Source organism: Streptomyces kanamyceticus, assembly GCF_008704495.1.
GTDB classification, from domain to species: Bacteria; Actinomycetota; Actinomycetes; order Streptomycetales; family Streptomycetaceae; genus Streptomyces; species Streptomyces kanamyceticus.
In genome coordinates this window covers 2,178,578-2,235,569 of sequence record NZ_CP023699.1, presented here as the reverse complement: position 1 = coordinate 2,235,569, position 56,992 = coordinate 2,178,578, and the positions used below count along the sequence as shown (strand labels likewise).

Sequence of the window (56,992 nt, the reverse complement as noted above, 5' to 3'; positions counted from 1 at the left end):
TGGGCGAATCTCAGCATGGAAGGCGGGCCCGGGCCAAGGGGCTGGGTGAAAGAATTCACAAAGGGCGGGCAAGGAAACGGGTTTGGGAGCCGATCATGAAGGCCGGGGACGGCGCCCACGCGCGGGCGCCGTCCCCGGCCTCCGTACGGCCCACGGGCCACCCCACCTGCTCAACTCATGCGCAGCGCGAGGAAGAAGTCCAGCTTGTCCTCAAGGCGCGAGAGGTCACGACTCGTCAACTGCTCGATACGGCCCACCCGGTAGCGCAGCGTGTTGACGTGCAGGTGCAGCCGGGCCGCGCAGCGCGTCCAGGAGCCGTCGCAGTCCAGGAACGCCTCCAGGGTCGGGATCAGCTCCGCGCGGTGGCGCTGGTCGTACTCGCGCAGCGGGTCCAGGAGCCGGGCGGTGAAGGCCCTGCGGACGTCGTCGGGCACGAAGGGCAGCAGCAGGACGTGCGAGGCGAGCTCCTGGTGCCCGGCCGCGCAGACCCGCCCCGGCCGGGCCGCGGCGACCCGGCGGGCGTGCCGCGCCTCCTCCAGGGCGCCGCGCAGGCCCTCCGCCGAGTGCACGGACGCGCTGACGCCAAGCGTGAGGCGGCCGTCGTCGGCGAGGCCCGGGGTGAGCGGATCGCGCACCGCCGCCAGGAGGGAGTCCGCGAGCAGTCCCGTCTCCGAGCCGTCGTGCTCGCTGGAGACCGAGGGCAGCGGCACCAGGGCGATGGCCTCGTCGCCGGTGTGGGCGACCGCGATCCGGTCGGAGGGCTCGGGCCCGGACGACAGCGGGTCGACGAGGATCTCCTCCAGGAGCGCCTGGGCGACCGGACCGCCGTCGACCTCGCCGCCCTCCCACTCCACGCGGGCCACGACGACCTGCCAGTGCGGGGCCGCGCCGAGACCCGGCAGGAGCACCGGGGCCGCGACGCGCAGGCGGGCGGCGATCTCGGCGGGCGCCGCGCCCGTCTGCACCAGTTCGAGGACCTCCTGGGCGAGCCTGCGCCGCACCGTGCGGGCCGCGTCGCGGCGGTCCCGCTCGACCGCGATCAGCTGGGTCACGCCCTGCAGCAGGTCGAGGCGCTCCTCGGGCCAGTCGCCCGCGTCGGCCTCGACGGCGAGCAGCCAGTCCGAGAGGACCGTCTCGCGCACGTCGCGGGACGCGCCGGCCGATCCCCTGCCACTGGTCCGAATGGGGAACAGCGAGTACGTCGCACCGTCCACCGTCACCCGGTGCGGCCCACGCCGCCCGGTGCGCGTGGCGGCCAGGTGTTCCCCCGCGAGGCGCGCGCAGACGGCCGCGGGCAGCGCCGCGCCGCCCGCGCTGGACCCCGCGATGGCCCGCCCGGCGGGGGAGAGCACCCAGGCCCGCAGGTCCAGGTCGGTGCCGAGCAGGTCGAGGACGACGTCGGGGCCGCCGCCCGCGGGACCCGAGGTCATCAGGCGGCGGTGCCGGTCGACCACGGCCGCCAGGTCCCCGGCGCGCTCGCCGGAGACCTGACGTACGACGTGCTCGGTGATGGTCGCGAAGGCGACCCGTTCGTTGACCGCGAAGAGCGGCAGGCGGTGCCTGGCGCAGGCTTCGACGATGTCGTCGGGGATGGCCCCGAGCTCGGCCTCACCGGCGGCCAGGGCCGCCACCCCGGCGCCCGCGAGGAGGCGTACGAAGGGTTCGGTGTCCGAGGCGTCGCGGCGCCAGGCGAGGCCGGTGAGCACCAGCTCGCCGCCCGCCAGGTAGCGGCTGGGGTCCCGCAGGTCCGTGGTCATCACACCGCGCACGGTGCGGTCCAGCTCGTCCTCGCCGCCGAGCAGCCGCAGGCCCAGCGCGTCGGTGTCAAGGAGTGCGCGCAGCCGCATGGGGTCGTCGCCGCCGATCTGTCTCGAATGGTGTGTACAAACATGTGCGCTCTGTAGCGCGGGGGCCCTGTGCCGCGGTGCGGCTCCGGTTTCCGGGGGGAATCCGCGAGGTTACTGGGACCCGTTCTTCATACGAATCTACAAGACGCGCGCCTTGGCCAGCCAACTCCTTCATGGTTTCGGTGACTGACCCCATCGGAGGAGCGAGCGGTGTACTTGGCCCACTCCGCGTTAACAGCACATGAAGAAGCAGTCGAGGGACCAACGGCCCGAGTGGCCGGAACGGAATCCCCTGATCCCTCGAAGCGAACGACCCTCGATACGAAGAAGAGAGCCTCATGGACTTCCTTCGCCCCGCCAGCTGGGAGGAGGCGCTCGCCGCCAAGGCCGAGCACCCCACGGCTGTGCCGATTGCGGGTGGCACCGACGTCATGGTCGAGATCAACTTCGATCACCGTCGTCCCGAGTACCTGCTCGACCTCAACCGCGTCGCCGAGCTGCGCGAGTGGTCGGTGGGCGAGGAGACGGTCCAGCTGGGCGCCTCCGTCCCGTACACCCAGATCATGGAGGAGCTGCGCACGGAGCTCCCCGGTCTCGCGCTCGCCTCGCACACGGTCGCGTCCCCGCAGATCCGCAACCGCGGCGGCGTGGGCGGCAACCTCGGCACGGCGTCCCCCGCCGGTGACGCCCACCCGGCGCTGCTCGCCGCCGACTGCGAGGTCGAGGTGGAGTCCGTGCGGGGCTCGCGCCTCATCCCGATCGACGACTTCTACACCGGCGTGAAGCGCAATGCCCTCGCCGCGGACGAGCTGATCAAGTCCGTGCACATCAAGAAGGCGGACGGACCGCAGCAGTACTCGAAGGTCGGCACCCGCAACGCGATGGTCATCGCGGTCTGCGCCTTCGGCATCGCGCTGCACCCCGAGACCCGGACCGTGCGGACCGGCATCGGCTCCGCCGCCCCGACCCCCATCCGGGCGAAGGCGGCCGAGGAATTCCTGAACGCGGCGCTCGAAGAGGGCGGCTTCTGGGACAGCAAGAAGATCATCACCCCCTCGATCGCCAAGCAGTTCGCGGCGCTGGCCTCCGGTGCCGCCAACCCGATCGACGACGTGCGCGGCACGGCCAGCTACCGCCGCCACGCCGTCGGGATCATGGCCCGCCGCACGCTCGGCTGGACCTGGGAGTCGTACCGCGGCAACGGCCGCAGCACTGAGGGAGTCGCATGATGCGCGTGAACTTCACGGTCAACGGCCGTCAGCAGGAAGCGGACGACGTGTGGGAGGGCGAGTCCCTCCTGTACGTGCTGCGCGAGCGGATGGGCCTGCCCGGCTCCAAGAACGCCTGCGAGCAGGGCGAGTGCGGCTCCTGCACCGTCCGGCTCGACGGGGTGCCGGTGTGTTCGTGTCTGGTGGCCGCCGGACAGGTCGAGGGTCGCGAAGTCGTGACCGTCGAGGGCCTGGCCGACTTCGCCAAGCAGCGTGAGGAACACGGCGGTTGCGCGTCCGGCGCCTGCGGTACGTCGCTGCAGGACGCTCAGCAGTGGGCGGCCAAGGGAACGGACTCGCAGACCGGCGAGGGCGGCGACCTCTCCCCGATCCAGCAGGCGTTCATCGACGCGGGCGCCGTCCAGTGCGGCTTCTGCACCCCCGGCCTGCTCGTCGCGGCCGACGAGATGCTGGAGCGCAACCCGCAGCCCTCCGACGCGGACATCCGCGAGGCGCTCTCCGGCAACCTCTGCCGCTGCACCGGTTACGAGAAGATCCTGGACGCGGTGCGTCTCGCCGCCGCCCGCCAGGACCGTCAAGGACTCCAGGAAGGGGCGGTCTGACCATGGGATCCACCCGTACGACCGGCGCACCCACCAAGATCACCCAGGGCTCGCAGACCAAGGGCGGCATCGGTGAGTCGACGCTGCGCCCGGACGGCACCCTGAAGGTCACCGGCGAATTCGCGTACTCCTCGGACATGTGGCACGAGGACATGCTGTGGGGCCAGACGCTGCGCTCCACCGTCGCGCACGCCGAGATCGTGTCCATCGACACCTCCGAGGCCCTGGCCATGGACGGCGTCTACGCGATCCTGACCTACGACGACCTCCCCGCCGCGGTGAAGAACTACGGCCTGGAGATCCAGGACACCCCGGTCCTCGCGCACAAGAAGGTCCGCCACCACGGCGAGCCGGTGGCCATCGTGGCCGCCGACCACCCGGAGACCGCGCGCCGCGCCGCCGCCAAGATCCAGATCGAGTACAAGGAGCTGCCCCTCATCACCGATGAGGCCTCGGCGACCGCTCCCGACGCCGTGCTCGTGCACGAGGGCCGCGACGACCACCACATCGGTCACGTCCCGCACCCGAACATCGTGCACCGCCAGCCGATCGTCCGCGGCAACGCCGAAGAGGCCGCCAAGAAGGCCGACTTCATCGTCAAGGGCGAGTACACCTTCGGCATGCAGGACCAGGCCTTCCTCGGCCCGGAGTCCGGCCTCGCGGTGCCCTCCGAGGACGGCGGCGTGGAGCTGTACGTCGCCACCCAGTGGCTGCACTCGGACCTCGGTCAGATCGCCCCCGTCCTCGGCCTGCCCGAGGAGAAGGTGCGCATGACGCTCTCCGGCGTCGGCGGCGCGTTCGGCGGCCGCGAGGACATCTCGATGCAGATCCACGCCTGCCTCCTGGCGCTGCGCACCGGCAAGCCGGTCAAGATCGTCTACAACCGGTTCGAGTCCTTCTTCGGCCACGTCCACCGCCACCCGGCGAAGCTCTACTACGAGCACGGCGCCACCAAGGACGGCAAGCTCACGCACATGAAGTGCAAGATCGTCCTGGACGGCGGCGCCTACGCGTCCGCCTCCCCGGCGGTCGTGGGCAACGCCTCGTCCCTCTCGGTCGGCCCGTACGTGATCGACGACGTCGACATCGAGGCGATCGCCCTCTACTCGAACAACCCGCCCTGCGGCGCGATGCGCGGCTTCGGCGCCGTCCAGGCCTGCTTCGCCTACGAGGCCCAGATGGACAAGCTCGCCGACAAGGTGGGCATGGACCGGGTCGAGTTCCGCCAGCTCAACGCCATGGAGCAGGGCACGCTCCTGCCGACCGGGCAGCCGGTCGACTCGCCCGCCCCGGTCGCCGAGATCCTGCGCCGCGTCAAGGCCCGCCCGCTGCCGCCCGAGCGCCAGTGGGAGTCCAGCGAGGGCGCCGACGTGCGCCAGCTGCCGGGCGGCCTGTCCAACACCACGCACGGCGAAGGCGTCGTACGCGGGGTCGGCTACGCGGTCGGCATCAAGAACGTCGGCTTCTCCGAGGGCTTCGACGACTACTCCACCGCCAAGGTGCGCATGGAGGTCATCAACGGCGAGCCGGTCGCGACCGTGCACACCGCGATGGCCGAGGTCGGCCAGGGCGGCGTCACCGTCCACGCGCAGATCGCGCGGACCGAGCTGGGCGTCACGCAGGTGACGATCCACCCCGCCGACACCCAGGTGGGCAGCGCCGGATCGACGTCCGCGTCCCGTCAGACGTACGTCACCGGCGGCGCCGTCAAGAACTCCTGCGAGCTCGTGCGCGAGAAGGTCCTGGAGATCGGCCGCCGCAAGTTCGGTACGTACCACCCAGCCTGGGCCACCGCCGAGCTCCTGCTCGAAGGCGGCAAGGTCGTCACCGACGGCGGCGAGGTCCTCCGCGACCTGGTCGACGTCCTCGAAGGCGAGACCGTCGAGATCGAGGCCGAGTGGCGCCACCGCCCCACCGTGGCCTTCGACCTGGTCACCGGGCAGGGCAACGGCCACGTCCAGTACTCCTTCGCCGCGCACCGCGCGGTCGTGGAGGTCGACACCGAGCTCGGCCTGGTCAAGGTCATCGAACTGGCCTGCGCCCAGGACGTCGGCAAGGCGCTCAACCCGCTGTCCGTGATCGGCCAGATCCAGGGTGGCACCACCCAGGGCCTCGGCGTCGCGGTCATGGAGGAGATCATCGTCGACCCGAAGACCGCGAAGGTCAGGAACCCGTCCTTCACGGACTACCTGATCCCCACCATCCTCGACACCCCGACCATCCCGGTCGACGTGCTCGAACTCGCCGACGAGCACGCGCCCTACGGGCTCCGTGGCATCGGCGAGGCCCCGACCCTGTCGTCCACCCCCGCGGTCCTCGCGGCCATCAGGAACGCGACGGGCCTGGAGCTCAACAAGACGCCGGTACGCCCCGAGCACCTCACCGGTACGTGATCCCTCGCTGAGGGACCGGTCCTCCGCTCGGGGACCGGCGCAAGGTTCTCCGAGCGGTGTGTGCCTCCCAGGAACGTCACACTTCCGCCGCCCGCACCGCTCGGAGCTCAACTCCCCTTCTCCTTGAGGGAGATGTCGTTCGTCTCGGGCCGTCCCCCGGGTCGTGCAGCCAACGCACCATCCCAAATCCCGCAGTCAGCGGGTGCCCCTGTGAACCTTGGGAGTAGGCACCATGACCCAGTCTGTGGAGCCGAAGACCACCGCAGAGGACGCGGGCCCCGGCTCGCGCGTCCCCGCCGGAAGGTCTTGGCTCGATCGGTACTTCCACATATCCGGGCGAGGATCCACGGTCGCGCGTGAGATACGCGGCGGCGTCACCACCTTCATGGCGATGGCGTACATCCTCCTGCTCAACCCCCTGATCCTGTCCGGCAAGGACGCGGCGGGGGACACCATGGCCACCAAGGCCGTGATCACCGCGACGGCGTTCGCCGCGGCGTTCACCACGCTCCTCATGGGCTTCGTCGGCAAGGTGCCGCTGGCCCTGGCCGCCGGACTCTCCGTGTCCGGAGTGATCTCCTCGCAGGTCGCACCCGAGATGACCTGGCCGCAGGCCATGGGCATGTGTGTGATGTACGGCGTGGTGATCATGCTGCTCGTGATCACCGGGCTACGCGAGATGATCATGAACGCGATCCCGCTCGCCCTCAAGCACGGCATCACCATGGGCATCGGGCTCTTCATCGCCATCATCGGCCTGGTCAAGGGCGGCTTCGTCCACCAGGGCAAGGCCACCCCGCTCACGCTCGGCCCCGCGGGAGAGCTCCAGGGCTGGCCCGTCCTGATCTTCGCGGGCACCCTGCTCCTCATCTTCATGCTGCAGGCGCGCAACATCCCCGGCGCGATCCTGATCGGCATCGTCACCGGCACCATCGTCGCCGTCGTCCTCAACGCCCTGGACGTCGTCGACCCCAAGCAGTGGGCCAACGGCACGCCGGAACTGCACGGCAGCGCCGTATCGTCCCCCGACTTCTCGCTCTTCGGCGACGTCGAGTTCGGCGGCTGGGGCGAGGTCGGCGCGATGACCGTCGGCATGATCGTCTTCACCCTCGTGCTCGCCGGGTTCTTCGACGCGATGGCCACCATCATCGGCGTCGGCACCGAGGCCAACCTCGCCGACGACAAGGGCCGCATGCCGGGCCTGTCCAAGGCGCTGTTCATCGACGGCGCGGGCGGTGCCATCGGCGGCGTCGCGGGCGGCTCCGGCCAGACCGTCTTCGTCGAGTCCGCGACCGGCGTCGGCGAAGGCGCCCGTACCGGGCTCGCCTCGGTCGTCACCGGCCTGTTCTTCGCGGCCTGCCTCTTCTTCACGCCGCTCACCGCGATCGTGCCGCAGGAGGTCGCCTCCGCGGCGCTCGTCGTCATCGGAGCGATGATGATGATGAACGCCCGGCACGTCGACTGGGCCGACCGCGCCACCGCCATCCCGGTCTTCCTGACCGTGGTGCTCATGCCCTTCACGTACACCATCACCACCGGTGTCGCGGCGGGCGTCATCTCCTGGGTCGCCATCAAGATCGCGCAGGGCAAGGCGCGCGAGATCGGCGCCTTCATGTGGGGCCTGACGGTGATCTTCATCGTCTACTTCGCCCTCAACCCCATCGAAGGATGGCTGGGCGTCCACTGAGGCGCCGCGCCCTCCGCACATCCCGAGACATAGCAGGAGGCCGACATGCTGGACATCGCCGACGAGCTGAACCGGTGGGTCGGGCAGGGACGTGAGTTCGCCGTCGCCACCGTGGTGGCCGTCGGCGGGAGCGCGCCCCGGCAACCGGGTGCCGCGCTCGCCGTCGACAGCGAGGGCACGGCGATCGGCTCGGTCTCCGGCGGATGTGTGGAGGGTGCCGTCTACGAACTGTGCCAGCAGGCGCTTGAGGACGGCGAGACCGTCCTCGAACGCTTCGGCTACAGCGACGACGACGCCTTCGCCGTGGGTCTTACCTGCGGCGGCATCATCGACATCCTGATCACCCCGGTCCGCGCGGACTCCCCGGCGCGGACCGTGTTCGCGGCCGCTCTCGCCGCCGCCTCCTCGGGGGAGGCGGCGGCGGTCGCCCGCATCACGTCCGGGCCCGCCGAACTGGTGGGCCGCGCCCTTCTCGTACGTTCCTCAGGGGAGTCCTCAGCGGAGTACGAGGGAGGGCTCGGCGGACACCCGGAGCTGGACCGCACGGCGGCGGGGGAGGCCCGCGCCATGCTGGACGCGGGGCAGACCGGCGTCGTCGAGATTGGCGCGGACGGCTCGCGCTGCGGTCAGCCGCTCTCGCTGCTCGTCGAGTCGAGCGTGCCGCCGCCCCGCATGATCGTGTTCGGCGCGATCGACTTCGCGTCGGCGCTCGTACGCATCGGCAAGTTCCTCGGCTACCGCGTCACCGTCTGCGACGCCAGGCCCGTCTTCGCCACCGCCGTCCGCTTCCCGGACGCCGACGAGATCGTCGTTGACTGGCCGCATCGTTACCTGGAGCGGACGGAGACCGACGGCCGCACGGTGCTGTGCGTGCTGACGCACGACGCCAAGTTCGACGTGCCGTTGTTGCGGCACGCGCTGCGGCTGCCCGTCGCCTACGTCGGCGCGATGGGCTCGCGCCGTACGCACGAGGACCGCAACGCGCGGTTGCGGGACGTGGGTGTGACCGAGCTTGAGCTTGCGCGGCTGCGGTCGCCCATCGGGCTCGACCTCGGTGCGCGTACGCCCGAGGAGACCGCGCTGTCCATCGCCTCGGAGATCGTCGCCAATCGGCGGGGTGGCAGTGGGGTGTCCTTGACCGGGGCGCACACGCCCATCCATCCGGATGGAGCGCGGGGGGCTTCGGGGCGGATCGGGTCCGTGGCCTGAGGGCTCGTTGCCGGGGGCGGGGTGTCGGGTGCGGGTTGGTCGTGGCTGGGCGCGCAGTTCCCCGCGCCCCTTGCGGAGTTCCCCGCGCTCCTTCGCGCAGTTCCCCGCGCCCCTTATCGCGTCAGGTGGGTTACCGCTCGGGTGAACATGCGCGTCGCGATCGTGGCCAGTACACCGTCGAACACGGCTGGTAGCGCGCGTACCCGCAGGTCCTCGCGCCAGATCACCCTGGAACCCGTGTCGTACGGGTAGACCTCGATCTCCGCCCAGCCCGTCACGAACGTGCCCCGTTTCTCCAGGCGGCAGCGGCCCGGCGCCGTGCCCAGCGGTGGGTGCCACGCGACGACCTCCATCACGTCGTCGAAGCCGAGGGGACCGAGGCCGCTGCGGGCGACGAAGACCGTGCCGACGCGCGTGGGCCCCGGCGTCCGCACGCGCACCCGGGTCAGCGGGACCGCGTCGGCGTGCCGCTCCCACGCCGTCAGCCGGGACCAGGTCTCGGACGCGGGCAGGGGCACGTCCCTGGTGAACTGGAAGTGAGCCACGCCCCGAGCCTGCCAGGTCGGTGCCCCGATGCGCTCTTCCGCCCCGCCGGGGGGCTCCGCCACGATGGGCGGCACGTGCTGCACAATCGGCGCCCGGAGGGCCTCATGGACCGTCAACGACACGACAGGCTCGATGAGTTGACGCGCGATCCCTACCCGCTCTACGCCCGCGCCCGCGCGGCCGACGGGCTCACCTTCGTCCCCGAGTTCGACGCCTGGCTGGTGGCCCGCGACGCCGATGTCAGGGAGGTCCTGCGCCGCCCCGACGACTTCTCGTCCGCCCGTGTGCTGCGCGGCGACGTGTACCCGTCGGCCGAGGCGTTCGCCGTCCTCGGAGAGGGCTTCGGGGGCCGCCCCTTCGTGGTGAGCTCGGACGGCGCCGCGCACCGGAGGCTGCGCGCGCCGCTGGTCCGAGGGCTCTCGGGGGCGCGGGTCGCGGCGCTGGTGCCGTACGTGAAGGAGCGGGCCGAGGCGCTCGTCGACTCCTTCGCGGGGCAGGGGCAGGGCCGCGTCGAGCTGATGGAGGCGTACGCGCGGCGGCTGCCCGGCGACGTCATCGGGCGGCTCGTCGGGCTCGACCCCGCCGACGTACCGAGGGTCGTGCACGGCGGGCACCAGACCGAGCGGCTGCTCTTCCGGCCGATGGGCGAGGCAGCTCAAGTGGCCCTCGCCCAGGACATCGTGACGATGCAACAGATCCTGGACGGCTATGCGCGCGACCGCCGGGCGGCGCCGCGCGACGACCTGTGCACGGAGCTCGTCACCTCACTCGCGCCCGGCCCCGCCGACGAGCCCCTCACCCTCGAACAGCGTCACGAACTCGTCGCGCAGCTGCAGAACTTCCTGCTCGCGGGGCACCTCACCACCACGGCCCTGATCGGCACCACGGTGTTCCATCTGCTGCGCCACCGGGACCAGTGGGAGCGGCTCACGGCGGAGCCCGCACGGATCCCGGCGGCGATCGAGGAGGCGGCCCGCTACGACACGGCGCTGCAGGCCTTCCGCCGCGTCACCACCCGGGCCGTGACCCTGGCGGGCACCGAACTGCCCGAGGGCAGCGAGGTGTTGGTGGCGTTCGGGGCGGCGGGTCGGGACGCCGCCCGGCATCCGTGCCCGGACGTCTTCGACATCGAGCGGCGGCAGGGCGGCCGCCACCTCGCCTTCGGCCTCGGCCCGCACGCGTGCGTGGGCGCCCAGCTCGCCCGCGAGCAGCTGAGGATCACCCTGGAGCTGCTGACCCGGCGCCTGCCCGGCCTCCGGCTCGCCGACGACCGGCCGGACGTCACGATGCGGCCGACCCTGATCCACCGGGCTCCCGAGGCGCTGCACCTGACGTGGTGACGCGCGCCCCGGGGGCGGCGCCTAGCGGTAGATCTTGCCCGGCTCGGCCTTGCCCGGCGCGAGCAGCTGCGGCACGGTCACGAAGACGAAGCCGCGCTTCTTCAGCCCGTCGATGACACCGGGCACGGCGGGGACGGTGCCCTTGTAGATGTCGTGCAGCAGGATGATGCCGTCGCGCTTGGTCTGGTCTAGGACCCGCTTCTCGATCAGCTTGGAGTCATTGGTCGTGTAGTCCTTGGCGGTCACGGACCACAGGATCTCCGAGAGGCCGAGCTCCTTGGAGAGCTTGTTGATGTCGTCGTTGGTGCGGCCCTGCGGCGGGCGCATCAGCGTCGGCTTCTTGCTGATGAGCTTCTCGATCGCCTCGTTGGGGCGCTCGAGCTCCTTGCGCGCCTCCTTGGCGTCGATCTTCGTGAGGATCTTGTGCGACCAGGTGTGGCTCGCGACCTCGTGCCCCTCGGCGTCCATCTGCTTCACGAGCTCGGGGTACTTCTCTATGTGGTTCTTGCCGAGCGTGAAGAAGGTCGCGGGCACCTTCTTCTCCTTGAGGATCTTCAGCAGCCTGGGCGTGTTCTCGCTCGGCCCCGCGTCGAAGGTGAGGGCCACGCACTTGGCCTTGCGGCAGTCGACCGTGCCGAATTTGCCCTGGTCGGCGGCCTTCGCGTCCGCCGCATCCGTACGGACCGTGGCGGGGGACGTGGTGTCGAGCTTGGTGCACCCGGTCATCGCGAGGGCGAGGGCGGCCCCCGCGGCGAGAGCGGACGCGGTACGGCGCACCCTCTTCGTCGATCGGGTGGTCTTGTGGGGGGAAGTCATGTTCACGGCAGGCATGCGAGCACTATACATGTGGGGTATACACCCCATTCATAGTGCCCCTGGTGCCGACGGGAGGAGCGGCCCGGCACCGGGCCGCTCCTCCCGTCGGTCAGGTTGGATCAGGTCGGTCAGGTCGGTCAGGTCGGGATGATCCTGATCGAGGGGTGGATCGAGGTGTTCAGGTAGAGCCTCTCCTTCTTGCCCTCCTGCTCCAGCTCCAGCACGACGCGGTACCGGTACAGGCCGGGCTTCGCGGTGCTCATGACCGTGCCCGCCCAGTAGTAGTAGACCGGCGTGTACTTGTCCCGCACGCGGTCGGGCATCCCGTAGATCTTCAGTTCGTTGAAGATCCGGCGCTCCGCCACGTCCTCCTCGTCACCCAGCTCGGTGTCGAGGAAGACGATGTTGTTGATCTTCGGCATGGGGGGCCAGGTGCCGTCCAGGCGCTTCTCCATGTCGATCGGGCGCACGATCCAGTTGATGACCTGCCCCTGCTTGCACACCGTTTCGAGGGAGGGCGTGCCCTGGCCCTTGCCGCCGATGCTGTTGTCCATCATGTACATCGCGTCGCTCAGCGAGCCCGTGTCCGTCGCCCGCTCCATGTTGATGAGCGTCACGATGTTGAGCTGGACCGAGTTCAGCTGACCGGGATTCTGCTTCTCCACGCCACTGCGCGTAGTGGTGCTCACCGTGCCTCCTTCGCGTACGCCGCCATGACTGCCTGGTCCCTAGCCGACGAGGGACGACGACAGGGTGGTGCTGATCGGCTGGTCCCGCGTGCCCAGCTTGAACTTGAGCTGGTACGTGATCGGCCCGGCGTCGGCCTTCTTCACCGTGCCGATCCAGTACGCGACATCGGTGCCCGGGTACACCTTCCGCTCCGGCTCGCACACCTCGCGGTCGATCACGATGTCCTCGATGGCGACGTACGCCTCACACTCCAGGGCGAGGCAGTTCCACAGGATCTGATCCCCGCGAACCGCCTTGGTCTGCAGCTCCTCGCTGCCGAACCCGGTGGAGCCGCCGGCCTTGTTCGTGTCGTACATGTACAGGTGGCCCCGGAGATCGCCGGCCGCCAGGGCGCCCACGCAGTCCACGACGGCGGTGATGGAGATCGGCCGCTTCGCGGCGGTCTCCCGCCTCGGCTTGGTGGTCATCTGTTCCTCCTCGTCCGATGGGGATACTCAGCCGCGCTGGGCGGGCGGGGTGGTCGGGATCGGCAGCTGGCCGACACCCGCCTTGGTGAAGGCGTTGCGCCGCGGCTCCGAGGTGATCTTCAGGGACGAGGAGCAGGTCAGGTTCACCGCATCCCACCGGAGCTCGCCGTTCGTCTGCGCGAGCCGGTGCAGCTGGATGCGCATCGTGTACGAGTACGTCCCGGGCCGGGAGGTATCGACCGAGGCCGACCAGTACCAGCCGTCCGTGACCATGTCGGGGGAGCCGTACTCCGCCGGGTACATGATCTTCGCGTCCACGGCCTCGCCGTAGATGTCGGTGATCACCGGGGCGGGGTAGCTGGCCGCTGCCGTGGCGTCGTCGGTGACGACCTGGCCGGTGACGTCCACGATCTTCTGCCCGGACATCCGGCCGCGGGTGCGCCGGGTGGTCTTGACCCGGGTGCCCACGTTCTTGCGGATGCGGTTGAGCTCGGCCGCCGCGTCGGCGCTCGGCACCGTGGACTTGGCGGCGAGGTCCTGGAGTTCGGCGAGCGCCTGCTCGTCGCTCTGTCGGGCCCGCTCGACCTCGTAGCCGCGCGGCACGGTGGGCGGGATGGAACCCAGGCTGTACGGCAGCCAGTTGAGCACCTGCTCGCTGGCCTGCGAACCGTCCCGCCAGTACGAGCCGTGGATCGCGGTCACGAGACCGTCGCTGCCCTGGTTCTCGGAGCCGTGCAGCTTCATGTTGTCGAACAGGTAGGTGTTGCCGTCGAGGGTGTTGGACGTGAGCGCGTTGCCGACGTCCACGAGCACGATGATCGCCAACTGTTGGGGCATGATTCCGCCTTTGTCGTCGTTCCCGGCTTTGCCGTCGTCGCCGTTGTCGGGCCGGCCGCTACTGACACATCAACGCGGGGGAGTCGACGTGCATGACGCTGTCGACGCCGTCGTACATCTGGAGTTCCAGGCGGTACGTGTACGCCACGCCCCGCGCCATCCAGGACGGCACCACGCCGGTCCACACGTCGAGGTCGAGCTTGGCGCTCGCCGGGTCGCCGCCCTCCTGGGCGTGGGCGGTCGAGCCGCGGCCCGCGGTGCTCTGGCCGTAGGAGTTCTGGTCGTAGGAGCTCTGGCCGGACTGACCGGGGGAGCCCTGCCCGTAGGCGCTCTGGCCGGGCTGACCGAACTGGCCGGACTGGCCGGACTGGCCGTACGCACCCTGCCCGTAGGTGCCCTGTCCGTACGCACCGGGCTGCCCCTGCTGTCCTTGCTGGCTCTGCTGCCCCTGCTGTCCTTGCAGGCCGCTCTGGTCGTGCTGGCCGCGCTGGCCGTTCGCCGGGACGAACGAGATGTTCTTGATCTCCACGGGTGTCTGCAGATCCACGGCGAGCGCGGTCCACGAGACGGTCTGGCCGGGCTTGACGACGGTCACGAGGTTCGGCGTCCCCTGATGGGAGCTGTTGGACGAACCGTCGTCCACCATGCAGAGGTTGCCGTCCTGCAGTGACTTGGTGGACAGCGCCCCGATGACGTCGACGACGGCGATGATGTTCACTTGCGACTTGGTTCCACTCACGGTCATTCCACTCCTGTCCTCGCACCTGGTGGTTGCGCGCGGTGCCCCGCGCCTAGCCGCGGTCCCGCACCAGCGGGACCTTTCCGACTGCTGTCCGCTCGATCTCCGCGGAGAGCCTGGGCACGAACTTGAGCTGGAAGGTGTAGCCGGTCCGCTCGATCGACGCGGCGTTCGCCTCGCCGTGGTTGAACAGCGAGAGCGCGCGCGGCAGGGCGTTCACGAACAGCTGTTGCGCCCCGTAGGGGCCGAGGACGGCGTCCGCCCGGTAGGTCAGGCCGAGCACGTCGTCCACCGCCGCGAAGAGCGTGATCGTCTTGGCCTCGCGGTAGTTGACGAACTGCACGTCGTGCGCGACCTCGGCCAGGTCGACGACGTCGGCCGCCTTCAGTTCGTCGCACACCGCGGTGTAGGCGCGCGCCGCCGAGTACTGGCTGTCGTTGATGTGCAGCACGTCGCCGGTGCGGCCCGCGAACTCGAACTGCTGGGTCTTCAGGCCGGGCCCTTCCGTGCGCGGCCTGCGGATCATCCGGTCGCCCAGCTTGAGCCGGAGCAGCGGCGCCTCGTGTGCGTGCAGGCGCGTGACGACGAGTTCGCCCTCCTCGCCCTCGGGGACAGGACGCCCCTCCTCGTCGACGATCTCGATGTAGTGCAGTCCGGGCACCGAGGACAGATAGGGCGACGCGGCGTCGAGCTGGAGGCCGATCGTCTCCGCCTGGGTGGCGGCGAAGTAGCTGAGGATCGCCAGGTTCGGGTAGAGCGCCTGGAGTTCGACCCGCTTGCGGTGGGGCAGTACGCCGCTGCCGTACAGGGCGACGCGGAAGCTGTCCCGGTACTCCTGGCGCATGCCCGCGCCGAGCTCGGCGAGGATCGCGATGCCCGCGGAGATCCCCATCAGCGCCTTGGGGCCCCGGTAGGAGAACATGTGCTCCAGGACGGGGGCGGTGACGGGCCCCGCGCCGACGTAGTTGACGCCGGGCACCTGTTGCAGCACTCCGCCGACCATGGTGCCGCTGCTCCACATCTGGTAGTCGGCCAGCGTGGTGAACAGCCATTTGGGGTCGGTGCCCGCGAGGTGCCCGGCCAGCTGATAGGCGCCCATGAAACGACCGGCGATCTCATAGGTGTCGCGCAACTCCCGCAGGGCGTAGACGACTTCGAGCGGTCGCCCCCCGCTGGTGCCGCCGCTCGCCACGACCTCGAAGTCGCCGCGCGTGAGGGGGACCACCAGACCGGGCCGGGTGTCCATGAAGAAGTCGCGCTGGACGTCCTTGTCCGACAAAGGGACGCGCTGCCACTCCTCGAACGTCGTGGGGGCGCTGGTGACACCCGCGCCGCGCAGCCGTTCGCGCCACAGCGGATTGAGCATCGCGGTGTTGACCAGCTGCTGGAGACGGCGCTGTACGACGGCGTCCTGGATCTCGTGCGAGACCTCGCTGTAGAGCGTCTGGCAGACCCGCTCGCATTCGCGCATCTTGCTCGCGAACGAGGGAAGTACGGTGACGGCTTCAACCGATTCCGGGTGTAACTCCCAGTCCGGTATGAGCCAGTTGGCAAGTTCCCGGGCGCCGCCCGGAGCCGGTGCGGCCGGTGGAACACGCGTTACCTGTGGAGCGTGAGATGTACTCAACATCCGTCCCCTCTAAGCTTTTGCTGTTCCCTCTTCGCGGTTGAGCAGGTCCTGCCCGGTTCTCCGGATTTCGGTGAGCAGCATCCGGAAGTGTTCGCCGGTGATCTGATGGTTCATCATGACCACGCGCAGTGCGGCCACGCCGTCGACATCGACTTTCGAGATGAAGAAATTCCCCTCGAGTTTGATGCGATTCCTGATGGCGACCTGAAGGCGGTGCACGTCTTTCCTTTCGAGCCCCGCCGGATGGTAACGGAAGCACAGGATATTGGCTTCCGGACGGTGCAGGGTCTCGAAATCTGGGTCGGTCCGCACGACGTCATGGGCCTCTTGTGTCAGTCGGCAGAGATATTCGATCTTCTCCGCGAACAGCGCCCTTCCGTAGAGTGCCCACAGGGCCCAGAGCGTCATGATCATAGGACGCTTGGTGCACTCGAAGTTCTTGCCTCCGCTGTCGAAGGCGGTGTAGATGTCCTGCTCCTCCTCGAACACATAGCTGGCCTTCTGCCGGAATGCCGCCAGGCTCGATTCCTTGTTCCGGTAGAAGAGCATCGTGCAGGGGGCGGGGACGAACATCATCTTGTGCGCGTCCCACGTCAGGGAGTCCGCCCTCTCGATGCCCCTGAGCTTGTCGCGGAGCGTGTCGGAGACCAGCAGGCTCGCACCGTGCGCGCCGTCCACGTGCAGCCACAGGCCCCGCTCGCGGGCGATGTCCGCGAGGTCGTCGATCGGGTCGAACGCGCCCACCGGCGTGCTGCCCGCGGAGACGACGAGGCAGAACACCTTCAGGTTCTGCCGTTCGGCCGCGTCCAGGGTCGCGCGCGCCTCGCTCACGTCGATCTGCTGGCGGCTGTTGAGCGGCAGGCGGACGAGCTGCGCGTCGCCGATGCCCATGACGCCGGCCGCCCGCGCGATGCTGTAGTGCACGTCGGCGCCCACCGCGATCGCGGGGCGGGGCTGGCCGCGCAGTGCCGAACCCCCCTCTGACCAGTAGCCGGGCAGCTTCTCGTTGCGTGCGGCGAGCAGCGCGGTGAGGTTGGCGAGCGAGCCGCCCGAGGTGGTCACCATGGTGAAGCGCTCCGGGTCCCAGCCGATGAACCGGTTGAGCTCGGTGGCCATGATGCGCTCGACCGCGTTGGGCAGCTGACCCGCCTCGTAGAACGAGGCGGGCTGGCTGAGCATGGAACTCACGAAGTCCATGACGCCCGCGACCGGCACGGGGGCGGAGAACTGCCGCCCCATGTATCCGGGCGACTGCACCTGGATCCCGGTCCTGATGTACAGGTCGATGATCCCCGCCAGCCTCTCCTCGTCGAAGGCGGCGACGCTCTCGTGGTCGGTCGTCATCAAGGCCCTCGCGGCCTCGGACAACCTCGCGGGATCGATCAGCTCGAGGCCCCTGATGGAGATGTCCGACAGGTGCTTCTCCAGCTTGGAGAGAGCGGTTTCTGAGTTCTCCCGGAACAGCTGCGGATCGAATGCCTGGAGCAGTAAACCACTCTGTTCGGATCCGGGATCACTCGACCGAGATTCCGTCACTAGGGTCCCCCCCTTGGAAATCCCCCGTAGTAGCCCGACATGGATGTGTAGCCCGACATGCGTGCGCAGGGCGCACGGCACCCGGGTGTGGTGCGGAGTTCGTCCGGCGTTCTTCTTCGCGGAGATCGTCGACGCAAGGCTCACGGTCCGGCTGGTCTAACCGGACCGCAAATGACCTTTCCGGCAGCCCGCGGTCGGCGACGGCTGCACGGCATTCCCCCTCGAACCCCTTGCGCAGCGTATCCCCACGGGTGCGTTCTGTGCCCCCACAGCGACCACCGTAGGCGCTGTCGATTCAACGAGAAATCGAAACTCCGGGGACTGTCCGAAAAAAGGCGCGGACCATCTGATGGTTCGTCAATCAACAGCAGCCACACATGTAACCGCAGATATACGAGGTTCCAGATGCGCTCCATCGTTTTCGGACACCGTGCCTCCGGCATGTGCGCGGCAGAATGGTGAAAGGGCAGGACAGCGGCCGCACTTGGTCACATGCAACCCGTTTCCTGCCATTGTCGCGATCGAATCGGAAGGTTCTTGACCGGTCTCGAGCGGTGTCGACTACCGGCCGGTTGATTCCCCCTCCGCTGCGGCGATCCGGCCAGCGCGCGTGCCGCGACCCGGCACGGGCCGTCGAACGCCGCGGCCCGAACGGAGCGGGCCGGTGACGCGCGGCGTCGCGCGTCACCGGCCCGGTGGCCCGTCCGTCGTTCAGTGCGGGATCAGCCCCCGGACGGAATCAGGAACACGTGGATCGACTGGTCCTTCGCGCGGTAGTGGTCGTTCTCCTGGCCCTTCTTCGCCCGGTCCGACACCACCACGACGTGGTCCCGCGAGATCCAGGACACGCCCTCCGCCGTGCCGTAGACAGCGCGGCCCTTGTCGTCCGTCGGCAACGAGTAGACCGTTCCCTCGTCCACCTGCCACTTCTTGGGCGACAGGCGGCCCACCCACAGCGCGGACGACGCCTGGGAGAGCACGGCGATCCTGCCGTCGCGCACCGACACGCTGCTGTAGTCCTCGAAGGGCAGGGAGGCGGGCAGCCGGATGGTGTCCGTGCGGTCCCACCGGCCGGTGCCGCGCCGGAAGACCTGGATGCGGCCGCCGCCCGGCTTGCGTCCCTCCTTGCCGCCCGTGCAGCGATTGCCCTCGCAGAGCCCGAGCAGGTACCCGGTGCCGCCCCGCTCCACCCACTCCAGGCCCTCCAGGCCCTTGTTGGCGTCGGACAGCGCGAAGTCGAGCACCGCGGTACCGCGCGGGCGCAGCCGGGCGTCGTACTCCTGGACCCGGGCGCGGAACCCCTTGGGTTTGACGGGGACGGCCTCGCTCAGCGTGAAGTGACGCTCGCCGGACGGGTCGTAGGCCAGATCCTCGTACCCCTCGGCCTGAGCCGTGGCGTCCTCCTTGCTCTCCTTCCCCTTGCTCTCCTTTCCCTTCTGCCCCTTTGCCTTAGGGCTCTCCTTTGTCTTGGGACTCGCCTTCTTTGAAGTCGCCTTTGCGGGGCGGTTGGTGCCGAGTGCGCCGTTCTCCGGTGCTTTGGGCGACAGCTCGCCGCTGATCCGGATGAAGAAGGGCAGGTTGTCGCAGACGACGAGGAAGACGCCGTCGCGGTAGAGCACGCCGCTCGCCTCCAGGCGGTCGCCCGCGGCGTCGCCGATCAGGTCCCGGATCTTCGCCTCCTTCATGAGGCGCAGCTCGGCCGACGCCTTGGCCGAACCGGCCTTCGTCTGCTGCTTCTTGGCCGCGGTCATGACGGCAGCACCTCCAGGGCACCGGGGAAGACGGCGCCGCTCGCGCCGTTGGGGTAGGTCTTGCGCAGCTCGGCGAGCTGCTGTCGCGCGCTGTCGTAGCGCATCCGCGTGTAGTGGAAGATCCCGTACGTGAACTGCGAGCCCCGGCTCAGCTCCCACTGCCGGTACGCGGCCCTGTACACCTCGTCGTTGGTGAACTGCCGCCCGGTGAAGGGCTTTCCGTGCGGGCTGTCGGACTCTCCGTACGCCGCGCCCGAGATGAGCTGCCACAGGCCGTCGGAGCGGCCCGAGCCTTCCGCGCCGATCAGCTCGGCGACCCGCTCGGGGCCGAACTCGGTGTCGAGCAGGAACTCCAGGTGGTCCAGGTAGTACTGGCAGAAGTCGTGGTGCCGCAGCAGGTTGGTGAAGAGCGGCAGGTGCGACGTCTCGTGCGGGGCGTGCGTGATCCGGCAGTAGTTGCGGCTCATCGCGGGCCAGTCGAGCAGGTCCGTGTACTGCCACTGGGTGGCGAAGAAGTCGATGCCCGAGCTGTTGTCGTAGTCCCAGGGGACGAAGGTGAAGTACGGGCGGTCGACGAAGCCCGAAGGGTCCCCGAGCCGCCCCGAGTTGTAGAGGTAGTAGTTCGCCGGGGTGGCGAAGTAGTTGTCCCAGCTGCCCAGCAGCACGTTGGCCCCGGCCCAGCGCAGGAACGCCCGGACGTTCATGACGCCCTCGACCGACGACCGGAAGGCGTCGGAGGCGAACCGGCTCTCGGCGCCCGGCAGGCCGACCCCGTTGACGGCCCTGACGAGGACGGCCAGGTCGTCGTAGGTGTTGGCGGTCGGGTCGTCCTCGTTCGTCTTGAGCCGGTAGGTGCGGTCGTCCTCCAGACTGCCCGCGGTGAAGTACTGACGGCCGCCGTCCGTGCCGTCCGTGCCGGTGCGGTGTTCCAGGGTCGCCGCGCCGACGTCTCCGTAGTACGCCTTGTAGAGGTTGCCGTCGGCGTTCTTGCCGAAGTGGTCCTTGAGGAACTTCTTGTCGACCTGCTCGATCACCGAGAACAGGCCCATGTAGCGGTCGTTGAGGGAGAGCGTCGCGTACGTGTGCTGCGCCGCCGGGACGCCCGCCCGCTCCAGGAGCCGCCAGGCCACGGCCTCCCGCATCTGCGACGGGTCGTTGTACATCGCCTTGAGGTTGACCCGCTCCATGCCGTGCAGCCGGTCCTCGCTGGCCCTGACCTCCAGGTCGATCTTCCACGACCGCTTGGGCGCGTGGGCCGTCATGTTGCCGCTGTTGACGAGCGAGAACGCGGGCGTCGACAGGAGTTCCGCGTCCGGCGCCTCGCTCGTGGCGATCGTCAGCCGGGCCCCCGGCGGCGCCACGATCACCTCGTCGGCGGTCAGCAGGCCGGGCGGCCACCCGGTGACCGCGACCCGGTACAGGCCGTGCGCGAAGAACTCCGTCTTGTCCTGCGCGGCGTCGAGATACGCCTGGACGATCTGCCCGATCACGGTGGGCTGCCCCTGCGCGTCCTGGAGCACGAGCCTGCCCTCGGTGCTCGCCGCGTCCCCCTGCTGGGCGAGCAACAGGTCGAACAGCACACCGAACTCGGCCTTCGTGCGCAGCGCGGCGTCGCCGGGCCCCGCCGTCGCGTTGGCCTGCTCGGCGAGCCTGCGGCCGGTGCCCCGCGGCAGCCCGGAGAGCACCACTGCCTGATTCTTGAACCTGTCCCGGAACGTTCCTTTGTCCATGATCCTGTCCGTGGTCCTGTCCATGCGGCCTCCCGAGGGGTGGACTCCTTTCTCTACGCCCGGCTCCACATGACCGCCAGGCCGATTACCGGCCCTACCTCCGGTCGGAACCCGCGCCCACAGGGCCGCACCCGAAATGCGCGACACGCCGTGGACATGCGGAATCCGCCATGTGCGTGCGTCCGCTGCCGGTGATCGTTAGGGTGTCCACATGGGGATGTCTTCCGCCGAGCGCCTGCGGACCGCGGTGGCCGCGCTCATGCACGTCACCGGCGACACACAGGCCGGAATCGCCGAGGTTCTCGGCGTCGACCCGACCCAGGTGTCACGCCGTCAGTCCGGCGCGGCCGCCTGGTCCCTGGACGACTGCGACGCGATCGCGGGGCACTTCGGCATCGGCGTACTCGACCTGCTCGCGGGCCCCACGCGCGCGTGCGAGTCCCTGCCCGCAGGGCGCAGGCGGACCGTGCCCCGTCGGCGCGGCGCGGAGACGGCGGCGAAGGGAGCGGCCCGGTGAGCGACTTCGACGCCATCGACGCGCTGCTCGCGGCCAGCGGTCCCGAGGCCGAACTCCCGCCCGTCGCGGAGCGCCGCGCGCTGCGCGAGGCCCTGCACCTGTCGCAGGCGCAGGTCGCCAGGGCCATCGGTGTCAGCCCGACCACGGTCGGCGGCTGGGAGTCGGGCCGCGAACCGACCGGGGAGATCCGGGACAAGTACGCGTACTTCCTGGGGGCGGCGCGGGAGAGGACGGAGCCCGAGGCCGAGCCCGAGCGCGAGTCCTCCGACGGGTCCGCGACGGACGTGGCGGACGCCGATGCGCACTCCTCGGCCGACAGCGAAGCCGTCCCGCTCGCCAGGCCCGAGCCGTGCGTCCTGTGCGGGCGGCCCGCCACGGAGCAGGTGGAGGGCTTCCCGCAGCACCTCGACCCGGCGCAGTGCGCACCCGCGACACCCGCACCCGAGCCGACGCGCCCCACGCCCGCACCCGAGCCGACGCGGCCCGCACCCGCCCCGGCCACCCGCACCGTCCGCACCCCCGGCCGCGGCGAGCGGATCGTGCCCGTCGGACGGCGCGTGCAGGCGGCCTCCGACGTACCGGACCTGATCGGCGACGCGGTGTCGGCCGCGCTCGCCCGGGCGGACGGCGACGTCGACGCGGCCGCGGCGGCGCTCCTGAAGCGGGCCATCCCGGACGCCATGGCCCTCCTCGACGAGACCCGCAAGGGCGGCCGCTACGACATCGTGGCCCACCCCTGGATCCCCGACGTCCTGCGCAAGCAGAGCGCGAAGGGCGCCGACCAGGTCTGGGAGGGCCGCCCCAAATGGGCCAGACCCGAACTCCCCGAGGGCGCCCACGAGGTGATCGCCCTCGACATCAACGGCGCCTACCTCTCCGCGCTCAAGACCCATCTGCCGATCGGTCAGCTGGAGCACTCCGCGGGCTTCGACCACGACCGCCGCCGCGCGGGCGTACACCTCGTCACGCCGCCCGAATGGCACCACGACGCGGTCCTGCCCAACCCCCTCGGCAACCGCGACGAGCCGGGCCCGCTGTGGGTGACCGAGCCGACGCTGCGGCTCCTGCTGCGCCTCTCCGGGCCCAAGTACGGTCTGTGCGACCCGCCGGAGATCCACGAGTCGTACACGTCGGGCGCCACCGAGGGGCTCCTGGAGAAGTTCCGCGTGGCGCTCAAGGACGCGCGCGACCGGGCGATCTCCGAGGGCGACGAGGTGACCCTCGAGTACGTGAAGGCGATGTACTCCAAGTTCGTCTCCACGATGGGGGAGTCGAACTACAACCGCGAGCTGTACCGCCCCGACTGGATGCACCTGATCAGGTCGCAGGCGTTCACCAACCTCTGGATGAAGGCGTTCAAGGCGTACGACGAGGGGCTGACGGTGGTGCGCGCGATGGGCACCGACGAACTGCACGTCATCGGCGACTGGCAGAGCGTCTTCCCCGAGGGCCGCGGGGTCGCCGAGGTGAAGGTCAAGGACCGCTACACCGTCGGCCGTGACGGGGCCGCGCAAGCCGAGCAAGGAGCGTCAAGTGCCTGAACAGACACAGGAGTTCGGCAAGTTCGGGGCCCGCGGCATCAAGGGCCACGAGGTCGTGGCGCGCCGCCTCGACGATCTCGCGGGGGGCATCGCGACGCCCGTCACCGCGCGGCGCGGCCTCATGGCGCGACTGCGCTACCTGACCCGCTCCGAGCACGCCCGCGCCGCCGCGCGGGAAGCCGGGCTCACCGTCACCGACCGTACGCTCAAGGCCTGGCTCGAGGGCAGGCGCGGCCCGTCGCGGAAGAACCTCGAACGCGTCGACGCCGCCTACCGCGCGGTGCGCCGCAAGAACGTGGCGCGCCATCTGCTCGGCCGCCTCAACGCCCGCGGCGGCACCCGCGTCGAGCTGCACCCCCTGAACCAGTCCCAGGTGCCGCGCCCCCACCAGCGCGTCCTGGAGTTCCGCACCCTGAACATCCGCCGCTGGGACCGCATCGTGGACGCCTGGGCCCAGGGCGACGACAGCGCCCTGGACGCGGCGTGGGTGGACCAGATCGTCGATCTCGGCTCGCAGTGGGGCCAGTACGAGTACGTCTCGAATGTGGGCTTCGCCGCCTGACGTTCCCGTGTCCGTGTCCGGCTCCGGCTATGTCCGGCTCCGTCTATCACGATATTTATGCACCGCTATGGGTACTTTGTGCCGCAGTGATCGACCCACGACCTCCGAGTGAAGGTGGGCACGGCTGTGCGAAGAATCTTGTCGTCGTCCTGGTGGTACAGACGCGACGGCTCCGGTGCCGAGCCGCCGGGGCGAGGCAGGCCCCGGCGCTGGGCCAGGAGCGCGGTGGCCGCGGCCGTCGCCGTGGCGGCCCTGATCGGGTTCCCCGCGCCCGCCAGTGCGGCGAACCTGGAGGACCACCGCCCGCTCACCTACAACCTGCAGGGCGAGACGTCGTACAACGAGAGCAAGTGGACCTCGGACGTCGTGAGGCTGCTCGCACACCACGACGTCGTCGCGCTGCAGGAAGCGGGACCGCGCCCGCCTGGCACGTTCCAGAACTCGTGGACCGAAGGGCAACTGACCGTCGACCACTACACCTGGCAGCCCGGTAGCAGCACCCGCGGCCAGATCTACCACATCTACTTCATGGAGACCGACCCCACGGGACACCGGGTCAACCTGGCCATCGTCACGGAGCAACAGGCCGACGGAGTGTGGATGTTCCCGGCGGCGTTCGACAACAGCCGGGCCGCGTTCGGCGTGCGCCTCGGCCACACGGTGTTCGTCACCCTGCACGGCCTTTCGCGGCGCCGCCCGTACGAACTGGGCGGCAACGACGATGCCACGATGCTCAGAACGATCGACCAGGCAGTACGCCCCTGGGGCCACGACTGGGCCGCCCTCGGCGACTACAACCGCGACCCCGACAACCTCACGGTGCCGGCCAACAGCTACATCTACCGCAGCCACCAGGCCACTCAGCAGAGCGGCGGCGAACTGGACTACATGGTGGCCAGTCGCGCCGTCAACGGGTACTCGGGGCGGCGGCAGTACGGCATGTCCCCCGACCACTACGCGGTCGACTTCGCCACGTTGCGGGCCTCCGCCGAGTTCTCCCTCGGCAGCTACAGCAACGACGGCCGAGTGCTCGACGTCCAGGGCGGCGGCACCAAGAACGGCACCCATGTCATCACTTACACCGACCGGGGCGGCGCGAACCAGAAGTGGAAGTTCCGCGGCACCGTCAACGGCACCTACGCCTTGGTCAGTTCCTCGTCCGGCAAGTGCCTCGACGTGAACGGCGGCACCAGGGCGAGCAACGGCGCCTACGTCCACGAATGGGACTGCGGGACGCAAGCGCACCCGGCCCAGTCCTGGCTCCTGAAATACGCGGCCGACAGCCCCGGCCAGATCATCATCAAGAACTCGTACTCCGGCCGGTGCCTCGAAGTGCTCGGCAACAAGACCGGCGACAGCGCCCTGGCCGGCGCCTCGACCTGTACCGACGAGCCCAACCAACGCTGGGCCTGGGAAGACCGCGACCCCTCGGACCTGTCCCTTTAAGCAAGGGTGCCGTGGGTCCTGGTGAAGGCCAGCACGAGCGCGGCGGTCCGCTCGGGATCCTCCAGGACGGGGGTGTGTCCGGCCCCGGGGAGCATGGTCACCCGGGCGCCGGGCACCACGCGGTAGTCGTCGGCGGACGAGGGTCGCCACCTGCGGTCCTGGTCGCCGAAGATCACCTGCAGCGGCTTGCCGACGGCCGTCAGGCGGGCCGGGAGCGTCCGCTCCCGCACATAGGCGGTGGACGCCCGCATCGAGGCGGTGAACGCGTCGTAGGTCATCGCGCGCAGCTCGTCGACGAGTTCTGGCGGGACGGGGAAGCCCGCACGGAAAGCGGTGCTCGCGAACCCGCGGATCTGCTCGTCGGTCGGTGGCCACAGCGTCGGGTCGATCGGGGCGGGCTCAGGTCCCGCGAAGGCGTCCATGGAGGGGCCGGTGTTGATGAGCACCAGTGCGGTCACCAGGCTGGGCCGCAGCTCGGCGAGGGCGGTGGCGGCGTAGCCGCCGCTGGAGTGGCCGACGGCGACGACGTGCTCGACGCCGATCCGGTCGAGCGCGGTGCCGAGCGCGGCCGCCTGGGCCGGGGTCTCGTAGCCGCGGCCGACCGGTTCGGCCGAGCGGCCGTGTCCCGGCAGGTCGATCCGGATGACGTGATGGGACGTGGTCAGGAGCGGAACGAGCCTGTCCCACGAGCGACTTGAGGTGGCGGTGCCGTGGACGAGCAGGAGGGCGGGGGCGTCGCGCGGGCCGTCGCGCAGGATGTGGAGGATGGCGTCCTCGGAGGGCGCGGAAGAAGTCATGGGCCCACGGTGGCTCCCGCCGGGCGTCCGAGGCTTGGACGAATGTTCCTTCCCCGGCCCGCGTGGCACCGCCTAGCATTCGACGATGGGGTCCATCACCGGTGCGTGGGACGTCGCACGTCCGCTGCGGCCCGGCCGGGTCGCCGGTGTCGACATGGCGGGGTTCCGGGTGCCGGGGCCGCTCGCCGGTGAGCTGCGGGTGGTTCCGCACCCGGCCGTGATGCTGGTCCTGGAGTTCGGCGCGGGCGAGGCCGCCATGGAGGACGCCGCGGGGCGACTGCACCGGGGAAGTCTCGTCGCCGGGCCCGGATTCGGCTCCGGGGGCGGGGTGCGGGCGCGGGGCGAACAGGCCGAGTGCGTACAGGTACGCCTGTCGCCCGTGGTCGCGGGCACGCTCCTCGGCGTCGGCCCTGCCGAACTGACCGGTGGAGCGGTCTCCCTCGACGACCTGTGGGGCAGGGAGGCGGCCCGGACGCGCGAGCGGCTGCACGAACTGCCCTCGTGGCAGGACCGCTTCGCACTCATGGACGCGCTGCTCGCCCGCCGGTGCGCGGCGCGCTCGCCGGTGGACCCGGCGGTGGCCTGGGCCTGGAAACGGATCGTGGCCAGCGGGGGCCTCGTCCGCATCGACCACTTGGCGACGGAGCTCGGCTGGAGCCGCAAACGCCTGTGGTCCCGCTTCCACGCGGCCGTCGGCTTGCCCCCGAAGAGCGCCGCGAAACTGGTCCGCTTCGACCGCGCGGTGCACCGGATGCTCGGGGGCGGGGGAGCGGCCCAAGTCGCGGCGGACAGCGGCTACTTCGACCAGTCGCATCTGCACAGGGACGTCATGACGTTCACGGGCTCGACCCCGTCGGCAGTGGTGGACGAGCCTTTCTTGACGGTGGACGACCGGGCGTGGCCTACGGGGGTGCCTCGGTAGGGCTGAGGGGGGCGTCTCGGTCGGGCGAGGGCGATGAGAGCAGGGCCCAGCCCCTGTCGCGGCGGACCGTCGCTTCGTCGGCGCGGGCGTACTCGGTGAAGAAGTGGGCGGCGCCGCCCTCGGGGAGGAGCTGCCACGCCGCCGCGAGGTCCGTCGCCGGATCGCCCGCGCGTCTCGGTCGGGTCGAGGGTGGTGGCCGCCTCAGTCGGGTCGAGGGTGGTGAGTGCCCCCGTCGGGTCGAGGGTGGTGAGTGCCCCCGTCGGGTCGAGGGTGGTGGGCGCCCCCGTCGGGTCGAGGGGGGTGAGTGCCCCCGTCGGGTCGAGGGTGGTGGGCGCCCCCGTCGGGCCGAGGGTGGTGGGCGCCCCCGTCGGGCCGAGGACGGTCGCCGTCCCCGTCAGGTCGAAGCCAGCAGCCGCTTCAGCGTCCCCCGCCCCGCCGTCCCCCACGTCGTCTTGCCACCGGGCAGGCCCTGTTCGCCCGCCCGGCCGACGCTGAGCAGGCCGAGGGAGGTGCGCAGGGCCCAGCCCCTGGCGCGGCGGACCGTCGCTTCGTCGGCGCGGGCGTACTCGGTGAAGAAGTGGGCCGCGCCGCCCTCGGGGAGGAGCTGCCACGCCGCCGCGAGGTCCGTCGCCGGGTCGCCCGCGCAGACCTCGCCGAAGTCGATCACTCCGGTGAGGGTGCCGTCGGCGACGACCACGTTCGCGGGGTGCAGGTCGCCGTGCAGCCACTGCGGCGGCCCGTCCCAGTCGGGCGCGGCGAGGGCGTCGTCCCAGATGCCCCGGAGCGTGTCGGCTTCCTGGGAGGAGAAGGACTCGGCGGTGGCCGTCTCCTCGAACGCCGCGTCGAATCCGGCGGCGTGGGTCTTGAGCGGAACACCGCGGTCGGAGCTGCCCGGCGCCTCGGCGGGCGCGTCCTCGTGGAGCGCGCGGAGGAACCCGGCGAGGGCCCCCGCCGCATGGGCGGTGCGGCTGATCACGCTCTTGTCGGCAGGTTCGCCCGGCACCCAGGCCGCGACGATCCACGGCTTCGGGAAGCGCGCGGAGGGCTCGTTCAACCGTACGGGGACCGGCACCGGGAGCGGCAGCCGCGGCGCGAGGGCGGGCAGCCACTCGTACTCCTTGCGCAGCAGGTCGGGCGCCCGCGGCGTACGCGGCAGACGGACGGCCAACTCATCGCCCAGGCGCCACAGTTGGTTGTCCCAGCCGCCGTCGACGAGCCGCAGACTCAGCTCCGCCAGGTCCGGGTGCCGCTCGCGCAGCAGGGTCCGCACCAGTTCCAGGTCCACCTCTGTCATGCCCGAGCCCCAGCCCCTCCGAAGACAATGGGCCACAGGCTATACGCGGCGCGCGCCCCTCGAACAACGAGGAGCGCGCGCCGGGGCAGGGGGCCAGGACCGGAAGATCAGACCGCCGGTGCCGGGTACGTCGGGTACTCCACGCCGGAGACGTGCTGCACGACCCGGATGACCTGGCACGAGTAGCCGAACTCGTTGTCGTACCAGAGGTAGAGGATCGCGTTGTCGCCGTCGACCTTGGTGGCGCCCGCGTCGACGATCGAGGCGTGCCGCGAGCCGATGAAGTCGTTCGAGACCGCGTCCGGCGCGCTGGTGAAGTCGATCTGACGCTTGAGCGGCGAGGTCAGGGAGACGTCGCGCAGGTAGTCGAGGACCTCGTCACGGGTGGTCTCGCGGCCGAGCCGCAGGCTGAGGATCGCGATCGAGACGTCGGGCACGGGCACGCGGATCGAGCTGCCCGTGATCGGCGCCTTGAGGTCGGGCAGCGCCTTGGCGACGGCGGACGCGGCACCGGTCTCGGTGATGACCATGTTGAGCGGCGCGGAACGGCCGCGGCGGTCGGCCTTGTGGTAATTGTCCAGCAGGTTCTGGTCGTTGGTGAACGAGTGGACGGTCTCCACGTGCCCGCGGAGCACCCCGTACTCGTCCGCCATCGCCTTCAGCGGCGGCACGATCGCGTTGGTCGTGCAGGAGGCGCAGGACAGGATCTGCTCGTCCGGCTTGATCGTGTCGTGGTTGACGCCGTGCACGATGTTCGGGACGTCGCCCTTGCCGGGCGCGGTGAGGACGACCTTGTCGATGCCGGGGCGCAGGTGCCCCGAGAGGCCCTCGCGGTCACGCCACTTGCCGGTGTTGTCGATGAGGATGGCGTCCTTGATGCCGTACGCCGTGTAGTCGATCTCCGACGGGTCGCCCGCGTAGATCACCTTGATCTCGTTGCCATTGGCGATGATCTTGCTGTTCGCCTCGTCGACGGTGATCGTGCCCTGGAACTGGCCGTGGATCGAGTCGCGGCGCAGCAGCGAGGCGCGCTTGACGAGATCCTGCTCGCCGCCCCTGCGGACGACGACGGCGCGCAGCCGCAGGCCGTTGCCGGAACCGGCCTTCTCGATGAGCAGCCGGGCGACGAGACGGCCGATGCGGCCGAAGCCGTAGAGGACGACGTCGCGCGGCGCGCAGCGCTCGATCTTGTTCTCGCCGGTGGCGCCGACGACGGCGCCCGCGGTGAACTCCGCGACCGACAGGCCGCGGTCGTCGGCCTTGTACGTCGCGGCGAGCATGCCGAGGTCGATCTGGGACGGGCCGAGGTCGAGGTCGGCGAGCGCCTGGAGGAACGGCATCGTCTCGGTGACCGAGAGCTCGGCACCGGCGATCTGCCGGGCGAAGCGGTGGGTCTTCAAAATGCTGACCACCGACTTGTTCACCAGGGAGCGGCTGTGCAGCAGGATCGTCACGTCCCGCTCCCGGTGCAGCTTCCCGATGAGCGGGATCATCGACTCCGCGATCTCCTCGCGGGTCTTCCAGTTGGTGAACGAGTCGTCATTGACAGTCACGAGTTTATCTTTCGAGCTAGGCGGCGCTCATATGCTAACCCGACGCCTTTTTGATCTTGCGGACGGCTCCCGGCCACACGATCCCGGCCATCGGACCGAGCCCGTACCGCGCCCTAGACTTGGGCGGAACAGCGAAACAGCCGAGCAGCCGAACAGCGGAACGATCAGGAGCGGACAGTGACGGCACGGGCCGGGGGAGCCGAGCGGCAGGAGGACCCGTCGAGCGAGGTGCTCGGCCGGGCGGCCGAGGCGTTCGGACTGCTCGCCGCCCCCGCCAGGCTGCACATCGTGTGGCTCCTAGCCGAGGGTGAGAGCGATGTGACGGGCCTCGCGGAGCGGGTCGGCGGCGCGCTGCCCGCCGTCAGCCAGCACCTGTCGAAGCTGAAGCTCGCGGGCCTCGTGCGGGCCCGCAGGGAGGGCCGCCGCCAGGTGTACTACGTCGACGACCCGGACATCGTGACCGTGGTCAGGCTGATGGTCGGCCAGCTCACCGAGCGCGCGGGGCAGGACGCCGCGCCGGTGCGGCGGCTGCGCGGGACCGGTGCCTGAGCGCCTGGCACCGCGAGCGGCACGGAAGAACCGGCTGCCCGGCGCGGGCCCCGGCGACCTCACCCCCCTGCACGTCCTGCGGTCCCTCGACGCCACCCCGCGCGGCCTGACCGAACAGGACGCCACCGAGCGCCTCGCCCTGTACGGGCCGAACACGCTGCCCGCCCACCGCACGGTCTCCTGGCCGGTCCGGCTCGTCCGCAGCCTGCGCGACCCGTTCACCGCGGTCCTGCTCGTCCTCGGCCTGGTCTCCGCCGCCGTCGCCTCCTGGGGCACCGCCTGTGTGATCCTCACGCTCGTCGCGGTCAGCTGCGCGCTGCGCTCGCACGGCGAGCACCGCGCCGAGAACGCCGTGCGGCACCTGCGGGAACTCGTCGCGAGCACCGCCACCGTGCGGCGCAGGGACACGGCCGAGGCCGCGCCCCGCACCCGTGAGACCCCCGTCGACGAACTGGTGCCGGGAGACGTGATCAGGCTCGGCCCCGGCGACCTGGTGCCCGCCGACGTACGGCTGCTGCGCGCGCACGGACTCACCGTCGACCAGTCGGCGCTCACCGGTGAATCCGCCCCGGTCGCCAAGGAGGCGACCGAGCCGCCCGGCCCCGGAGGGGGCACGGCCGACGGGGCGTTCACCCCGCCGCACCTCTGCTTCCAGGGCAGCAGCGTCGCCTCGGGCAGCGCCTCCGCCGTGGTCGTCGCCACCGGCGCCGGCACCCGCTTCGCCGCCGCCCACACCGGCCGGGGGCCACGGGCCTCGACCGCCTTCGACCGCTCCGTGCACGGCATCTCCTGGGTCCTGATCCGCTTCATGCTGATCACCCCGCCGCTGGTCCTGATGGCGAACGCGGCGCTGCGCGGCCGGGGCCTAGAGACGCTGCCGTTCGCCGTGGCGGTCGCCGTCGGCCTGACACCGGAGATGCTCCCGGTCATCGTCACCACCTGCCTGGCGCGGGGCGCCGCGCTGCTCGCCCGTACCCATGGAGTGATCGTCAGGAGGCTGCCCGCCCTGCACGACCTCGGGGCGGTCGACGTGCTGTGCGTGGACAAGACCGGCACGCTCACCCAGGACAGACCCGAGGTCGCGGGGGCCTACGACGCCGCGGGACAGGACGCGCCCGACGTCCTTGGCTGGGCCGCGGCGAACGCCTGGTGGACCCTGCAACTCGCCGACCTGCCCGCACCCGACGCCCTCGACGAGGCGCTCCTCGACGCCGTCGACCCCGAAGAGGCGATGGCCCACGACGGCGTGGCCGCGCTGCCCTTCACCCCCGAACGCCGCGTGTCCACCGCCGTGGTCCGCATGCCGGGCGCGCTCGGCGAGCGCACCTTGATCGTCAAGGGTGCCGTGGAGTCGGTCGTGGAACGCTGCGCGCTGACCGACGCCGAACGCGAGGAGGTGCTCGCGCACGCCGGGCGCAGGGCCGCGGCCGGGCTGCGCGTGCTCGCCGTCGCCACCGCGGAGCGCCCGGCCCGCACGGGCGAGTACACCCCGGCTGTCGAGCGCGGCCTCACCCTGCGCGGCCTCGTCGCGTTCCGCGACGCGCTCGCGCCCGGCGCGGACCACGCCCTCGCGGGCCTCGCCGAGCGCGGCGTCACCGTCAAGGTCCTCACCGGCGACCACCCGGCCACCGCGGCCCGCGCCTGCCGTGACCTGGGCCTCGACCCGGGCGACGTGGTCGGCGCCGACCGCATCGACGCCCTCACCGACGAGGCGCTCGCCGCACTCGCCGCGACCACCACGGTCTTCGCCCGCTGCACCCCCGAGCACAAGGCCAGGATCACCGCGGCCCTGCGCAGGCACGGCCACACCACGGGATTCCTCGGCGACGGCGTCAACGACCTGCCCGCGTTGCGCGCCGCCGACGTCGGCATCTGCCCGCGCGGCGGTGTCGAGGTGGCCCGCGAGAGCGCCGACGTGGTGCTCGCCGACAAGGACCTGACCGCGATCGGCCACGCCATCGCCGCCGGTCGGCACAGCAGCGGCAACATCGCCACCTACCTGCGGATCACGCTCTCCTCGAACCTCGGCAACGTCATCGCGATGCTCGCCGCGGGGCTGCTCCTGCCGTTCCTGCCGATGCTGCCCGTCCAGGTCCTGGTGCAGAACCTGTGCTTCGACGCGGCCCAGCTAGCCTTCGCCCACGACCGCCCCGCGCCCGCCGCCCTGCGCCGCCCGACCGTCCTGCGCCCCCGCTCCTTCCTGCGGTTCATCACCGGATACGGCCTGCTCGGCGCCCTTGCCGACCTCGCCACGTTCGGCGCGCTCGCGCTCACCGCGGGCGCGTGGGACGACGCGGCGGCCTTCCACTCCGGCTGGTTCACCGAGAACCTGCTCGCCCAGGCCCTGGTGATCCTGCTCCTGCGCACCGGACCGCGCCCCGCGCCAGGACCCCTGCGCGCGGCCGCCGCCGCGCTCGCCGCGATCGGCGTCCTGCTGCCGCTCACCCCACTGGGCGGCCCGCTCGGCCTGACCTCGCTCCCGCTGCCGTACTACGCGCTGCTCGCCGGGATCCTCGCGGTGTACGTCCTCGTGCTCGTCGGCGTCCGGACCCGGCAGGCTCAGCCGTAGGAGAGGTCGGAGCAGGGGTTGTCGGCGGCCGAGCGGGTGTCCTTGGTGAGGTCGGCGGAGGGCTGCTCGCCCCGGTAGGAACTGCCGAGGACGAGCCGGAGCCCCGTGCCCGGCGTCAGGTCGGCGACGGACTTCAGCTCGGCTCCGGGGAAGAGCGTGGCGAGGGCCTCGGCCCGGCCCTTCTGCCCCGCGCCCGGGCCGTACTGGATCTCGGTGGTGGTGTGATCCCTGCTCGCCGCGTCGGTCGTGGCCGTGACGGTGAAGTCGTGCTTCTTGAGGGTCTTGGCGGCGCGCGCGGCGAGCCCGTCGGTGGTGGTGCCGTTCTGGACGGCGACACTGATCCCGTCCCCCGCCGCGGGCTTCGGCTGCTTCGCCTTGCCCTCCTTGTGCTCGCCGCCCGCGTCGGCGCCGTCCAGGGTGCGGTCGTCCTTGAGCGAGGCCCAGAGCGCGTCGGCGTCCGGTTCCACGATGGCGACGCGCTGCCCCTCGTACCGCCAGGGGATCGTGATGAACTGGGTGTTGTGCAGGTCGATGTCCTTGAGGGACATCGCGAACGACAGGAGCTTGTCGGCGGAGCCGAGCCCCGGGTCCACGGTCATGGACTTGGTGGCAGCCTCGGCGAGCGGCAGCAGCTTGGTCGGCGTGAAGCCCTCGTCCTTCACCTTCTTGAGCAGGCTGGAGACGAACGCCTGCTGGCGCTTGATGCGCCCGATGTCGGAGCCGTCGCCGATGCCGTGCCTGATCCGTACGTAGTCCAGGGCCTTCTGCCCCGAGACGCTCTGCTCGCCCTTGCTGAACAGCTTCGCGCCGCGCGTGGTGCGGTGCGGGTTGAGGTTGCCCTGGTAGACGTCCTTGGGCAGGCACACGTCGACGCCGCCGACGACGTCGGTGAGCGAGGCGAAGCCCTTGAAGTCGATGACGACGGTGTGGTCGACGCGCAGTCCGGTCAGCTTCTCGACCGTGTTCTGGGTGCAGGCCGGATTGCCCTTGGCGGTCTGGCCCACCGAGTAGGCCGCGTTGAACATCGTGTGGGGCTGTTCCTGGGTCCAGCTCCCGTCGGGGAGCCTGCACGGCGGGATGGTCACCAGGGTGTCGCGCGGGATGGAGACGGCGACGGCATGCCGGTGATCGGCGTAGACGTGCAGCAGGAACGCGGTGTCGGAGCGCCCGATGTCGTCCTTGTCCCCGCCGCCGAGCGCGGAGTTGCCGCCGGTGCGCGCGTCGGAACCGATGACGAGGACGTTCTCGCCCTTGGACGACGCGGCGTCCGGACGGTTCTTGGCGAGCCCGTCGGCGTCGAACGTCTCGATGTTCCCCGAGAGCCGCAGATAGATCCAGCCGCCGCCCGCCAGGGCGAGGACGAGCAGCGAAAGGGCGATGCCGAGTACGAGCCGCAGCCGCCTGCGCCGCTTCCTGCCGTGCCGGGACGGCGGGGCCTTCCGCCTGCGGCGCGCCGGATTCTCCTGTCGGCCGGTCGTCATGAGTGCGCCCTCGAATCGCTCATGCGGAGGGGAGGACTGACCCGCCCCTTAGTTGTACAGTTGCGCAATGTAGCAACCATCAAGAGGCGGAAATGAGGTGGGTGGGTTGCTCCGCAACGCACTGGAGCCGTGGCATCTGCTGCTCGTGGCGATCGTGGTCGTCGTGCTGTTCGGCTCGAAGAAGCTGCCGGACACGGCGCGCTCGCTCGGCAAGTCGATGCGGATCCTCAAGAGCGAGGCGAAGGCGATGAAGGCCGACGGGGAGGCCGCGCCCGAGGCGACGGTCCTCAGGACGGAGCAGACCGAGACGGCGACGGAGCGGCCGACGACCCCTGCCGAGCCGACTCCCCCTGTCAAGCCGTAGCCGAAGGACCGCCCCGGTTCAGACGTCGGCCGGGTCCCGCTGGGTGAAGCGGTGCCACCAGTGGTGCCGTCGCGGGTGCACGGCGCGGCCGAGACGGCGGCCCAGGACGAGGTAACCCAGCAGCGCCCCGGCCGTGTTGAGGATGACGTCGTCGATGTCGAAGGTGCGTCCGGTCACGAACGCGCCCTGCGCCAGCTCGACGAGCGCCATGGTCAGCGCCGTGGCGACGCCCACCCGCACCAGGCCGCGGGCGCGCGGCAGCACCACGGGCAGCAGCAGCCCGAACGGCACGCCCAGCAGGACGTTCCCGCCGAGCTGCTTGACGGTGTCGCGGAAGGCGGGCTGTTCGAGATAGCCGCCGATCGAGTCGCCCGGGGTGAAGTTGCTGTGGGTCAGCGCCTCGGAGGCCGCGGACGGCTCAAGCGTCAGGCGGGCGAGCACCACCGCGAACCCGACCATGCCGACGAAGGCCACCAGCATGGTCGCCGCCCTGGCCCACGGCGACAGGGGTGCCGCGCGCCGGGACGCCACGCCACTCGTTTCCTCGGGCTGATTCGGCTTCTTGGAACGACCTCTCCGTGCCATCAGTGCCTCCAGGTAGGTCCGTGCCCGCCGGTTCAGCCCGGCTCGGTGCGGCCGAACAGGCCCGCGTGGCCCGGCGGGAGTTGGATGAGGATGCGGCGAAGCAGCGCGTCGTCGGCCGCCTCCGCGAGCGTGCCGAGTACGGCGGTGACCGCGCGGCGCGCACCGGCCGTGTCGTCCCCCGTGCGCGAGGCCACCGCGTCGACGAACTCCGTGGCGGTCAACGGCTCGCTCGCGGGTTCCGCGTCGGCGAGCAGGGGCCCGCACCGCTGGGGGAGCAGCCGGGCCAGATCGGTACGGTCGTCGCCCACCAGGTGGGCGCCCAGAATGACCAGGACGTTCTCCACGGCGCCCGCCGCCTGCTGACGGTTCGTGAAGTCACCGCGCTCGCGCACCTGATCGAGCAGTGCTTCCAGGGACGTGTCCATGCTGATTCCTCCCGGTCCGGTTCTGGCTCCGAATACCCGGACCTGGCGGTCTGATGTCTGCCGCGCGCCTCTGGAGCAACAACGTCCCCCGCAGGGATGACGTGTTCGAGGAACGACAAAGGCCCCGGACTCCGCAGTGCGGAGTCCGGGGCCTGTCTTGAGCTCTGGAGCGCTGGGCAGGCCTTGCACCTGCATCTCCCCACAGGAAGTGGGGCGTCTTTCCTTGGACGACCAACGCCGGTCCCTCGACCGGAACTCCGGCGCGAGGTGGCAGGTTTGATCCTAGCCCATCCGGGAGATGGTTTCGAACCGCCGGGTTTTCGTCCGCCTGATGGCCCCTCAGGACCCGATGGCGTACTCCGTGAAGTGCCCGCGGGCCTCGAACCCGAGGCGCTGGTAGACGGGTTCGCCCTCGGCGGACGCCTGGAGGACCGCGGTCGCGTACCCCGCGTCGCGCCCGGTGCGCAGGGCGGCCAGGGTGATGGCGCCGCCGTAGCCGCGGCGGCGCTCGTCGGCGAGCGTGGAGATGTTGTAGATCCCGGCGACGCCGGCGTGCAGGAAGGCCTCGGCCGAGCAGACCGGGCGTCCTCCCGCGTACCCGATGAGGTAGCGGGCCGGGCAGTCCGCGGCCAGGGCCCAGGGGGCGGCGTCGGCGAAGAAACGGCGGACGGTCGCGGCGGGCGGGTCCCAGTTCGCCGCCAAGACGGCGGCGTAGTCGGCGAGTTGCCCGGTGGTGGTCACCGGACGGATGTCCAGTCCTTCGGCGTACGCGGCGGGCAGCGCGCCGCGCAGGTCCCGCCACATCCCGGTCTCGGTCTCCGACGCCCGGAGGCCGAAGGACGCCAGGTGCTCGGCGAGATCGCCGGGCGCCGATGCGGGGCCGACCCACCAGGAGAAGGGGCGGCCGGTGCGGGTCAGCGTCCCGACCGTCTCCGCGACGCGTTCCCGGGCGGACCCGGGGGTGAAGCGGGCGGCCGCGACGATGTTGAAGGTGTCGTCGCGGAGCCCGCTGTCGGCGACCAGCAGATCACCGGTCTCGGTGACGGAGGCGCCCGCGAGGTTCCGGTGCAGATGACAGGCGTGCTCGGCGAGGTTCCGCTCCATGCGGAGCGGCAGGTCGGTCTCGGCTTCGGTCATGGTGCCGCAGCCTTGCCGTCGGGGATCACCTGGCTCCTACTTGTTCGGGTCCCGGAAGCGGCCGAACGCCTTCGTGAGGGCGCTCAGCGGTGAGCCCTCCGCCTTGACGTGGCCCGGCGCGGGGGAGCGGAGCGTGCCGTCGCCCCCGGCCGAGTCGGCCAGCGCGGCCTGTGCCGCCTCGGCCGCCTCCCGGTACAGGTCGCAGGACTGCGTCATGGCTTCGAGCGCCTCGGCGTACTTGGTGACCATCCCCTGGGCGTGGACCAGCTCCTCGTCCTGGGTGAGCAGGTGCCAGCCCTGGCGAAGCCGCGTCAGGGCGCGCTCCGCGTCGGCGGTCAGCGGGCGCGGCAGCGCGGCGAACTCCTTGATCCTGTCGAGCAGTTCGGTCGGCTCGGAGCCGTCGAGGAAGACGCTGCGGACGGTGAAGCGGTCCACGTCGTAGTCGGGCTCCCGCGGGGACGAGGGCAGGACGACGGCGCCGCCGCGCGGCATCCGCACGCTCAGCTCGCGCTTCATCGCGAAGTCGGCGATCTGCGCCTGCTCCGGAGTGCCCCGGTGTTCGACCACCCGGTGGCGCAGGCCCGGCGGCAGGAAGACGGAGACGGGCTGCTGGCCCGCCGCGTCCGGTGTCATCGCCTCGTGCACCACGACGTGGACGTACCAGCTCTCCCGGGCGCACTCCCGCAGCCTGCGGCGCAGTTCGTCGTCGTCCTTCGGCAGGTGGTTCGTCGTCCGCAGGCGCACGTCGGCCGCCGTGTCGTGGTCCCAGGCGACGCGCTCGCTGTCGGGCCAGAACATGGTGGCGGGCGAGGGCCAGCTCAGGTCCCAGGCCTGCTCGGCCTCGGCGGCGAGCACCCAGGTGACGCCCTCGCCCTCCTTGCGGCGGGCCTCCGGGTCGTACGTCGTGAGCTGCGCGCGCACCGTGACGTCCTCGGCCGCCTGCCAGCGGGCCTCGAAGAGACGGCGGGCAGAGGGGCCGGGGTCGGCGGACTCGTCCCGCGGGTGCAGGACGGTGGAGCGGGCGGCTTCGACGGGGTCGAGCTCCAGGAAGTCATCGAGCACCCCGGCCGCCTTGAGGGCGATCAGGTTGCGTCGGACGTCCTGCTCGGGCTCGGGCCCGAAGTGGCGCCCGCGCCCGAGCCACGCGGTGTCGGGGACGGTGGTCGATGAGGTGCTGTTTTTGGCCATGGATTCGTTCTGTGTGTGGTCGGGGCCCGACCAGTATGGTCCGTGAATCTGTAGAGGGAAGCGCTACCCCGTCCACGGAGAAAACCACCTGCGTTGTTCGGGGGCTCAGCGCAGGCGGCGTACGAAGCCGTCGAAGTGGCTGTTCGTGTCGTCGCGGACGAGCTGGGCCGACTCACTGGACAGGCCCGCGTACCGGGCGTCGGCGCCCACGGAAGAGACCGAAACGGCGAGGTCCGTGACGGGCCCGCCGTTGACGGACTCGCTGACCAGCCGGGTGCCGCCGGTGCGCAGGTCGCGGAGGTAGACGTTGGCAGGGCCGAGCCGCCCCTCCGTCAGGCGCGGATCCGCGTGGTACGCCACGTACCTGCCGTCCGGGCTGATCTCGGGCTCGCGCACCCGGTCCTCGCCCGCGGGACCGGCCTTGACGCGCCGGGTGACGTCCTTGCGCAGGTCGCGGACGTAGACGGTGGACGCGGAGCTCGGCGTCTCGCCCGGGACCAATTCCTCGTCGCCCCAGTAGTCGAAGGCGATGGTCCTGCCGTCGGCGGACAGTGAAGCGGGCATCGCGTACCGCGCGGCGGGGGTGCCGTCCGGCTTCACGTTGACCTGCTCCTCCGTGCCCGTACGACGGTCGTGGACCAGCGTGCGGCCGCACGAGCTGCGCGGCACGAGCTGGGTGTACGCCACGTAGCGGCCGTCGGCGCTCAGGCCCTGGAGGAGCGCGGGGTTGTCCGGGCGCGCCCGGTTGGTGACCCGCTCCACGGCGCCGGTGCGGCGGTCCAGGACGTACACGGCTCCGAAGAGGTCGGGCGGGTCGGTCTCCATCCGGTCGGCCTTGGCGTTGAAGGCGATGAAGCGGGCGTCGGCCGACATGGTGGCGTTGGCCGCGTAGGCGGTGCCTCCGTCGAGGGCGACGCTCATCCGCTTCGTGCTGCCGGTGCGCCGGTCGTGCAGGTAGATGTCGTCGCCCGCGCCGTCCGGGGGAGGGGTGTCCCAGTGCGTCAGGTTCCTGGCGTGGGAGCGGAACAGGACGTACCTGCCGTCGGCGCTGATGGCCTGCGCGGACGAGTCCCCGTCACCCTGGACGCCGTCCGAACCGACGCTGACCCGGTCGACGGTGCCCTTGCGCAGGTCGCGTACGAAGACGTCGGAGAAGTGGTTGGTGTCGCCGGGCACCAGGTTGGCGGCGTCGGCCGTGAAGACCGCGAAGCGGCCGTCGGCGCTGATCCGCGGGCCGAACGCGTCGCCGTCCGCCTGTTCGCCCGAGGTCGATGTGGTGATGCGGTCGGTCGTGGCCGCCTTCGTGGTCGCCTTCGTGGTCGCGTCCGCGGTCGCTGTCCCGGCCGGTGGCCGCGGTGCCGTCGCGGCCGGTGCCACCGACAGCGCGACCAGTGCCCCCGCGAGCGCCGCGACGCACGCGGCACGCATGGTTCCGTGCACGATTTCCCCCCGTGTTCCCCTGTGTCCCCGTTGACGCATGCTCCCCCGGCCCCGCGCCGAGGGCTCTCCACGAGACAAGCGCACCGCATCGCACCGCACCGGGTCAATCCCCCGAAGTGAGTACAACCCGGGCGCGACTTCAGGCGTCCGCGAGAGATCGCGGCGGGTGGGTCCTGGAGCGGCCGAGCAGGTCCTGGCCGTCTTTGTATCGGGCGGGTATCAGGCGGCGCTCGGCCGTTCATCGAGTCGGGCGCCAGGCCCGTGTCCGCCGTGCTGAGCCGCGGGCGTGCCCGATCTCTGGCCTATCGTTCCTCCCAGGGCCCCGCCCGAACCGCCTGAAACACCTGCACATGCCACCCGAACTGGAGTGATCCGCCCGTGTCCTCGTCCGCCCCGGCCCCGGAACCGCCGCGCCCCGTGCGCGTGCTGCTGGTCGAGGACGACGACCTGATGCGGAGGTCGTTCACGGTCGCCCTGGAGCGCTACGGCTACGCGATGCGAGCCGCCGCCGACGGCCTCACCGGCCTCGAAATCTTCCGTGACGAACCCTTCGACCTGCTGATCCTCGACGTGATGCTGCCCGGTCTCGACGGGATCGGGCTGTGTCGCAGGGTCCGGGAGACCAGCCTGGTGCCGGTCCTCATGATGTCCGCCAGGGGCGACGGCCTCGACGTCGTCGCGGGTCTGGAGGCCGGGGCGGACGACTACGTGGTCAAGCCGGTGGACACCTACGTACTCGTGGCCCGCATCCGCTCGCTGCTGCGGCGGGCGACCTACGCGCCCGCCCCGGGGCAGGGTCCTGAGCGGGCCGCGCGCCAGGAGGAGGCACCGGCACCGGCCGACAGCGACGTGCTGGTCTTCGGAGACCTCACCGTCGACACCGGAGGGCTTGAGGTCTCCGTCTCAGGAAAGCCCGTCGCGCTGACCCCGACCGAGCTGAAGCTGCTGCTCGCGTTCGCGGAGCAGCCGGGCATCGTCCTGGCGCGGCACACGCTCCTGAGGGACGTGTGGGAGTACGGCTGGGACGGCGACAGCCGGGTCGTGGACCTGTGCGTCCAGCGGCTGCGCGGCAAGCTGGGCCGGGACCGGATCGAGACGGTCCGCGGCTTCGGCTACAAGCTCAGGCGATGAGACAGGCGCGCCCCCGCTCCCGGCCGCGAGGCCCGGCTCGCGTACCCCTGCGATGGAAGATCGCCGCGCTTGCCGCGGCCACGGCCTGCCTGGTCACGGCGGTGGTGGGGGTGCTGGTGCACGTATGGTCCGCGCGGGACATCAGGGAGCGGGCCGAGGCGGAAGCCTTCAACACGCTGTACTCGGCCATGGAGACCTACCGGCGCACCGGAACCCTCACCGGCGGTGCCGAGCTCGACCCCGCCGAACTGCCCGCCGAACTGAGGCACCTGTCCGACCGCGACCGGCACACCGCGTACGACGGGCGGATCGACAACAACGTGGGTCCGCGCGTCTGGGCCGCCCAGCGCGTCCCCGGCGGGGGCGGCCGGGTCCTCGCCACCCGGGTCAACATGAGCTCTGAGCTCCACACCCTGCGCAGGCTCGACGTGGTCATGGTCGTGGCCTCGCTGGTCGCGCTCGCCGCGGCCACGCCCCTGACCGTCTACGGCGCCGGGCTGCTCGGGCGCAGGCTGCGGCGGGTCTCCGAGACCGCGGACCGGATCTCCACCGGGGACCTGGACGCCAGGACGGGGCACACCAAGGGCCGCGACGAGGTGGCCGACATCGCCGCCACCGTCGACCTCATGGCCGACAGCCTCAGCCGACGGCTGCGCACCGAGCGGCAGTTCACCGCGGACGTGGCCCATGAGCTGCGCACGCCCGTCGGCGGTCTGCTGGCCGCGGCCGATCTGCTGCCGTCCGGCGAGACGGAGGATCAGCTCCGGGCCAGGGTGCGCGATCTGCGCGACCTGGTCGAGGACCTCCTTGAGGTCTCACGGCTCGACGCCGGGGCGGAACAGCCGGTACGCGCGCGTGTCCCGCTCGCCGAGGTCGTCGCCGACGCGGTGGCGCGCACGGGGCTCGATACGGAGGTCAGGGACGTCACCGGTGGCGCGGAACCCGTGGAGACCGATCCGCGCCGTCTCGAACGGATCGTCGGCAACCTCGTCGTCAACGCCCACCGGCACGGGGGCACTCCGGTGCGGGTCACGGTCGGGGGACGCACCGTCGTCGTACGCGACCACGGCCCCGGCTTCCCCGACGAGCTGCTGCGGGACGGACCGCGCCGTTTCCACACGGGCGCGAAGGAACGCGGCTCGGGTCACGGCCTCGGTCTCACCATCGCCCTCGGCCAGGCCCGCCTCCTCGGCGCCGAACTGCGCCTGGCCAACGCCCCGGACGGCGGCGCCGTCGCCACGCTGCGCCTGCACGACTGACGCGCGGTGGAGCGGCCCTTGATACGCGGCTGCTGACATCCCGATACGTCCCCCGGACACCTTGTGGTGTGCGCCTTTCCGGAACCCGGATGACGCACCTGTGACACCGCACCCGTGCCACCGCACCCGTCACACCGCACCCGCAAGAGGAGTCCCCGTGCCCGCCGAAGCCCTCGACCCGTTCGCCCCGCACCCGGCCGCCGCCGCCGGAATCGCGGCCGCCACCACCGACCTGTCGAAGTCCTACGGCAGCGGCGACACCCGCGTCGTCGCCCTGGACCGGGTCAGCATCTCCTTCAGGGAGGGGGAGTTCACCGCGATCATGGGCCCCTCCGGCTGCGGCAAGTCCACCCTGATGCACTGCGCCGCCGGGCTCGACTCGTTCAGCTCCGGGTCCGTCCGCATCGGCACCACCGAACTGGGCTCGCTCGACGACCGGCGGCTCACCACGTTGCGCAGGGACCGGATCGGCTTCATCTTCCAGGCTTTCAACCTGCTGCCGACGCTGACCGCCCTGGAGAACATCACGCTGCCGCTGACCATCGCGGGACGCGGTCCCGACCCGCGGTGGCTGGAGCGCGTGATCTCCATGGTCGGGCTCTCGGGGCGGCTCGGTCACCGTCCCGCACAGCTCTCCGGCGGGCAGCAGCAGCGAGTGGCGGTGGCCAGGGCGCTGGTCTCCAAGCCCGCGATCGTCTTCGGCGACGAGCCCACCGGCAACCTCGACTCCCGTGCGGGGGCCGAGGTGCTCGGCTTCCTGCGCGACTCGGTGCGCGAGCTGAACCAGACGGTCGTCATGGTCACCCACGACCCCGTCGCCGCGGGCTACGCGGACCGCGTGGTCTTCCTCGCCGACGGCCGCCTGGTCGACGAGATGGCGCAGCCCACCCCCGAGCGGGTCCTGGACCGGATGAAGGAGTACGACACCCGCTCCCGCACGAGCTGACCCGCCCGTACGCGAGGGCCGGTCAAGCCGCCCGTACGCCACCTCAGAACAGGATCCGCACCCTCATGCCCCGCACCCCCATGCTCCGTATCGCCCTGCGCAACGTGTTCGCGCACAAGGCCCGCCTCCTGATGACCGCCTTCGCGGTCATGCTCGGGGTCACCTTCATCTCCGGCAGCCTCGTCTACGGCGACAGCCAGAACCGTGCCGCCACCGCCCGCGCCACCGACGGCTACGAGCGCGTCGCCGTCAGCGTCGCCTCCGACGTGGTCCCTTCGAGCGGCGGCAGGGCGGCCGGGATCGACGCCCGCACCGTACGGAAGCTGGCGAAGCTCCCCGGTGTCTCCGTCGCCGCGGGCCGGGTCGACGGCTTCGCGGCCGTGGACGACCGCGCGGGCCGCCTGCTCGGCCACGGGTCCCACCGGGGCGGCAACTTCGCCCCGGGAGCCGATGGCACCGACCCCGCCTACCACTTCACCCGGGGGGCGGGACCGACCCGCGACCGCACCGTCGCCCTCGACGAGAGCACCGCGGCGAAGGGCGGCTACCGCGTCGGCGACACCGTGCGCGTCGGTACGGACAAGGGCGCCGCCTCGTACACGCTCAGCGGCGTCTTCCGGGCCGACGGGACCAAGCTGCCCTCCGGCGGCAGCCTGACGCTGTTCACCGCGGAGAGTGCCCAGCGGCTCTTCCTCGCGCCCGGCCGCTATCAGAACGTCGAACTCACGGCCGGTCCCGGCGTCGACGTCCCCCAACTCCTCAGCCGCGTCGAAGCGGTGCTGCCCGCGGGCACCAGCGCGGTCACCGGGGCGCGGCTCGGCCAGATCGAGGCGCGGCTCGCCGCCGGTGACAGCGACACCATGAGCCAGATCATGGTCGGCTTCGCCGCGGTCGCGCTGTTCGTCGCCGCGTTCCTGATCTCCAACACCTTCACCATGCTGATCGCCCGGCGCACCAGGGAACTGGCCCTGATGCGCGCCGTCGGCGCCTCGCGCACGCAGGTGCGGCGCGTCCTGCTGACCGAGTCCCTGCTCGTCGGCGCGGTCGCCTCCGCCGCCGGACTCGTCGTCGGCATCGGGGCCGCCGCCCTGCTCCAGAAGCTCTTCGCCCCCGCCGAAACCCCCGCCGCCCCGCTGGTCCTCGCCCCGACGAGCGTGCTCGTCCCGCTGCTGACCGGCACCGCGCTGACCGTGCTCGCGGCCTGGCTGCCGAGCCGCCGTGCCATGGCCGTCCCGCCCGTCGCCGCGCTCGCCGCGGCCGAGCCCGCGGCGCCCGCGCGCACCGGCTCCCGGCGCACCGTGTTCGGCGCCGCGCTGCTGCTCACCGGCACCGCCGCAGTCGTCTACGGCGCGCTCACCACGGGGCAGGACGCGAGGACCGTCATCGGTGGCGGCGCCGCGCTCGTCGTCACCGGGGCGATCACCCTCGTCCCGCTCCTGGCCAGGCCGTTCGTCGCCCTGCTGCGGCCGCTCCTGGCCCGCGTCCACCCGGTGCACGGCGACCTCGCGGCCCGCAACACCGTGCGCGACCCGCGCCGCACCGGCGCCACCGCCGCCGCGCTCGCCATCGCCCTGGCCCTGGCGTCGGGCCTGTCCGTGCTCGGCGCGTCCGCGACCCAGTACCTCGACCGCGCGACGACCCACGACTTCACCGCCGACTATCTGGTGAAGCCCGCCGAGGGCGGCATGCGGATGACCCCCGAGTCCGCCGCGCCGCTCGAGAAGCTGCCCGGCGCGCGGTTCAGCCCGCTCAACCAGTCCACCGACTACCGCGTCGGCGGCGTCTCCTCGGTCCTGACGGGCGTCGACCCCGCCACCATCGGCCGACTGCTGCGCTACGACGTGGTCGAAGGATCTCTGGACCGCCTTGCCGAGGGGCAGGTCGCCGTCGCCGACTTCAAGGCGAGGCAGGCCGGTTGGCACGTCGGTCAGACCCTGCCGCTGGAGCGCGGGGGCGGCAAGCGGGGCAGCGTCACCATCGGCGCCGTCTACCGGGCGGACGAGCAGAGCGACCTGATGCCGAGCATCACCGCACCGGACTCGCTCGTCGCCCGCTACGACTCCGCCCCGAACACCGCGGGGATCCTCGTCGCCACCGACGGCGGACCCGGCCGTGCCGCGCTCGCCGGTGTCGGCCACGCCCTCGGCGACAACCCGGCCCTCGCCGTCCTCGACGAGGACGGCATCCGGGCCCAGGACACCAGCGGCATCGGCGACCAACTCAACCTCTTCTACGCCCTGTTGAGCATGGCCCTGGTGATCGCGGCCCTTGGCATCGCCAACACGCTCGCGATGTCCGTACGCGAACGCCGCACGGAGATCGGCACGTTGCGGGCCCTCGGCATGGACCGCGCGGGGGTGGCCGGGATGATCCGCGTCGAGGCCCTGCTCGTCGGCGCGCTCGGCGCTGCCGTCGGCACGCTCACCGGCGTCTTCCTCGGCTGGGCGCTCGGCCGCACGCTCCAGGAGAGCGTCGTGGGCTACGCCCTCGTCATCCCCTGGGGGCGCCTCGCCCTCGGGGTGCTGCTGGCCCTGGCGGGCGCGCTGCTCGCCTCCGTCGGACCGGCCCGCAGAGCGGCCAGGGGCCCGAACGCCCTGGTGTTCAGCGGACGTTGACGGACCTGAGCAGTTCCTTGACGTCCGGGTCGTCCAGCGAGTCGAGCAGGCTCTTCCACAGGTCCAGGTTGGCGGTCGCCCACGGCAGATAGCGGGCGCGCGCGTCCGGGTCGTAGAAGTAGATGCCCTCCTCGACCAGCGGAGCCTGCTCGTCGACGATCTTGCGGGCCAGCTGCCCCAGGCTGATGTCGTTCTCCGCGAGATAGCGGTGGGAGAGGACGACGGGGGTGATCGGTACGGCCTTGAAGAGCGTGTCGGCGTCGCTGAGCGCCGCCCCCTCGGGGGAGATCTCGCAGGTGCGCGATGCGGTGTGGGACTCGGCGATCACGGCTTCGATGCGGTCGATCTCCGCGTCGGTGAACCCGCTGCGGCGCAGCTGGTGCGCGCGCAGCGATTCGCCCGCGGAGGGCTCGGAGTTCTTGCGCACCAGGTAGTTGAGGTCGTGCACGAGGGCCGCGGCCGCCACGATCTCGGTGTCGGAGCCGTTGCGCCGGGCGAACTCCACGCCTTTGGCGGCGACGAAGGCGATGTGGTGCCAGCCGTGGAACGGGAGGCGGTCGTCGTGCTCGGTGCAGAGCTTGCGGACGATGCCGCGCAGCGTCACCACGCGCCCGGTCTCGAAGTCCTGTGCGGTCACTGGCTCTTCCTCTCGTGGGGGCGGCCCAGTACCGAACGCAAGGTGCGCCAACGGGCTTCCACAGGATAGTGATAACGCAGCGTGCCGGTGCGTGTGCCGAGCGGTGCGTCGGGTGACGTGCTGAGCGAGGTGCTGTACGCGCGCGTCGGGCGCTCCTGCGCGATCAGGGTCACGGTGCCCTCACGGGCGCGGGTGACGTTGTGCCAGTCGTCGGGGGTCAGCGTGTAGGTGGCGCCGGGCGCCAGGAACTCCGGACGGACGTCGGTGACCCGCGCCCGGTCCTGGCCCACAGGATCGACCAGGAAGCGCGTGTGCAGGTAGCCGCCGGTGAGGATCAGCGAGGTGAAGCCGTAGCGGTGGTTGTGCGGAGCCTCCACGTAGGCGGCGTCGACCAGGTCGGGAGGCTTGTACTCGTGCAGCCAGAGGGTGAGCCCTGAGCGCGGGCCGCGGTAGAGGTTCCATTTGAAGTGGGTGGGCGTCTCGCGCGAGTTGACGAGCATGCTGTCGAACGCGGCCCTGGGTAATCGGTTCAGGCTGCGGCGCAGCGCCTCCAGACGGCAGTGGAACCCCGCGAGGACGGCGCGGACGTGCTCGCCGCCGTCGTCGGAGGCCGACGCGCCGCGCGGACCCGGTAGCCGTTCGAGGGCCTGGGCCAGCTCGTACACCTCGGGGAGGGCCTGCGCCATGGCCATCTCAGGTGCTCGCGGTCATCATCTGCGGCGCGGTATCCCTCCGGAACTCCTCGTACCGGTCGCGGAATTCCAGGAACGCGGCATGGCTGAGCTGGACGCCGAGCTGCTGGAGGAAGGAGCAGTACTCGAACTCCGAGAGGTTCTTGGGGACTTCGAACTTGATCGCGTACGGCGATGAGAGCAGCCGACTGCATTCCCGCTGATTCGTCTGGTAAAGAAGTGAACCCTTGTTGAAGCGAAGCCCCAGCGGGAACGGGAAGGTCTCGTTCTCCGTGTCGGTGAACAGGGCCAGATAGATCTCGTCGTCGAAGATCTCGACGCGGTCCAGATTGGGGTCCGCCGTCAGGCATATCTCGAAGCGGTCGAAGCGCATGCGGGTCAAATAGGCGCCGACCAGGGTGAGGTGCACACCGTCGACCAGCGCCTGGCGCGCCTGCTCGAAGGTCATGCCGTCGCGGTAGGCCATCTCGCGCCGCGCCCGGCTGTCCATGGCCGCGGGCCGCGTGGGGTCGGCGACGATGAGCCGGACGTCCCTGGGGATGGTGTTCAGGGAGGCGAGGCGGCAGATCGCGTACTTCCCCGTGAGGCCGCGGAACGTGTACTGCGTCGAGGAGCGCATGCTCAGATTGACGTCGCGGTTGAACCGGACGTCCGGTGTCCTGCTGGCCGGGTACTGCGTGGTCGGTACGTAGTTCTCCTGCATGGACCGGTAGGTGCGGGTCAGCTCCTCGCCCGCCTTCGCGATCTCCGCGATCACGGCGTCCTTGACGGTGGTCCCGAGGAACCGCTCGTACTGCCGTGTGGTGAGGGCGACTTGGGCGAAGGCGAATATCGCCGCGCCGAGAACACCGGTGGCGAGGGCGATCCAGAATTCCTCGGTCCGCCCGGTGCTGCGCACCGATAAGGCGTACATTCCGGCCGCGGCCAGACTCATGACGAGCAGCAGGACGCCCGTACGGTTGAAATACAACTCACGCAACAGAAGGCCCACTTGGCGCGAGTGATCGCCGCGCGTGTCCCCGTTTCCACCTGGCATGGCAGAACCTCCCCCGGCGGATGGGGTATCCGCACTCTTGCAGGTTAACGGCTGGATTGCCCCGGCAGCAGGGTCTGTTCCGGAACGTGCGCAATTGGTCCGGGAGGAGAATCCTTTACCCTGGATGTGACGCGCGTCACATTGATATGCCGATGGGTCCGCCGAACGCCCCCGGTCTAAGCCGAGGACGACGGAGCACCGCGGAAGGAGCCACGGCCATGGACCGTGAACAGGCACTGGAGTGGACGAAGGCGGAGCGGCTCGGCATCGCCGACTTCCTCGAAGAACTGGACACCGAGGACTGGCGTAAGGACTCGCTCTGCACCGGCTGGACGGTCCGCGACGTGGCGGCGCACCTGACGCTCTCCACCCGCACCACCCTCCTGGACCTGCTGAAAGGCGCGGTCGGAGCGCGCTTCGACTGGGAGCGCATGGAGTACGACAAGGCCAGGGAGCGGGCGGCGCGGTACACCCCGGCGGAACTCGTCGCGCAGATCCGCGAGACGGCGGGCTCCCCGCGCCGCGCCCCCATGTCCGCCCCGCTGGACCCCCTCACCGACTTCCTGGTCCACGGCCAGGACATCGCCCGCCCCCTGGGCCGTACCCGCCCCATGCCGGGCCCGCAGACGGTCGCGGCCCTGGACCACGTGGTGGCCAGCCCCTTCTACGGAGCGAAGAAGCGACTGCGCGGGGTGCGCCTGGTGGCGACGGACGCGGACTGGTCGACGGGCACGAGTGCGCGTACGGGTACGGACGCGGGACCGGCGGAGGCGCGGGGCCCCGCGGGTGACCTGCTCCTCGTGGTGACGGGGCGAAGGGCGGGGCTCGCGGCGGTCACGGGGGCGGGGGCGGAGCGGCTGAGGGAGAGGCTGGGGGAGCGGTAGGGGAGGCGGCCGTCCTAGCGCTCCTCCCGCGGGGCGAGCGCGTGGGCGACTCCGGCGTGCAGGTCCGTTTCGTAGCCGCTGCGGTACGCCCGTTCGTAGGCGTGGTCGCCCAGGGCCAGGCGGGTCTCTTGTTCACAGGTCAGGCGCGCCGCGGTCATGGAGGGGACGCCCGCCTGGGAGCGGCCCAGGGTGTCCCACAGCTGGCTGGCGAGGCCCAGGAGCCAGGCGGCGTCCGGGTGTTGGCCGAGGGCGGTGGCGGCGCGGGCCAGGGATTCCAGGGCCAGGCCGCTGCCCACGCCGTCGCGCAGCCGGTGCTTGACGAGCAGCGCGGCCCTGGCGTGCGCCCGCGCCTCGGGGAACCGGCCGAGGGCCAGCTCGGCCTGGGCGCGGACGAAGTCGCCCCAGGCGCGCATGCAGCGCTCGCCGCTCCCCTCGCAGGCGGCGCTCAGCTCGTCCAGCCAGCCGATGGCCTCCTCGAAGCGGCCCTTGGCCACGAGGGTGTGAGAGCCGAAGACGAGCGCGGCCAAGGGGTACAGGGCGAGCGGCCGCGCACGCCAGTCGGTGGCGAGCAGCTCCTCGGCCAGGGACACCCCCAGCGTCAGATCGCCGCGCAGCGCCGCCACCCGCAGCTCGGTGGCCTTCGCGTACGTCTGTTCCGTCTCGTTGGAGGAGCCGGAAGAGCCGGAGGGGGTGGAGGGATCGAAGGAGGAGGCGGCGAGCGCGGTGCATTCGGCGGCCCGTTCCTCCAGGGCGGGCAGATCGCCCAGGTAGACGAGCACGGGACCGCTGGCGTACAGGGCCTTCGCCCGCGCGCGGGAGGGGGCGGTGTCGGCGGCCAGGGCCCGGTCCAGATAGTGCCTGCCCTCCTTGACGAACCCGCAGCCGTGCCAGAAGAACCACAGCGCGGCGGCCAGCTCCAACGCGGTGTGTTCCTCGTCCGTCTCGGTCAGGCCCTGCTCCAGGGCGGCGCGGAGGTTGTCGTGTTCGGCGGTCATCCGGTCGAACCAGGCGAACTGGTCGGGTCCGATCCAGGCCGCGTCGCCCCAGCGGGCGAGCGCCAGGTAGTGGTCCCGGTGGCGGCGCCGCAGCTCGTCCTCCTCGCCGAGTCCGCGCAGCCAGAAGGCGCCGTGCTCGCGGATGGTGTCCAGCATCCGGTACCGCTCACCGGCCCCGGTCGGCACCCAGCCGAGCAGCGACTTGTCGACCAGGGCGCCCAGCAGATCGGGGACCTCCGCGGCGGGCAGCAGCTCGTCGGCGCACACCTGCCGGACCGCTTCGGCGTCGAAGGTCCCCGCGAAGACCGAGAGCCGGGCCCAGGTCAGGCGTTCGGTGGGGGTGCACAGCTGGTGGCTCCAGCCGATGGCGGTGCGCAGCGCCTGGTGCCAGGGCGGATCGGCGTCGAAGTCCTCCTTCTCGGTGTTGCCGAGGGTCGCGTAGCGATCGGCGAGGTGGCGGTTGAGCTCGGCGAGCGGCAGCTCGCGCAGCCGGGCCGCGGCCAGTTCGAGGGCGAGCGGCAGCCCTTCCAGACGTCGGCAGAGCCGCCCGGCCTCGGCACGGTCGGCCGCGGTGAGCGTGAAACCGGGTACGGCTTCGGCGGCTCGCTCGGTGAGCAGCACCAGCGCGTCCGCCGCCTCTCCTCCGGGATCGGAGCCGTCGCCGGAGCCGTCGTCGGCGGGGACCGGCAGCGGATCGAGGGTGAGGGCCTCCTCGGCCGGAAGGCCGAGCGTGCGGCGGCCGGTGACCAGGAACCGCAGCCCCGGCGCGGCGGCGAGCAGCGGCACCACCGCCGAACGGCACTCCTCCACCAGGTGCTCGCAGGTGTCGAGCACCAGCAGCAGCTCGCGGTCGGCCAGGTACTCGGCCACCACCTCCAGCATGGGCCGGGTGGACTGGTCGGCCAGCGGCAGCGTCTCGGCGATGGCGTACGGCAGCACCTGGCTCGCCCCGCTGAGCGGCGACAGCTCCACCCACCACACGCCGTCCGGGAAGGACGGCTGCAGTTCGCCCGCCGCGCGCCGGGCGAGCCGCGTCTTGCCGACCCCGCCCACGCCGGTCACCGTGACGAGACGCGACCGTTCGCACAGCCGCACCACCTGGGCCAGTTCCGTCCGGCGGCCGACCAGACGGCCGGTCTCCTCCGGCAGGTCGCCCACCCGTCGCTCCGTCGTCACCGCTACCGCCCCCGTTCCGGCCCCGCCGCGGCTTCCGCCCGCTGATCTCGGTGCTAGCAGACGGGAGGCCCCGCGCGCAGGATTTCGGCCGCTTCGATCCGGCCAGGCGTCCCGGGGTGAAAGAGTGCCCTACTGCCCTTCCTGCTCGCGTGGGCCAGGCGCACGTGTTCATGCGGGGGGATTCGCACCGGGGAAGGGGGCGTGCGTGCACCGTGCCCGACCGCCGCGGGAGTTGTCCGAGCTGATGGCGCAGGTCTCCCTCGCCCTCGCCGTGTGCACCCGTCCCGCCGATGGCGCGCGGCTCGGCGGCGACCTCTACGACGTGGTCCCCGCCCCTGCGGGACCCCGCCTGATCCTCGGCGACGTCAAGGGACACGGCCCCGCCGCCGCACCGCTGGCCGCGGCCGTGCGGGCGGTGTTCCGTCAGGAGGCCGCCACCGAGGAGGATCCCGCCCGCCTGGCCCGCACCCTCGACGCCCGGCTCGCGCCCGTCCTGGGCCCCGAGGACTTCGTCTCCCTGCTCGTCGTCGACCTGCGCCCCGACGAGATCCGCCTGGTCAACTGCGGCCACCCACCGCCCCTGCGCATCGGCCGCCGCATCACGCCGCTCACCCCGCCGCACCCGTCACCGCCGCTGGGCCTGAACCCCGACCCCCGCACGCGCCGCGTCCAACTCCGCCCCGACCAGCGCCTGTTGCTCCACACCGACGGCCTCACCGAGGCGCGCGACGCCGCTGGCGCCTGCTTCCCCCTCGACCGGCGCGCCCTGGCGGCGCTGACCGCCCCCACCCTCGACCAGGCCGTCGACCGGCTCCTCGGTCTGCTCCACCGGCACACCGGGCGCGCGGCCCCGGCGGACGATCTCACCGTGCTCCTTCTCCAGCGGCAGGGGGTGATCGCCCCGGACCGGGGGGTCGGCGAACTCGGCGGTCAGTCGCGCGAGTTGCCGAACAGCAGGCGGTAGCCGATGAGCAGGACCAGCGCTCCCGCGATGGCGGAGCCCCAGGTGGTGAGGTCGAAGAACTGCCGCTCCACCGGCCGGTCGAGGAACCGCGCCGAGAGCCAGCCCCCGACGAACGCCCCGGCGATGCCGATCAGCGTGGTCCCGATGAGTCCGCCCGGGTCGCGCCCCGGCAGCACCGCCTTGGCTATCGCTCCGGCCAGCAGGCCGAGAACGATCCACCCGATGACGCCCATGAATCCGCTCTCCCTTCGTTGGATCTTCCCCTCGTGCGAGGGGAAGCTGCCCGGGAAGCGTACTTCTACGCGTCTGTAGAAGTTGTGAAGCCGGTGGGCGCGGCCCTGACCTTTTCCTTTGCCTTTTCCGGCTAGTCCTCGTCCGTGCCGTCCTCGTTCGCGTCGTCCTCTTCCTCGTCGCCCTCGAAGAAGTCGCCCACCTCGTCGACGACTTCGGCCGCGACCAGGCCGCCGACGACGCCGACGGCGAGCCCCGCGGCGCCCGCGGCGACGGCGGTGCCCACGCCGGGCCCGGGGGAGTAGGGGTCCCCGTGCCCGTACGAGGAGTGCGCCACGAAGGATTCGCGGTGCTCGACCAACTGCTGTACCCAGCCGTCGACTTGAGCGTTCCAGTCCTGGTGCTCGACACCCTCGTGCCGCACGGTGGAACGGGTGACGGCGTCATGGCCGCCGGAGAACGCGCCGCCGCGCTTGTCCGCCTCGAGGACCACGTCCATGCCGCCCGCGTGCGCGAGGAACGTCAGCTCGATCTCGTTGACGGCGTCGGCGTACCGCGGCGCGGGCGAGAGCTCGATCTCCTGGTAGAAGGGGAGTTGCTGCCCGGTGCCGCCGACCCTGCCGAGCTCCAGATCGGCGGAGCGGAAGCCGAAGCCCAGCTGCCCGAGGGCTTCCAGGATCGCCTCCTGGGCGGGCAGCGGTCGTACGGTGAGCGGATCCAGGTCACCCTTGTCCTTGGCGCCCGCCACCGACAGCTCGGTGCGTACGCCGAGCACGATGCCGAGGTCCTGGCCGTACAGCTCGGTGACGGGCGTCTCCCACGGCAGCGGCACGCTGAACGGGAGGTCGCGCGGCTCGTCCTCCGCGAGGCGGAAGCCGCCCCCGACGGTGAACCGCTCGAAGGCGACGGCTCCTTCGCTCTCCCCGTCCTCGTGCTCGGCCTCGACGCGGGCCACCAGTTCGATCGTGATCTGCTCGATGTCGAAGTCGGAGCCGCCGCCCCGGAGGCGGATCCGGCCCGACAGGCTTCCGCCGGGCAGGAAGGGGCCCGGGTCGAGGATCGTGTCGACCGTGGGCCCGCCCACTCCGAGTGAGCCGAGCAGCCGTTTGAACACCATCGTGGCGTTCGCTCCTTACGTGGGAGACGTACGAGATGCGCGAGTTGCGCGGGATACGAGTGCACTTCTACAGGCGGGTAGAAGCATAGGGGCGCTCGTGACCAGTGATGTTTTACGCGGCTGTAGAACTATGGCTAAGGTGCTGGCGATGCGCTGCGACGACGCGACACCCACATTTGAACAAAGATGTGATTTCGCGGGCCGAGGTTCCCCGTGGGAGGCATCTTGCGCGACATGATGCGGTCGACGGGGCGTCACGCGATGCCGCTCCCGCCCCAACGGCCGTTCCCCGCCGACGGGAGACGGGACCAGGCCGGAACGCCGGGTCCGACGACGCCGGGGCCGACGGACGAGTCGGCGCAAAGCCCTCCGGTCAAGCGCAGGGACGCGTTCTTCGACAACGCCAAGTACCTGGCGATCGTCCTGGTGGCGATGGGGCACGCATGGGAGCCGCTGCGCGGCGACAGCAGGGCCGCCGCGGCGCTCTACATCACCGTCTACACCTTCCACATGCCCGCGTTCATCGTCATCTCCGGCTACTTCTCGCGCGGTTTCGACGCGAGTCCGGGCCGCATCAAGCGTCTGGTCACGGGGATCGCGGTGCCGTACGTGATCTTCGAGGTCGCGTACACGTTCTTCAAGCGCTGGGCCGGCGGCGACCCGACGTACCCCATCAGTCTGCTCGACCCCTGGTACCTGACCTGGTTCCTTGCCGCGCTGTTCATCTGGCGCCTGACGACACCCCTGTGGAAGATCGTCCGCTGGCCCCTCCCGCTCGCCCTCGCCATCGCCGTCCTCGCGTCCGTCTCCCCGGACATCGGCGACGACCTCGACCTGCAACGCGTGCTGCAGTTCCTGCCGTTCTTCGTGCTCGGCCTGGTCCTGAAGCCGGAACACTTCCAGCTCGTGCGCCGGAAGGAGGCCAGGATCCTGGCCCTGCCGGTCTTCGCGGCGGCGCTGCTCTTCGCGTACTGGGCGGCACCGCGGATGAACGCCGCCTGGTTCTACCGGCGCGACAGCGCGCAGGAGTTGGCGGCGCCCGGCTGGGCGGGCGGCGTCATGACACTCGCGCTGTTCGGCTGCTCGCTGGCCCTGGTCGCCTGCTTCTTCGCCTGGGTACCGGGCCGGAAGCTCTGGTTCACCGCGCTCGGCGCGGGCACGCTCTACGGCTACCTGCTGCACGGCTTCCTTGCCAAGGGCTCGCGCTTCTGGGACTGGTACGAGGCGGACTGGCCGCACACGCCGCTCGGCGCGATCACCGTGACCCTGATCGCCGGAGCGGTGATCACGGCCTTGTGCACCCCGCCCGTGCGACGGATGTTCCGCTTCACGATGGAGCCGAAGATGGAATGGGCCTTCAAGCAGGACGCGAAAGCCCTGACGGAACCCACCGGGCCCGTCCGCGAACAAGGCGGCAGATCCGCGTGAGCCGCCCGGCCCGGCCGCCCGCCGTCCACTACGAGCACGTCCCCGAGACGTCGTCGGCGAGCTGCCGGGCCCTCACGATCCTTGATCCGCACGACCGCGTGATCGGCTGTCTGCAGTACCGGCTCTGCCACCCGTGCCGCATCGGGCACGTCGTCAACATCGCCGTGGCCACCCACTGGCAGGGCCAGGGCCTGGCCCGCCACGCCCTCCACATGGCCCTGGCCGAGGGCGCGGGCTACGCCTGGTCCACATCCCGGCAGTCACCCGAGGGCCGCCGCTTCTTCGCGGCGATGGAGGAGGAGACGGAGATCGCCTTCCCGGCCGACTGCGCGAGGTGCCCGCACATGGCCGAAGGAGCGACGATCACCCCGCTCTCCCGTTGAGCCACTCGTCGACGGTCACCACGTCCGCCCACTGCGGGAACAGCCGCTCGATCAGCACCCGGTGGACCTCCGGATCGAGGTCGAGGCAGCCGTCGGAGAGGACCGTGAGACCGAAGTCCAGGTCGTTCGCCTGGCACACGGTGGAGAGGACCACGGCGCTGGTCGCGATGCCCGCGAGGACGAGGCTTTCGATGCCGCGTGACCTCAGCACCACGTCGAGGTCACTGCCCGAGAACGCGCTCGCGCGTCGCTTGGTGACCACCACGTCGCCGGGCCTGGGCGCGATGTCGGGGTGGATCTCGGTGCCGGGCGCGCCCTCGACGTAGAGACCGGCGCGAGCGATGGCGGCGAGCGGCTTGTTGTGCGCGCCGACTTCCGGGAAGCCGGGGCGGAAACCGATGACGACGTAGATCACGGGGATGCCCGCCGCCCGCGCCCCCTCGATCGCCCCGCGCAGGCGCGCCAGGTATCCGGACTCGGCGCCGACGGCGTCCACGATGGCCCGTTGGACGTCCATCACGAGTAGAGCGCTGCTCATGCCGCCTCCGGGAACGTGGTCGACGCGTCGGGCAGGACCAGACGAACACCCAAGCACAGTCGGCGCTTCCGTGACCGTCGGGCATGGCGAATATCACGTCCCGCCGCGCGGGGCCGCTCAAGCAGGCCTTCGGCGGACTTCCGCCCCCGGACGGCCTGTTGCCGTGCCACCCGGGTGCCCGAGTAGGGTCGGGGGCTGCGTGATGGCTGACGGCCGCGATCCGGCCCCCGGTCCTTGTGAGGGCACATGCGTACGCGGCTTTCCCGGCCCCACCCGGGAAGGCGCGGGGCACGGCACCGGGACGCGGCTCCTGACGTCTCACCGGCAGTACGTCTCACAGCGGTACAGCGGTACAGCGGGCCCCCGGGTCCGTACCCCCCACAGACAAAGAGTCGCGCGTGCGCGGCCGCAGATCAGGAGCACCAGTGCAGGGCACCCCCCACATAGCCAGCACACCGCACGACGGGCGATCGTCGCCCATACCCCCTGCGCGCGGAGCGCAGCCGCAGCGCACCGGACGGGAGGACCCCCAACTCCCCGTCTTCGTCGACCAGTCGGGCTGGCGCAAGCGGACGCTGCAAGGCATGGCGCTGGTCGTGGGCTCCGCCTGCGTCGGCTATCTGGCGTTCGTCGGCACGCTGGTCAGCGGGCTCCAGCAGCCCGTCGGCACCCACCCGCCGAGTACGAAGAACACGACGGACACGACGGACGCGACAGATACGACGAACACGGCGGACAAGGGTGGACGGGCGCGTTCCGGTCAGCACGCGGACAAGTCGTCCTACGGCTCAGGCAGATCCGTCCCGCCCCCGGCCGGAGCCTCTGAGCAGTGAGCAGGGGCGCCACCGTCCGCCGCCCGCCGCGCGGACACTGGATCGTCCTCCTGCTCGTGCTCCTGGTCGTCGCCGTCGCCCTCCTCTTCGAGGGGTGGACGACCCACCAGATCGACGCCGCGCGCACCAAACCGCCGTGCACCCGGCCGATCCCGCGCGAGGCGGACGACGGGAAGCCGCTGCTGCGGTTCGGCCCGAAGGGGGTCAGCACCGCGGCCATGCCGCGGCGCACCGTCGCGCTCACCTTCGACGGCGGGTTCGACCCGGTGTGGACGCCGCGCCTGCTCGACCTGCTGCGCGCACACCACGCGCAGGCGACCTTCTTCGTCTACGGGAAGGACGCGGCAGAGCACCCGAAGCTGCTGCGGCGGATCCTGTACGAGGGGCACGAGATCGGCTCGTACACCTACAGCGGCGGCGACTTCGGCGTCGCGTCGCCGATGCGCGCGCACCTCGAACTCTCGCTCACCCAGAGCGCGTTCGCGGGCTCGGCGGGCATCAATACCCGGCTGTTGCGGCTGCCGCACACCACGGCCGCCGACACCCTCTGCGGCCCCCAGTGGCCGGCCGCGCGCCGCGCGGCGGAGCAGGGGTACCTCGTGGTCGCCTCCGACCGCAAGGACCGCAAGCCGTGGCGGGGTCTGGTGACCCAGCACAGCCAGACCGACCTGGGCTTCCACGAGGCGCGGGACCTGCTGGAGGACCGGA

51 protein-coding genes, 1 tRNA gene and 1 pseudogene (1 of these 53 only partly in view) are annotated in these 56,992 nt (G+C 71.2%); 24 read left to right on the top strand and 29 right to left on the bottom strand.

The window, feature by feature from the left end; translation table 11 throughout:
- Positions 1–170: 170 nt before the first annotated feature.
- The gene (locus CP970_RS08955) at positions 171–1,847 is read right to left on the bottom strand and encodes a PucR family transcriptional regulator (protein WP_055554015.1); all 1,677 of its coding nucleotides are present in this window, start codon (positions 1,845–1,847) and stop codon (positions 171–173) included.
- A gap of 338 nt (positions 1,848–2,185) precedes the next feature.
- Here CP970_RS08955 and CP970_RS08950 point away from each other — a divergent pair, with 338 nt between their 5' ends.
- From CP970_RS08950 to CP970_RS08930, 5 genes are all read left to right on the top strand, one after another.
- Entirely contained in the window at positions 2,186–3,076 is an 891-nt protein-coding gene (locus tag CP970_RS08950; protein ID WP_055554017.1) for an FAD binding domain-containing protein, read from the top strand.
- Positions 3,076–3,678, top strand: coding sequence for a (2Fe-2S)-binding protein (locus tag CP970_RS08945; RefSeq protein WP_055554020.1), 603 nt, complete (start codon positions 3,076–3,078; stop codon positions 3,676–3,678). The genes CP970_RS08950 and CP970_RS08945 overlap by 1 nt, the downstream gene beginning before the upstream one ends.
- A gap of 2 nt (positions 3,679–3,680) precedes the next feature.
- Positions 3,681–6,071 (top strand): xanthine dehydrogenase family protein molybdopterin-binding subunit, encoded by a 2,391-nt coding sequence (locus tag CP970_RS08940; protein ID WP_055554022.1) that lies wholly within the window; start codon positions 3,681–3,683, stop codon positions 6,069–6,071.
- A gap of 232 nt (positions 6,072–6,303) precedes the next feature.
- Complete coding sequence (locus CP970_RS08935) at positions 6,304–7,758, top strand: NCS2 family permease (RefSeq protein ID WP_055554024.1); 1,455 nt, start codon at positions 6,304–6,306, stop codon at positions 7,756–7,758.
- Between the two features lie 45 nt (positions 7,759–7,803).
- The gene (locus CP970_RS08930) at positions 7,804–8,967 is read left to right on the top strand and encodes an XdhC family protein (protein ID WP_150493152.1); all 1,164 of its coding nucleotides are present in this window, start codon (positions 7,804–7,806) and stop codon (positions 8,965–8,967) included.
- Positions 8,968–9,080: 113 nt separating this feature from the next.
- Here CP970_RS08930 and CP970_RS08925 read toward each other — a convergent pair whose 3' ends face one another.
- A complete protein-coding gene (locus CP970_RS08925) occupies positions 9,081–9,512 on the bottom strand; it encodes an SRPBCC family protein (RefSeq protein ID WP_055550625.1) in 432 nt (143 codons plus the stop codon).
- A 105-nt stretch (positions 9,513–9,617) separates the two neighbouring features.
- On the opposite strand from CP970_RS08925, the gene CP970_RS08920 reads away from it, so the two are divergent.
- Positions 9,618–10,853 carry a cytochrome P450 gene (locus CP970_RS08920; RefSeq protein WP_055550623.1) on the top strand — a complete coding sequence of 412 codons (1,236 nt, stop codon included), beginning with the start codon at positions 9,618–9,620 and terminating at the stop codon, positions 10,851–10,853.
- Positions 10,854–10,874: 21 nt separating this feature from the next.
- Here CP970_RS08920 and CP970_RS08915 read toward each other — a convergent pair whose 3' ends face one another.
- From CP970_RS08915 to CP970_RS08875, 9 genes are all read right to left on the bottom strand, one after another.
- A complete protein-coding gene (locus CP970_RS08915) occupies positions 10,875–11,684 on the bottom strand; it encodes a polysaccharide deacetylase family protein (protein ID WP_055550621.1) in 810 nt (269 codons plus the stop codon).
- Positions 11,685–11,806: 122 nt separating this feature from the next.
- Positions 11,807–12,358, bottom strand: a complete 552-nt coding sequence (locus CP970_RS08910) for a hypothetical protein (RefSeq protein WP_150493150.1) — start codon at positions 12,356–12,358, stop codon at positions 11,807–11,809.
- A 39-nt stretch (positions 12,359–12,397) separates the two neighbouring features.
- On the bottom strand, positions 12,398–12,826 hold the full coding sequence (locus CP970_RS08905; RefSeq protein WP_055550617.1) for a hypothetical protein: 429 nt from the start codon (positions 12,824–12,826) through the stop codon (positions 12,398–12,400).
- 27 nt (positions 12,827–12,853) lie between these two features.
- Positions 12,854–13,663 (bottom strand): hypothetical protein, encoded by an 810-nt coding sequence (locus CP970_RS08900; protein WP_150493148.1) that lies wholly within the window; start codon positions 13,661–13,663, stop codon positions 12,854–12,856.
- Positions 13,664–13,721: 58 nt separating this feature from the next.
- Positions 13,722–14,402, bottom strand: coding sequence for a hypothetical protein (locus CP970_RS08895; protein WP_150493146.1), 681 nt, complete (start codon positions 14,400–14,402; stop codon positions 13,722–13,724).
- A 52-nt stretch (positions 14,403–14,454) separates the two neighbouring features.
- Positions 14,455–15,873 carry a phenylacetate--CoA ligase family protein gene (locus CP970_RS08890; protein WP_055550610.1) on the bottom strand — a complete coding sequence of 473 codons (1,419 nt, stop codon included), beginning with the start codon at positions 15,871–15,873 and terminating at the stop codon, positions 14,455–14,457.
- Positions 15,874–16,041: 168 nt separating this feature from the next.
- Positions 16,042–17,712, bottom strand: a complete 1,671-nt coding sequence (locus tag CP970_RS08885) for a pyridoxal phosphate-dependent decarboxylase family protein (protein ID WP_150493144.1) — start codon at positions 17,710–17,712, stop codon at positions 16,042–16,044.
- 578 nt (positions 17,713–18,290) lie between these two features.
- Complete coding sequence (locus tag CP970_RS08880; protein ID WP_055550605.1) at positions 18,291–19,319, bottom strand: hypothetical protein; 1,029 nt, start codon at positions 19,317–19,319, stop codon at positions 18,291–18,293.
- The gene (locus CP970_RS08875) at positions 19,316–21,073 is read right to left on the bottom strand and encodes a CotH kinase family protein (RefSeq protein WP_055550604.1); all 1,758 of its coding nucleotides are present in this window, start codon (positions 21,071–21,073) and stop codon (positions 19,316–19,318) included. The genes CP970_RS08880 and CP970_RS08875 overlap by 4 nt, the downstream gene beginning before the upstream one ends.
- A 187-nt stretch (positions 21,074–21,260) precedes the next feature.
- Here CP970_RS08875 and CP970_RS08870 point away from each other — a divergent pair, with 187 nt between their 5' ends.
- From CP970_RS08870 to CP970_RS08855, 4 genes are all read left to right on the top strand, one after another.
- Positions 21,261–21,566 (top strand): helix-turn-helix domain-containing protein, encoded by a 306-nt coding sequence (locus CP970_RS08870; protein WP_055550602.1) that lies wholly within the window; start codon positions 21,261–21,263, stop codon positions 21,564–21,566.
- Positions 21,563–23,107 (top strand): helix-turn-helix domain-containing protein, encoded by a 1,545-nt coding sequence (locus CP970_RS08865; RefSeq protein ID WP_150493142.1) that lies wholly within the window; start codon positions 21,563–21,565, stop codon positions 23,105–23,107. Before CP970_RS08870 ends, CP970_RS08865 begins: the two co-directional genes overlap by 4 nt.
- A complete protein-coding gene (locus tag CP970_RS08860; RefSeq protein ID WP_055554908.1) occupies positions 23,100–23,669 on the top strand; it encodes a hypothetical protein in 570 nt (189 codons plus the stop codon). The genes CP970_RS08865 and CP970_RS08860 overlap by 8 nt, the downstream gene beginning before the upstream one ends.
- A gap of 126 nt (positions 23,670–23,795) precedes the next feature.
- Positions 23,796–25,115, top strand: coding sequence for an RICIN domain-containing protein (locus CP970_RS08855; protein WP_150493140.1), 1,320 nt, complete (start codon positions 23,796–23,798; stop codon positions 25,113–25,115).
- Here the strand turns inward: CP970_RS08855 and CP970_RS08850 are convergent.
- A complete protein-coding gene (locus tag CP970_RS08850) occupies positions 25,112–25,912 on the bottom strand; it encodes an alpha/beta fold hydrolase (RefSeq protein ID WP_055554913.1) in 801 nt (266 codons plus the stop codon). The two genes, CP970_RS08855 and CP970_RS08850, sit on opposite strands and share 4 nt — an antisense overlap.
- A gap of 85 nt (positions 25,913–25,997) precedes the next feature.
- Here CP970_RS08850 and CP970_RS08845 point away from each other — a divergent pair, with 85 nt between their 5' ends.
- Positions 25,998–26,834, top strand: a complete 837-nt coding sequence (locus CP970_RS08845; protein WP_055554915.1) for a helix-turn-helix domain-containing protein — start codon at positions 25,998–26,000, stop codon at positions 26,832–26,834.
- Between the two features lie 31 nt (positions 26,835–26,865).
- Here the strand turns inward: CP970_RS08845 and CP970_RS46200 are convergent.
- From CP970_RS46200 to CP970_RS08835, 3 genes and pseudogenes are all read right to left on the bottom strand, one after another.
- Positions 26,866–27,003: pseudogene (locus tag CP970_RS46200) on the bottom strand (aminoglycoside phosphotransferase); the annotation flags it as partial.
- A gap of 225 nt (positions 27,004–27,228) precedes the next feature.
- Positions 27,229–28,128, bottom strand: a complete 900-nt coding sequence (locus tag CP970_RS08840) for an aminoglycoside phosphotransferase family protein (protein ID WP_055554917.1) — start codon at positions 28,126–28,128, stop codon at positions 27,229–27,231.
- A gap of 107 nt (positions 28,129–28,235) precedes the next feature.
- The gene (locus CP970_RS08835; protein WP_055554919.1) at positions 28,236–29,681 is read right to left on the bottom strand and encodes a glyceraldehyde-3-phosphate dehydrogenase; all 1,446 of its coding nucleotides are present in this window, start codon (positions 29,679–29,681) and stop codon (positions 28,236–28,238) included.
- 177 nt (positions 29,682–29,858) lie between these two features.
- On the opposite strand from CP970_RS08835, the gene CP970_RS08830 reads away from it, so the two are divergent.
- A complete protein-coding gene (locus CP970_RS08830) occupies positions 29,859–30,230 on the top strand; it encodes an ArsR/SmtB family transcription factor (RefSeq protein ID WP_055554921.1) in 372 nt (123 codons plus the stop codon).
- Complete coding sequence (gene mgtA, locus CP970_RS08825) at positions 30,223–32,799, top strand: magnesium-translocating P-type ATPase (RefSeq protein ID WP_055554923.1); 2,577 nt, start codon at positions 30,223–30,225, stop codon at positions 32,797–32,799. Before CP970_RS08830 ends, mgtA begins: the two co-directional genes overlap by 8 nt.
- Here the strand turns inward: mgtA and CP970_RS08820 are convergent.
- The gene (locus CP970_RS08820; RefSeq protein WP_055554925.1) at positions 32,790–34,280 is read right to left on the bottom strand and encodes an LCP family protein; all 1,491 of its coding nucleotides are present in this window, start codon (positions 34,278–34,280) and stop codon (positions 32,790–32,792) included. The genes mgtA and CP970_RS08820 overlap by 10 nt on opposite strands.
- 106 nt (positions 34,281–34,386) lie before the next feature.
- On the opposite strand from CP970_RS08820, the gene tatA reads away from it, so the two are divergent.
- Positions 34,387–34,644 (top strand): Sec-independent protein translocase subunit TatA, encoded by a 258-nt coding sequence (gene tatA, locus CP970_RS08815; RefSeq protein WP_055554927.1) that lies wholly within the window; start codon positions 34,387–34,389, stop codon positions 34,642–34,644.
- A gap of 18 nt (positions 34,645–34,662) precedes the next feature.
- Here tatA and CP970_RS08810 read toward each other — a convergent pair whose 3' ends face one another.
- The 6 genes from CP970_RS08810 to CP970_RS08785 all read right to left on the bottom strand — a co-directional run bounded on the left by CP970_RS08810 (position 34,663) and on the right by CP970_RS08785 (position 39,419).
- Positions 34,663–35,229, bottom strand: coding sequence for a VanZ family protein (locus CP970_RS08810; RefSeq protein ID WP_224058329.1), 567 nt, complete (start codon positions 35,227–35,229; stop codon positions 34,663–34,665).
- A gap of 32 nt (positions 35,230–35,261) precedes the next feature.
- A complete protein-coding gene (locus CP970_RS08805) occupies positions 35,262–35,654 on the bottom strand; it encodes a DUF2267 domain-containing protein (RefSeq protein WP_055554929.1) in 393 nt (130 codons plus the stop codon).
- A gap of 165 nt (positions 35,655–35,819) precedes the next feature.
- Positions 35,820–35,892, bottom strand: a tRNA-Gly gene (locus CP970_RS08800).
- A 101-nt stretch (positions 35,893–35,993) separates the two neighbouring features.
- A complete protein-coding gene (locus CP970_RS08795; protein ID WP_055554943.1) occupies positions 35,994–36,758 on the bottom strand; it encodes a GNAT family N-acetyltransferase in 765 nt (254 codons plus the stop codon).
- 69 nt (positions 36,759–36,827) lie between these two features.
- Positions 36,828–37,979 (bottom strand): hypothetical protein, encoded by a 1,152-nt coding sequence (locus CP970_RS08790; RefSeq protein WP_055554932.1) that lies wholly within the window; start codon positions 37,977–37,979, stop codon positions 36,828–36,830.
- Positions 37,980–38,084: 105 nt separating this feature from the next.
- Complete coding sequence (locus CP970_RS08785; RefSeq protein ID WP_157877819.1) at positions 38,085–39,419, bottom strand: TolB family protein; 1,335 nt, start codon at positions 39,417–39,419, stop codon at positions 38,085–38,087.
- A 450-nt stretch (positions 39,420–39,869) separates the two neighbouring features.
- On the opposite strand from CP970_RS08785, the gene CP970_RS08780 reads away from it, so the two are divergent.
- The 4 genes from CP970_RS08780 to CP970_RS08765 all read left to right on the top strand — a co-directional run bounded on the left by CP970_RS08780 (position 39,870) and on the right by CP970_RS08765 (position 45,370).
- A complete protein-coding gene (locus CP970_RS08780) occupies positions 39,870–40,550 on the top strand; it encodes a response regulator transcription factor (protein WP_240507544.1) in 681 nt (226 codons plus the stop codon).
- Positions 40,547–41,809, top strand: coding sequence for a sensor histidine kinase (locus tag CP970_RS08775; protein WP_055554937.1), 1,263 nt, complete (start codon positions 40,547–40,549; stop codon positions 41,807–41,809). Before CP970_RS08780 ends, CP970_RS08775 begins: the two co-directional genes overlap by 4 nt.
- Positions 41,810–41,966: 157 nt before the next feature.
- On the top strand, positions 41,967–42,755 hold the full coding sequence (locus CP970_RS08770; RefSeq protein ID WP_055554939.1) for an ABC transporter ATP-binding protein: 789 nt from the start codon (positions 41,967–41,969) through the stop codon (positions 42,753–42,755).
- A gap of 65 nt (positions 42,756–42,820) precedes the next feature.
- The gene (locus CP970_RS08765) at positions 42,821–45,370 is read left to right on the top strand and encodes an FtsX-like permease family protein (protein ID WP_150493137.1); all 2,550 of its coding nucleotides are present in this window, start codon (positions 42,821–42,823) and stop codon (positions 45,368–45,370) included.
- Here CP970_RS08765 and CP970_RS08760 read toward each other — a convergent pair.
- Genes CP970_RS08760 through CP970_RS08750 form a run of 3 tightly spaced genes read right to left on the bottom strand, consistent with a single transcriptional unit; the run spans position 45,357 to position 47,735 of the window.
- On the bottom strand, positions 45,357–46,007 hold the full coding sequence (locus CP970_RS08760) for an HD domain-containing protein (protein ID WP_055553926.1): 651 nt from the start codon (positions 46,005–46,007) through the stop codon (positions 45,357–45,359). The genes CP970_RS08765 and CP970_RS08760 overlap by 14 nt on opposite strands.
- Entirely contained in the window at positions 46,004–46,693 is a 690-nt protein-coding gene (locus CP970_RS08755) for a hypothetical protein (RefSeq protein WP_150493135.1), read from the bottom strand. Before CP970_RS08755 ends, CP970_RS08760 begins: the two co-directional genes overlap by 4 nt.
- A 7-nt stretch (positions 46,694–46,700) precedes the next feature.
- Positions 46,701–47,735, bottom strand: a complete 1,035-nt coding sequence (locus CP970_RS08750; protein ID WP_150493133.1) for a DUF2157 domain-containing protein — start codon at positions 47,733–47,735, stop codon at positions 46,701–46,703.
- Between the two features lie 218 nt (positions 47,736–47,953).
- Here CP970_RS08750 and CP970_RS08745 point away from each other — a divergent pair, with 218 nt between their 5' ends.
- Positions 47,954–48,619 carry a maleylpyruvate isomerase family mycothiol-dependent enzyme gene (locus CP970_RS08745; protein ID WP_150493131.1) on the top strand — a complete coding sequence of 222 codons (666 nt, stop codon included), beginning with the start codon at positions 47,954–47,956 and terminating at the stop codon, positions 48,617–48,619.
- A gap of 14 nt (positions 48,620–48,633) precedes the next feature.
- Here the strand turns inward: CP970_RS08745 and CP970_RS08740 are convergent, their stop codons facing one another.
- Complete coding sequence (locus CP970_RS08740) at positions 48,634–50,790, bottom strand: ATP-binding protein (protein WP_063806036.1); 2,157 nt, start codon at positions 50,788–50,790, stop codon at positions 48,634–48,636.
- A 205-nt stretch (positions 50,791–50,995) separates the two neighbouring features.
- Between CP970_RS08740 and CP970_RS08735 the strand changes: the two genes are divergently transcribed.
- Positions 50,996–51,754, top strand: a complete 759-nt coding sequence (locus tag CP970_RS08735; RefSeq protein WP_150493129.1) for a PP2C family protein-serine/threonine phosphatase — start codon at positions 50,996–50,998, stop codon at positions 51,752–51,754.
- On the opposite strand, the gene CP970_RS08730 is transcribed toward CP970_RS08735, so the two are convergent.
- Complete coding sequence (locus CP970_RS08730; RefSeq protein WP_055545356.1) at positions 51,721–51,987, bottom strand: GlsB/YeaQ/YmgE family stress response membrane protein; 267 nt, start codon at positions 51,985–51,987, stop codon at positions 51,721–51,723. The genes CP970_RS08735 and CP970_RS08730 overlap by 34 nt on opposite strands.
- A gap of 131 nt (positions 51,988–52,118) precedes the next feature.
- A complete protein-coding gene (locus CP970_RS08725; protein ID WP_055545355.1) occupies positions 52,119–53,102 on the bottom strand; it encodes a sporulation protein in 984 nt (327 codons plus the stop codon).
- Between the two features lie 237 nt (positions 53,103–53,339).
- Here CP970_RS08725 and CP970_RS08720 point away from each other — a divergent pair, with 237 nt between their 5' ends.
- Entirely contained in the window at positions 53,340–54,530 is a 1,191-nt protein-coding gene (locus CP970_RS08720; RefSeq protein ID WP_398656909.1) for an acyltransferase family protein, read from the top strand.
- Positions 54,527–54,913 carry a GNAT family N-acetyltransferase gene (locus CP970_RS08715; RefSeq protein ID WP_055545354.1) on the top strand — a complete coding sequence of 129 codons (387 nt, stop codon included), beginning with the start codon at positions 54,527–54,529 and terminating at the stop codon, positions 54,911–54,913. The genes CP970_RS08720 and CP970_RS08715 overlap by 4 nt, the downstream gene beginning before the upstream one ends.
- Here the strand turns inward: CP970_RS08715 and CP970_RS08710 are convergent.
- On the bottom strand, positions 54,894–55,451 hold the full coding sequence (locus tag CP970_RS08710) for a cysteine hydrolase family protein (protein WP_055545353.1): 558 nt from the start codon (positions 55,449–55,451) through the stop codon (positions 54,894–54,896). The genes CP970_RS08715 and CP970_RS08710 overlap by 20 nt on opposite strands.
- A 425-nt stretch (positions 55,452–55,876) precedes the next feature.
- Here CP970_RS08710 and CP970_RS08705 point away from each other — a divergent pair, with 425 nt between their 5' ends.
- Entirely contained in the window at positions 55,877–56,284 is a 408-nt protein-coding gene (locus CP970_RS08705; RefSeq protein ID WP_055545352.1) for a hypothetical protein, read from the top strand.
- Positions 56,281–56,992, top strand: the 5' end (the start) of a protein-coding gene (locus CP970_RS08700; protein ID WP_055545351.1) for a bifunctional polysaccharide deacetylase/glycosyltransferase family 2 protein. It continues 1,385 nt past the right edge of the window; the window shows 712 of its 2,097 coding nt (coding positions 1–712); its start codon is at positions 56,281–56,283; the stop codon falls past the right edge of the window. Before CP970_RS08705 ends, CP970_RS08700 begins: the two co-directional genes overlap by 4 nt.

Excerpts from the sequence above, each read along its gene's own strand:
- CP970_RS08850 (WP_055554913.1), bottom strand. The coding sequence starts at position 25,912 with ATGACTTCTTCCGCGCCCTCCGAGGACGCCATCCTCCACATCCTGCGC.
- CP970_RS08940 (WP_055554022.1), top strand. The coding sequence starts at position 3,681 with ATGGGATCCACCCGTACGACCGGCGCACCCACCAAGATCACCCAGGGC.
- CP970_RS08900 (WP_150493148.1), bottom strand. The coding sequence starts at position 13,663 with ATGCCCCAACAGTTGGCGATCATCGTGCTCGTGGACGTCGGCAACGCG.
- CP970_RS08890 (WP_055550610.1), bottom strand. The coding sequence starts at position 15,873 with ATGCGCGAATGCGAGCGGGTCTGCCAGACGCTCTACAGCGAGGTCTCG.
- CP970_RS08730 (WP_055545356.1), bottom strand. The coding sequence starts at position 51,987 with ATGGGCGTCATCGGGTGGATCGTTCTCGGCCTGCTGGCCGGAGCGATA.
- CP970_RS08875 (WP_055550604.1), bottom strand. The coding sequence starts at position 21,073 with ATGGACAGGACCACGGACAGGATCATGGACAAAGGAACGTTCCGGGAC.
- CP970_RS08775 (WP_055554937.1), top strand. The coding sequence starts at position 40,547 with ATGAGACAGGCGCGCCCCCGCTCCCGGCCGCGAGGCCCGGCTCGCGTA.
- CP970_RS08945 (WP_055554020.1), top strand. The coding sequence starts at position 3,076 with ATGCGCGTGAACTTCACGGTCAACGGCCGTCAGCAGGAAGCGGACGAC.
- CP970_RS08795 (WP_055554943.1), bottom strand. The coding sequence starts at position 36,758 with ATGGAGCGGAACCTCGCCGAGCACGCCTGTCATCTGCACCGGAACCTC.
- CP970_RS08745 (WP_150493131.1), top strand. The coding sequence starts at position 47,954 with ATGGACCGTGAACAGGCACTGGAGTGGACGAAGGCGGAGCGGCTCGGC.
- CP970_RS08915 (WP_055550621.1), bottom strand. The coding sequence starts at position 11,684 with ATGCCTGCCGTGAACATGACTTCCCCCCACAAGACCACCCGATCGACG.
- CP970_RS08950 (WP_055554017.1), top strand. The coding sequence starts at position 2,186 with ATGGACTTCCTTCGCCCCGCCAGCTGGGAGGAGGCGCTCGCCGCCAAG.
- CP970_RS08845 (WP_055554915.1), top strand. The coding sequence starts at position 25,998 with ATGGGGTCCATCACCGGTGCGTGGGACGTCGCACGTCCGCTGCGGCCC.
- CP970_RS08905 (WP_055550617.1), bottom strand. The coding sequence starts at position 12,826 with ATGACCACCAAGCCGAGGCGGGAGACCGCCGCGAAGCGGCCGATCTCC.
- CP970_RS08805 (WP_055554929.1), bottom strand. The coding sequence starts at position 35,654 with ATGGACACGTCCCTGGAAGCACTGCTCGATCAGGTGCGCGAGCGCGGT.
- CP970_RS08750 (WP_150493133.1), bottom strand. The coding sequence starts at position 47,735 with ATGCCAGGTGGAAACGGGGACACGCGCGGCGATCACTCGCGCCAAGTG.
- CP970_RS08955 (WP_055554015.1), bottom strand. The coding sequence starts at position 1,847 with ATGCGGCTGCGCGCACTCCTTGACACCGACGCGCTGGGCCTGCGGCTG.
- CP970_RS08765 (WP_150493137.1), top strand. The coding sequence starts at position 42,821 with ATGCCCCGCACCCCCATGCTCCGTATCGCCCTGCGCAACGTGTTCGCG.
- CP970_RS08935 (WP_055554024.1), top strand. The coding sequence starts at position 6,304 with ATGACCCAGTCTGTGGAGCCGAAGACCACCGCAGAGGACGCGGGCCCC.
- CP970_RS08780 (WP_240507544.1), top strand. The coding sequence starts at position 39,870 with ATGCGGAGGTCGTTCACGGTCGCCCTGGAGCGCTACGGCTACGCGATG.
- CP970_RS08755 (WP_150493135.1), bottom strand. The coding sequence starts at position 46,693 with ATGGCGCAGGCCCTCCCCGAGGTGTACGAGCTGGCCCAGGCCCTCGAA.
- CP970_RS08710 (WP_055545353.1), bottom strand. The coding sequence starts at position 55,451 with ATGAGCAGCGCTCTACTCGTGATGGACGTCCAACGGGCCATCGTGGAC.
- CP970_RS08790 (WP_055554932.1), bottom strand. The coding sequence starts at position 37,979 with ATGGCCAAAAACAGCACCTCATCGACCACCGTCCCCGACACCGCGTGG.
- CP970_RS08930 (WP_150493152.1), top strand. The coding sequence starts at position 7,804 with ATGCTGGACATCGCCGACGAGCTGAACCGGTGGGTCGGGCAGGGACGT.
- CP970_RS08920 (WP_055550623.1), top strand. The coding sequence starts at position 9,618 with ATGGACCGTCAACGACACGACAGGCTCGATGAGTTGACGCGCGATCCC.
- CP970_RS08810 (WP_224058329.1), bottom strand. The coding sequence starts at position 35,229 with ATGGCACGGAGAGGTCGTTCCAAGAAGCCGAATCAGCCCGAGGAAACG.
- CP970_RS08840 (WP_055554917.1), bottom strand. The coding sequence starts at position 28,128 with ATGACAGAGGTGGACCTGGAACTGGTGCGGACCCTGCTGCGCGAGCGG.
- CP970_RS08880 (WP_055550605.1), bottom strand. The coding sequence starts at position 19,319 with ATGACCGCGGCCAAGAAGCAGCAGACGAAGGCCGGTTCGGCCAAGGCG.
- CP970_RS08820 (WP_055554925.1), bottom strand. The coding sequence starts at position 34,280 with ATGACGACCGGCCGACAGGAGAATCCGGCGCGCCGCAGGCGGAAGGCC.
- CP970_RS08725 (WP_055545355.1), bottom strand. The coding sequence starts at position 53,102 with ATGGTGTTCAAACGGCTGCTCGGCTCACTCGGAGTGGGCGGGCCCACG.
- CP970_RS08870 (WP_055550602.1), top strand. The coding sequence starts at position 21,261 with ATGGGGATGTCTTCCGCCGAGCGCCTGCGGACCGCGGTGGCCGCGCTC.
- CP970_RS08720 (WP_398656909.1), top strand. The coding sequence starts at position 53,340 with ATGCGGTCGACGGGGCGTCACGCGATGCCGCTCCCGCCCCAACGGCCG.